At 71.9% G+C, this 56,174-nt stretch carries 53 protein-coding genes (1 of these 53 running past the window's edge); 20 read left to right on the top strand and 33 right to left on the bottom strand.

The features are described from left to right. Positions 1-36 precede the first annotated feature (36 nt). From cydC to deoC, 10 genes are all read right to left on the bottom strand, one after another. The gene (gene cydC, locus AB0B97_RS13605; RefSeq protein WP_357493541.1) at positions 37-1,830 is read right to left on the bottom strand and encodes a thiol reductant ABC exporter subunit CydC; all 1,794 of its coding nucleotides are present in this window, start codon (positions 1,828-1,830) and stop codon (positions 37-39) included. Further along, positions 1,827-3,503, bottom strand: coding sequence for a thiol reductant ABC exporter subunit CydD (gene cydD / locus AB0B97_RS13610; RefSeq protein ID WP_357493543.1), 1,677 nt, complete (start codon positions 3,501-3,503; stop codon positions 1,827-1,829). Before cydD ends, cydC begins: the two co-directional genes overlap by 4 nt. Beyond that, entirely contained in the window at positions 3,500-4,507 is a 1,008-nt protein-coding gene (locus AB0B97_RS13615) for a cytochrome d ubiquinol oxidase subunit II (protein WP_357493545.1), read from the bottom strand. The genes cydD and AB0B97_RS13615 overlap by 4 nt, the downstream gene beginning before the upstream one ends. A gap of 19 nt (positions 4,508-4,526) precedes the next feature. After that, on the bottom strand, positions 4,527-5,780 hold the full coding sequence (locus tag AB0B97_RS13620) for a cytochrome ubiquinol oxidase subunit I (RefSeq protein ID WP_357493547.1): 1,254 nt from the start codon (positions 5,778-5,780) through the stop codon (positions 4,527-4,529). A gap of 221 nt (positions 5,781-6,001) precedes the next feature. After that, entirely contained in the window at positions 6,002-6,907 is a 906-nt protein-coding gene (locus AB0B97_RS13625) for a M56 family metallopeptidase (RefSeq protein WP_357493549.1), read from the bottom strand. 10 nt (positions 6,908-6,917) lie between these two features. After that, positions 6,918-7,391, bottom strand: coding sequence for a BlaI/MecI/CopY family transcriptional regulator (locus AB0B97_RS13630; RefSeq protein WP_357493551.1), 474 nt, complete (start codon positions 7,389-7,391; stop codon positions 6,918-6,920). 71 nt (positions 7,392-7,462) lie between these two features. Beyond that, positions 7,463-8,509: an NAD(P)-dependent alcohol dehydrogenase gene (locus tag AB0B97_RS13635; protein WP_357493553.1), complete on the bottom strand. Its 1,047-nt coding sequence runs from the start codon at positions 8,507-8,509 to the stop codon at positions 7,463-7,465. Positions 8,510-8,614: 105 nt separating this feature from the next. After that, positions 8,615-9,439, bottom strand: coding sequence for an aldehyde dehydrogenase family protein (locus tag AB0B97_RS13640; RefSeq protein ID WP_357493555.1), 825 nt, complete (start codon positions 9,437-9,439; stop codon positions 8,615-8,617). Continuing rightward, entirely contained in the window at positions 9,432-10,862 is a 1,431-nt protein-coding gene (locus tag AB0B97_RS13645; protein WP_357493557.1) for an aldehyde dehydrogenase family protein, read from the bottom strand. The genes AB0B97_RS13640 and AB0B97_RS13645 overlap by 8 nt, the downstream gene beginning before the upstream one ends. A 6-nt stretch (positions 10,863-10,868) precedes the next feature. Beyond that, positions 10,869-11,828, bottom strand: coding sequence for a deoxyribose-phosphate aldolase (deoC, locus tag AB0B97_RS13650; protein ID WP_234587329.1), 960 nt, complete (start codon positions 11,826-11,828; stop codon positions 10,869-10,871). 123 nt (positions 11,829-11,951) lie between these two features. On the opposite strand from deoC, the gene upp reads away from it, so the two are divergent. Both upp and AB0B97_RS13660 read left to right on the top strand, forming a co-directional pair. After that, positions 11,952-12,584 (top strand): uracil phosphoribosyltransferase, encoded by a 633-nt coding sequence (gene upp / locus AB0B97_RS13655; RefSeq protein WP_234587331.1) that lies wholly within the window; start codon positions 11,952-11,954, stop codon positions 12,582-12,584. A gap of 74 nt (positions 12,585-12,658) precedes the next feature. Then, entirely contained in the window at positions 12,659-13,336 is a 678-nt protein-coding gene (locus tag AB0B97_RS13660; RefSeq protein WP_234587336.1) for a GPP34 family phosphoprotein, read from the top strand. A gap of 130 nt (positions 13,337-13,466) precedes the next feature. Here the strand turns inward: AB0B97_RS13660 and AB0B97_RS13665 are convergent, their stop codons facing one another. Next, positions 13,467-15,140 carry a phospho-sugar mutase gene (locus AB0B97_RS13665; protein WP_357493560.1) on the bottom strand — a complete coding sequence of 558 codons (1,674 nt, stop codon included), beginning with the start codon at positions 15,138-15,140 and terminating at the stop codon, positions 13,467-13,469. 47 nt (positions 15,141-15,187) lie between these two features. Continuing rightward, on the bottom strand, positions 15,188-17,254 hold the full coding sequence (locus tag AB0B97_RS13670) for a serine/threonine-protein kinase (RefSeq protein WP_357493562.1): 2,067 nt from the start codon (positions 17,252-17,254) through the stop codon (positions 15,188-15,190). Between the two features lie 206 nt (positions 17,255-17,460). Here AB0B97_RS13670 and AB0B97_RS13675 point away from each other — a divergent pair, with 206 nt between their 5' ends. Continuing rightward, positions 17,461-19,044 carry a methylmalonyl-CoA mutase family protein gene (locus AB0B97_RS13675; protein WP_234587342.1) on the top strand — a complete coding sequence of 528 codons (1,584 nt, stop codon included), beginning with the start codon at positions 17,461-17,463 and terminating at the stop codon, positions 19,042-19,044. A gap of 446 nt (positions 19,045-19,490) precedes the next feature. After that, entirely contained in the window at positions 19,491-20,750 is a 1,260-nt protein-coding gene (locus tag AB0B97_RS13680) for an amidohydrolase (RefSeq protein ID WP_357493564.1), read from the top strand. Here the strand turns inward: AB0B97_RS13680 and AB0B97_RS13685 are convergent. Beyond that, entirely contained in the window at positions 20,707-21,669 is a 963-nt protein-coding gene (locus AB0B97_RS13685) for a DUF4349 domain-containing protein (protein WP_357494259.1), read from the bottom strand. The genes AB0B97_RS13680 and AB0B97_RS13685 overlap by 44 nt on opposite strands. 92 nt (positions 21,670-21,761) lie before the next feature. On the opposite strand from AB0B97_RS13685, the gene AB0B97_RS13690 reads away from it, so the two are divergent. From AB0B97_RS13690 to AB0B97_RS13705, 4 genes are all read left to right on the top strand, one after another. Further along, positions 21,762-22,394 (top strand): MBL fold metallo-hydrolase, encoded by a 633-nt coding sequence (locus AB0B97_RS13690; RefSeq protein WP_357493566.1) that lies wholly within the window; start codon positions 21,762-21,764, stop codon positions 22,392-22,394. A 4-nt stretch (positions 22,395-22,398) separates the two neighbouring features. Further along, the gene (locus tag AB0B97_RS13695; RefSeq protein ID WP_357493568.1) at positions 22,399-23,379 is read left to right on the top strand and encodes a hypothetical protein; all 981 of its coding nucleotides are present in this window, start codon (positions 22,399-22,401) and stop codon (positions 23,377-23,379) included. 98 nt (positions 23,380-23,477) lie between these two features. Beyond that, positions 23,478-24,215, top strand: a complete 738-nt coding sequence (locus tag AB0B97_RS13700) for a hypothetical protein (protein ID WP_357493570.1) — start codon at positions 23,478-23,480, stop codon at positions 24,213-24,215. A 57-nt stretch (positions 24,216-24,272) separates the two neighbouring features. Continuing rightward, positions 24,273-25,232: a GNAT family N-acetyltransferase gene (locus AB0B97_RS13705; protein WP_357493572.1), complete on the top strand. Its 960-nt coding sequence runs from the start codon at positions 24,273-24,275 to the stop codon at positions 25,230-25,232. A 72-nt stretch (positions 25,233-25,304) separates the two neighbouring features. On the opposite strand, the gene AB0B97_RS13710 is transcribed toward AB0B97_RS13705, so the two are convergent. Then, a complete protein-coding gene (locus AB0B97_RS13710) occupies positions 25,305-25,760 on the bottom strand; it encodes a gamma-glutamylcyclotransferase (protein ID WP_234587356.1) in 456 nt (151 codons plus the stop codon). A gap of 165 nt (positions 25,761-25,925) precedes the next feature. On the opposite strand from AB0B97_RS13710, the gene AB0B97_RS13715 reads away from it, so the two are divergent. Next, positions 25,926-27,329 (top strand): NAD(P)H-quinone dehydrogenase, encoded by a 1,404-nt coding sequence (locus AB0B97_RS13715; RefSeq protein WP_234587359.1) that lies wholly within the window; start codon positions 25,926-25,928, stop codon positions 27,327-27,329. Between the two features lie 39 nt (positions 27,330-27,368). Here the strand turns inward: AB0B97_RS13715 and AB0B97_RS13720 are convergent, their stop codons facing one another. The 4 genes from AB0B97_RS13720 to AB0B97_RS13735 all read right to left on the bottom strand — a co-directional run bounded on the left by AB0B97_RS13720 (position 27,369) and on the right by AB0B97_RS13735 (position 29,487). Further along, positions 27,369-28,007 carry a DUF998 domain-containing protein gene (locus tag AB0B97_RS13720; protein WP_357493575.1) on the bottom strand — a complete coding sequence of 213 codons (639 nt, stop codon included), beginning with the start codon at positions 28,005-28,007 and terminating at the stop codon, positions 27,369-27,371. Between the two features lie 116 nt (positions 28,008-28,123). Further along, on the bottom strand, positions 28,124-28,456 hold the full coding sequence (locus AB0B97_RS13725; RefSeq protein ID WP_357493577.1) for a helix-turn-helix transcriptional regulator: 333 nt from the start codon (positions 28,454-28,456) through the stop codon (positions 28,124-28,126). Further along, on the bottom strand, positions 28,453-28,845 hold the full coding sequence (locus AB0B97_RS13730) for a type II toxin-antitoxin system RelE/ParE family toxin (protein ID WP_357494261.1): 393 nt from the start codon (positions 28,843-28,845) through the stop codon (positions 28,453-28,455). Before AB0B97_RS13730 ends, AB0B97_RS13725 begins: the two co-directional genes overlap by 4 nt. Positions 28,846-28,866: 21 nt before the next feature. Further along, positions 28,867-29,487 carry a DedA family protein gene (locus AB0B97_RS13735; RefSeq protein ID WP_357493579.1) on the bottom strand — a complete coding sequence of 207 codons (621 nt, stop codon included), beginning with the start codon at positions 29,485-29,487 and terminating at the stop codon, positions 28,867-28,869. A gap of 517 nt (positions 29,488-30,004) precedes the next feature. Between AB0B97_RS13735 and thrS the strand changes: the two genes are divergently transcribed. Then, positions 30,005-31,222, top strand: coding sequence for a threonine--tRNA ligase (gene thrS, locus AB0B97_RS13740; RefSeq protein WP_357493581.1), 1,218 nt, complete (start codon positions 30,005-30,007; stop codon positions 31,220-31,222). Positions 31,223-31,278: 56 nt separating this feature from the next. Here the strand turns inward: thrS and AB0B97_RS13745 are convergent, their stop codons facing one another. From AB0B97_RS13745 to AB0B97_RS13760, 4 genes are all read right to left on the bottom strand, one after another. Beyond that, complete coding sequence (locus AB0B97_RS13745; RefSeq protein WP_357494263.1) at positions 31,279-33,204, bottom strand: ABC transporter ATP-binding protein; 1,926 nt, start codon at positions 33,202-33,204, stop codon at positions 31,279-31,281. A 143-nt stretch (positions 33,205-33,347) separates the two neighbouring features. Continuing rightward, positions 33,348-35,081: an ABC transporter ATP-binding protein gene (locus tag AB0B97_RS13750; RefSeq protein WP_357493583.1), complete on the bottom strand. Its 1,734-nt coding sequence runs from the start codon at positions 35,079-35,081 to the stop codon at positions 33,348-33,350. Beyond that, complete coding sequence (locus AB0B97_RS13755; protein WP_234587371.1) at positions 35,075-35,557, bottom strand: MarR family transcriptional regulator; 483 nt, start codon at positions 35,555-35,557, stop codon at positions 35,075-35,077. Before AB0B97_RS13755 ends, AB0B97_RS13750 begins: the two co-directional genes overlap by 7 nt. A gap of 24 nt (positions 35,558-35,581) precedes the next feature. After that, positions 35,582-36,028 carry a DoxX family membrane protein gene (locus AB0B97_RS13760; protein ID WP_357493585.1) on the bottom strand — a complete coding sequence of 149 codons (447 nt, stop codon included), beginning with the start codon at positions 36,026-36,028 and terminating at the stop codon, positions 35,582-35,584. 83 nt (positions 36,029-36,111) lie between these two features. Between AB0B97_RS13760 and AB0B97_RS13765 the strand changes: the two genes are divergently transcribed. After that, entirely contained in the window at positions 36,112-36,669 is a 558-nt protein-coding gene (locus AB0B97_RS13765) for a TetR/AcrR family transcriptional regulator (RefSeq protein ID WP_357493587.1), read from the top strand. A 20-nt stretch (positions 36,670-36,689) separates the two neighbouring features. Here AB0B97_RS13765 and AB0B97_RS13770 read toward each other — a convergent pair whose 3' ends face one another. Further along, the gene (locus tag AB0B97_RS13770) at positions 36,690-37,178 is read right to left on the bottom strand and encodes a MarR family transcriptional regulator (RefSeq protein ID WP_357493588.1); all 489 of its coding nucleotides are present in this window, start codon (positions 37,176-37,178) and stop codon (positions 36,690-36,692) included. A 58-nt stretch (positions 37,179-37,236) separates the two neighbouring features. On the opposite strand from AB0B97_RS13770, the gene AB0B97_RS13775 reads away from it, so the two are divergent. After that, positions 37,237-38,868 (top strand): MFS transporter, encoded by a 1,632-nt coding sequence (locus tag AB0B97_RS13775; RefSeq protein WP_357493590.1) that lies wholly within the window; start codon positions 37,237-37,239, stop codon positions 38,866-38,868. On the opposite strand, the gene AB0B97_RS13780 is transcribed toward AB0B97_RS13775, so the two are convergent. Both AB0B97_RS13780 and AB0B97_RS13785 read right to left on the bottom strand, forming a co-directional pair. Next, complete coding sequence (locus AB0B97_RS13780) at positions 38,834-40,273, bottom strand: GuaB1 family IMP dehydrogenase-related protein (RefSeq protein WP_357493591.1); 1,440 nt, start codon at positions 40,271-40,273, stop codon at positions 38,834-38,836. The two genes, AB0B97_RS13775 and AB0B97_RS13780, sit on opposite strands and share 35 nt — an antisense overlap. 130 nt (positions 40,274-40,403) lie before the next feature. Next, a complete protein-coding gene (locus AB0B97_RS13785) occupies positions 40,404-40,925 on the bottom strand; it encodes a helix-turn-helix domain-containing protein (RefSeq protein ID WP_357493593.1) in 522 nt (173 codons plus the stop codon). Positions 40,926-41,018: 93 nt separating this feature from the next. Between AB0B97_RS13785 and AB0B97_RS13790 the strand changes: the two genes are divergently transcribed. Then, positions 41,019-41,624, top strand: a complete 606-nt coding sequence (locus AB0B97_RS13790) for a dihydrofolate reductase family protein (protein WP_357493595.1) — start codon at positions 41,019-41,021, stop codon at positions 41,622-41,624. A gap of 65 nt (positions 41,625-41,689) precedes the next feature. Here the strand turns inward: AB0B97_RS13790 and AB0B97_RS13795 are convergent, their stop codons facing one another. Next, positions 41,690-43,441 carry a biotin carboxylase N-terminal domain-containing protein gene (locus tag AB0B97_RS13795; protein ID WP_357493597.1) on the bottom strand — a complete coding sequence of 584 codons (1,752 nt, stop codon included), beginning with the start codon at positions 43,439-43,441 and terminating at the stop codon, positions 41,690-41,692. Between the two features lie 138 nt (positions 43,442-43,579). On the opposite strand from AB0B97_RS13795, the gene AB0B97_RS13800 reads away from it, so the two are divergent. From AB0B97_RS13800 to AB0B97_RS13810, 3 genes are all read left to right on the top strand, one after another. Continuing rightward, complete coding sequence (locus AB0B97_RS13800) at positions 43,580-44,194, top strand: PadR family transcriptional regulator (protein WP_357494265.1); 615 nt, start codon at positions 43,580-43,582, stop codon at positions 44,192-44,194. A gap of 121 nt (positions 44,195-44,315) precedes the next feature. Beyond that, positions 44,316-45,275 (top strand): ATP-binding cassette domain-containing protein, encoded by a 960-nt coding sequence (locus AB0B97_RS13805; RefSeq protein ID WP_234587392.1) that lies wholly within the window; start codon positions 44,316-44,318, stop codon positions 45,273-45,275. 18 nt (positions 45,276-45,293) lie between these two features. Beyond that, complete coding sequence (locus AB0B97_RS13810; RefSeq protein WP_007455563.1) at positions 45,294-46,049, top strand: ABC transporter permease; 756 nt, start codon at positions 45,294-45,296, stop codon at positions 46,047-46,049. Positions 46,050-46,174: 125 nt separating this feature from the next. Here the strand turns inward: AB0B97_RS13810 and AB0B97_RS13815 are convergent, their stop codons facing one another. The 5 genes from AB0B97_RS13815 to AB0B97_RS13835 form a co-directional block, all read right to left on the bottom strand. Further along, a complete protein-coding gene (locus AB0B97_RS13815) occupies positions 46,175-46,828 on the bottom strand; it encodes an O-methyltransferase (RefSeq protein WP_234587394.1) in 654 nt (217 codons plus the stop codon). Then, positions 46,825-47,577: a Maf family protein gene (locus AB0B97_RS13820; protein WP_357493600.1), complete on the bottom strand. Its 753-nt coding sequence runs from the start codon at positions 47,575-47,577 to the stop codon at positions 46,825-46,827. Before AB0B97_RS13820 ends, AB0B97_RS13815 begins: the two co-directional genes overlap by 4 nt. Positions 47,578-47,901: 324 nt before the next feature. Beyond that, on the bottom strand, positions 47,902-48,966 hold the full coding sequence (locus AB0B97_RS13825) for a S8 family serine peptidase (protein WP_357494267.1): 1,065 nt from the start codon (positions 48,964-48,966) through the stop codon (positions 47,902-47,904). Positions 48,967-50,401: 1,435 nt separating this feature from the next. After that, the gene (locus AB0B97_RS13830; RefSeq protein WP_357493602.1) at positions 50,402-50,860 is read right to left on the bottom strand and encodes a hypothetical protein; all 459 of its coding nucleotides are present in this window, start codon (positions 50,858-50,860) and stop codon (positions 50,402-50,404) included. Positions 50,861-50,949: 89 nt separating this feature from the next. After that, a complete protein-coding gene (locus AB0B97_RS13835) occupies positions 50,950-51,153 on the bottom strand; it encodes an acyl-CoA carboxylase subunit epsilon (RefSeq protein ID WP_357493604.1) in 204 nt (67 codons plus the stop codon). 90 nt (positions 51,154-51,243) lie between these two features. Between AB0B97_RS13835 and AB0B97_RS13840 the strand changes: the two genes are divergently transcribed. Further along, complete coding sequence (locus tag AB0B97_RS13840) at positions 51,244-53,217, top strand: protein kinase (RefSeq protein ID WP_357493606.1); 1,974 nt, start codon at positions 51,244-51,246, stop codon at positions 53,215-53,217. A gap of 65 nt (positions 53,218-53,282) precedes the next feature. Then, positions 53,283-53,534, top strand: coding sequence for a hypothetical protein (locus AB0B97_RS13845; RefSeq protein WP_234589102.1), 252 nt, complete (start codon positions 53,283-53,285; stop codon positions 53,532-53,534). Between the two features lie 82 nt (positions 53,535-53,616). Here the strand turns inward: AB0B97_RS13845 and AB0B97_RS13850 are convergent, their stop codons facing one another. After that, positions 53,617-54,369: a GH25 family lysozyme gene (locus AB0B97_RS13850; RefSeq protein ID WP_357493608.1), complete on the bottom strand. Its 753-nt coding sequence runs from the start codon at positions 54,367-54,369 to the stop codon at positions 53,617-53,619. A 129-nt stretch (positions 54,370-54,498) separates the two neighbouring features. Continuing rightward, the gene (locus AB0B97_RS13855; RefSeq protein ID WP_357493610.1) at positions 54,499-55,050 is read right to left on the bottom strand and encodes a Uma2 family endonuclease; all 552 of its coding nucleotides are present in this window, start codon (positions 55,048-55,050) and stop codon (positions 54,499-54,501) included. A gap of 101 nt (positions 55,051-55,151) precedes the next feature. Between AB0B97_RS13855 and AB0B97_RS13860 the strand changes: the two genes are divergently transcribed. Together AB0B97_RS13860 and AB0B97_RS13865 are read left to right on the top strand one after the other, a co-directional pair. Further along, positions 55,152-55,895 carry a M50 family metallopeptidase gene (locus tag AB0B97_RS13860; RefSeq protein WP_357493612.1) on the top strand — a complete coding sequence of 248 codons (744 nt, stop codon included), beginning with the start codon at positions 55,152-55,154 and terminating at the stop codon, positions 55,893-55,895. A 124-nt stretch (positions 55,896-56,019) separates the two neighbouring features. Next, positions 56,020-56,174: the 5' portion of a 2-dehydropantoate 2-reductase N-terminal domain-containing protein gene (locus AB0B97_RS13865; protein WP_357493614.1), read on the top strand. 817 nt of this gene lie beyond the right edge of the window; 155 of the gene's 972 nt are visible here — the first part of the coding sequence; the start codon lies at positions 56,020-56,022; the stop codon falls past the right edge of the window.

Genomic DNA, 56,174 nt, shown 5'->3' on the forward strand with positions numbered 1-56,174 from the left:
ACGTCGGGGAGAACCCTGGTCCGTCCCCGAAGCGGGTCAGGGAGCGAGGGCCAGGTACCCGCGCTCGGCTGCCGCCTGGAGAAGCCACTGGTCCCGGTACCAGCCGGGGGTCGCGACCAACTCGGCGTGCCGGCCGCGCTGGATCACCCGGCCGCCGTCGAGGACGACGATCTCGTCGAGGTCGGCCAGCCCGCTGAGCCGGTGACTGATCAGCAGGACCGAGTGTCCGGCGGGGGTGGCGGCGAGGGCGGAGGCGAGCACCGCGTCGGCGGCCGTCGGGTCCAGCCCCTCGGTGGGCTCGTCGAGCACCAGCACCGGCGGCGCGGCCAGCAGGGCCCGGGCGAGCGCGAGCCGTTGCCGCTGGCCGCCGGAGAGCTGACCGCCCTCCTCGCCGACCAGGGTGTCCCAGCCGGCCGGCTGGGCGCGTACCCAGTCGAGCAGGCCGGCGGCCCTCATGGCCGCGGTCAACTCGTCCTCGTCGGCCCCGGCCCGCCCGAGCAGCAGGTTCTCCCGGACCGTGGCATGAAAGACGTACGCCTCGGCGAGCAGCCCGCCGACGCTGCGGGGCAGGTCCTCCTCGGCGTACGTCAGCAGGTCGCGCCCGGCCAGGGTGACGTGGCCGGAGGTGGGCCGGACCGCACCGGTCAGCACGGCGGCCAGGGTGCTCTTGCCGGCGCCGCTCGGGCCGACGACTGCGATGCGCCGGCCGGCGGGCAGGTCCAGGCTCACCCCGTCCAGCGCGGGTGCGGCGCCGGGCCGGTACCGCACGCTCACCTCGACGAAGCGCAGGTCGTGCGGCTCGGCCAGGTCGGTCGCCGGGGGAGCGGGCGTGGCGGTGGGCTCCTCGACGTCGAGGAGGGCCGCCACCCGGGCCAGGCCGGGCCGCAGCTGGGTCCACTGCCGGGCGGCCGAGACGAGGGCCAGCGCCACCTCCACGGCGGCCAGGGTCCCGACGGCCAGCACTCCGACCAGGACGCCCGGCACGTCGGAGGCCAGCGCGACAAGCACCACCGCGGCGGCGGTCAGTCCGGCCGTCAACACCCCCGCGGCGTCCACCGCGAAGCCGGTGGCGGCCAGCCGGCGTTCCAGGCGGGCGAGCCGGCCGGCCCGCTGTTCGGCGACGCGCAGCGCGGCGTCGGTCGCCCCGAACGCGGCCAGGTCGGCGGCGCCGTGGGTGAGGTCGACGGCGTCGGTGGCCAGCGCGCCGCGTAGCGGCGCCACCTCGGCGGCGCTGCGCCGGGTGACGGCTGTGGCCAGCGCGGGCAGCGCAACGGCGGCGACCACCAGCCCGAGCGCGAGCACACCGGCGGCCGGTGGTGAGATCAGCGCCGCAGTGGCCACCGCCAGCACCCCGACCAGTGCCGCCGCCGCGCCGGGCACCAGCACCCGCAGCAGCAGATCCTGGACCGCCTCGACGTCGGAGACCAGCCGGCTCAGGACGTCCCCCGAGCGGTGTCGGGTGTCGCGGCGGGCCGTGAGGGTGGCGAAGACCCGGGCCCGTACGTCGGTGATCATGCGGAGGACCGCGTCGTGCCCGGCGAGCCGTTCGGTGTAGCGGAACACGCCCCGGCTGATGGCGAGGGCCCGGACCGCGACGATCGCCACGGTGAGCCGGTCCAGCGGAGGCCGCCCGGCGGCGCTCATCAGCAGCCACGTCGCGGTGGCCATCAGGGCGAGCCCGGCGAACTCGGTGGCGGCGGCGAGCAGCCCGGCGCCGGCCAGCCGGCCGAGGTACGGGCGGGCCAGCCGCAGCACCGCGCGCTCGGCGCCGACCCGCCCGGCCGATGCCACGCCGGCCCCGACCTCCTCCGGTCCGTGTTCCGCGCTCATCGTGTCGCCCTCGACGTCGGTTCGGGCGTCAGCTCGGTGACCCGGCCCTCCTCGATGCGCAGGACCCGGTCGGCGTCGGTCAGCAGCGCCGGCCGGTGCGCCACCAGCAGCGCCGTCCGTCCGGCGACCAGCCGCCGGGTGGCGTCGAGCACCACCGCTTCGGCGGCCGTGTCCAGCCGTGCCGTGGGCTCGTCGAGCAGCACCACCGGGGCGTCGCGCAGGAACGCCCGGGCCAGTGCGACGCGCTGCCGCTGGCCGCTGGACAGGCCGTGCCCGCGCTCGCCGAGCAGCGTGGTCAGTCCGTCGGGCAGGGCGGCCACCACGTCGTCGAGGGCCGCGTCGCGGACCGCGGCGGCGAGCGCCTCGGGCGGGGTGTCCGGTGCGCCGAGCTGGATGTTGTCGGCCAGCGAGGTGGCGAAGAGGTGGGCGCGCTGCGGCACCCAGGCGAGCTGCCGGCGCCAGGCGTCCGGGTCGGCGGTGGCGAGGTCGACGCCGTCGACGGTGATCCGGCCGCTGGTCGGGGTCACGAAGCCGAGCAGCAGACCGAGCAGGGTGCTCTTGCCGGCGCCGCTCGGCCCGATGATGGCGATCCGTTCACCGGGCCGGATGGTCACTGTGACGTCGTGCAGCGCTGTGGTCCGCTCGTACGCCACGGTCACGGCCTCGAACCGGATCTCGCCGCGACCGTCCGGGGTGGTCGCACCCTCGGCGGCGCGGGGGGTGGCGGGCACGGCCGAGACGGTGAGCGCCTCGTCCAGCGCGGTGAGCCCCTCCATGCTGGCGTGGAAGCGGCTGCCGGCGGCCCGCAGCGGCAGGTACGCCTCGGGGGTGAGCAGCAGCACCAGCAGCGCGGTGTGCAGGGTCAGCCCTCCGCCGAGCAGCCGGATGCCGACCGGCACCGCGACCAGGGCCACCGACAGGGTGGCGACCAGCTCCAGCACCAGCGCGGAGAGGAAGGCGATCCGCAGTGTCTTCATGGTGGCGACCCGGTGCCCGTCGGCCATCCGGCGGACCACCTCGGTCTGCGCGCGGGCCCGGCCGAAGGCGCGCAGGGTGGGCAGCCCGGCCACCATGTCCAGGAAGTGCCCGCCCAGCAGGGCCAGCCGGCGCCACTGCCGCTCGGTGGCGGCCTGCGCCTGCCAGCCGAGCAGCGCGCCGAAGACCGGGATCAGCGGCAGCGTCAACGCGATGATCAGCGCCGAGCCCCAGTCGGCGACGACGATCCGGGCCAGCACGGCCACGGGCACCGTCACGCTGAGCACCAACTGCGGCAGGTACCCGGTGAAGTAGGCGTCCAGCGCGTCCAGCCCACGCCCGGTCAGGGTGGCCAGCTCGCCGGCCCGTTGCCCCGCCACCCAGCCCGGCCCGTGCCGCCCCACCGCGCCGAGCAGGTCGGCCCGCAGCGTGGCCTTGACCGTGGCGGCGACCCGCGCGGAGACCGTGCCCTGTGCCCAGACCAGCGCCGACCGGGCGGCGACCGCGACCACGAGACCCGCCAGCGCCGGCCGGTTCAGCCGCCCGTCGAAGGCGGTGGCCAGCACCGCCGCCAGCGCGGTGGCCTGCGCGACGATCAACGCGGCGGCGAGCACGCCGAGGAGCGCGAGCACGGCGAGATCGCGCCGGGCCGCAGGGACCCGACGCAGCAGACGCGGGTCGAAGGGACGGCGGTTCACCAGTACACCGGTGCCCTGCCGTCGGTCCGTCCCCGGAAAACCCACCAGCACATCGCCTGGAAGCCTAGTAGGGCCGGCAGCAGCGGTAGCGCCACCCAGCCGAGGAGCCGCAGCGTCGGCGTGCTGGCGGCCGCGTCGGCCACCGTCAGCGAGGCGCCCGGGTCGGTCGTGGACACCAGCACGTAGGGCCAGAGAGCCGCGCCGACCAGCGCCACGGGCAGCCCCATTGCCGCGCCGGTGGCGATCAGGGCCCACCCCGGCCGCCGCCGTGCCAGCGCCACGCGGGCCGCCAGCAGCGCCACCACCAGCAACACCGGCAGGAGTACGGCCACCGCCGGTCGCCCGACGGCGTCGCGTACCCGAGGGGAGAGCACGCCCACGACGGTGGCCACGACGACCGCGCAGAGCGCCACCGGCACCAGCCGGCGGGCCGTGCGGCCGGCCGCGTCGGCGGCGTCGGCCGGCAGTCGCAGCGTGAGGAATGTCGCACCGTGCACCGCGACCAGGGCGACCATGGTCAGCCCGGCGGTCGCCGCGAACGGGGTCGCCAGGTGCGACACCCCGGCGACGTGCCCGTCGGCCTGGCGGGGCACGCCCTGCAACAGCGCGGCCAGCACCACCCCCCAGCCCAGCGCGGCGAGCGCGCTGCCGACCACGATGACCCGGTCCCAGCGGGCGCGGACCCGCACGTCGCCCGGCCGGCTGCGCAGTTGCACTCCGGCGGTGACCAGGACGACGCCGACCAGGGCGCCGGCGACCGCCGGGTAGCAGCCAGCGAGCAGCTCGCCCTCCAGCACCGGGAAGGCGCCGAACAGGATGCCCACGGCGGCGACCAGCCAGACCTCGTTGCCGAGGAAGAACGGGCCGAGAGCGGTGAGCGCGGCCCGCCGCCCGGCCGGGGCGCCGCCCCGGGCGAGCAGCAACCCGACGCCGTAGTCGTAGCCGGCGAGCACGAGGTAGGAGGCGAAGAAGAGGCCGAGAAGGGCGTACCAGGCGAGATCCACGGTGAGTCTCCTCAGTCGCTCAGGCGAGGGCGGGTTCGGGGTGGGCCGGCTCACCGGGCGCCGCCGGTGGGCGGCCGAGAGCCGGGTCGGCCGCGCCACGGCCCGCGTGCCGGGCGAGCAGCACCCAGTTGGTGACGGCGAGGGTGCCCAGCAGCAGGCTGAAGCCGATCAGCGAGGTGAGCATCACCGGCGTGCCGACGGGGGAGACCGCCTGCCCGGTGGGGAGCAGCCCGTACGCCACCCAGGGCTGGCGGCCAACCTCGCGGGCGATCCAGCCGAGGATCACCGCGATGAACGGCAACGGCACGGCGAGCAGGATGAGCCAGAGGGGGAAGCGCAGCCGGATGATCCAGTCCCGGTAGAGCAGGGGCAGCAGCAACCACACGCAGCCGAGGGTGAAGCCGATGAGGATCATGAAGCCCAGCCCGACACTGGCCAGCACCGGCGGGGTGTAGTCGCCCGGCCCGAACCGGGTGGTCCACTCGCCGATCAGCGCCTGCGCCTCGGGGTCGTCCGCGCCGAACTTGGTCGGCTGCACCTCGCCGACCGGGCCGAACTGGGCGAAGCCGAAGCCCTGCACCATCGTGATCGCCAGTGCCGCCGTGACCAGGCCGATCCGCAGCGAGGTGCGAAAGAGCGCGAAGTCGGGCGTACGCCGGATCAGGTGCCAGGCGCTGACGGCCGCCATCAGCATCCCGCCGACCAGGAGCGCGGCGGAGACCACGTGCCCGAACGCCATGCCGAGGCTGGGGTTGGTGAGCAGCGCGCCGAAGTCGGTGAGGTGGGCGATGCCGTCGCGGACCTCGTACCCGACCGGGTGTTGCAGCCAGGAGTTGGCCACCATGATCCAGAACGCCGAGGCGTACGCGGTGAGCGCCACGCCCCACAGCAGCGCGAGGTGGACGCCCTTGCGGAGTCGGTGCCAACCGAAGATCCACATCCCGAGGAACGTGGACTCCAGGAAGAACGCCACAAGCGTCTCGATCGCCAGCGGCGCTCCGAAGACGTTGCCGACGTAGCGCGACAGGCCGCTCCAGTTCAGCCCGAACTGGAACTCCATCACGATGCCCGTGGCGATGCCGAGCACGTAGTTGATCACGTAGAGCTGGCCCCAGAACCGGGTCAGCCGCTCCCACTTCGCGTTGCCGGTGAGCACCCATGCGGTCTGCATGCCGACCAGCAGCGTGACCAGCCCGAGCGTGACGACCACGAACAGGAAGTGGATCGACGTGGTGGTGGCGAACTGCAGGCGGGCGAGGAGCAGCGTGTCCATGGCCGGCTCTCCCTAGCTGTTGGCTCCCTTGTCGTAGTAACCCTACACGTAGCTTGCCTACATGTACCTACTACTACGGCCCGTCGTAGTAAATTCTACGACGGGCCGTAGTAGTAATGGGATCCGGGAGATGATCGCGCTCCACCGCGCCGGGGTGGGTGCGAGGCGCGCGCCAGCGGGCGGCGCGCGCCGGGGACGTGCGAGAGCGTGGGGCTCGGGCGTCAGCTCAGAAAGAGCGTGATCGGGAGGGCGACCAGGGTGGTGGCCACCGCGAGGGCCGTGGCCCCGAGGGCGCGGGGCGGCCGATCGGCGACCAGCAGGCGCTGGACGCGTACGTCCAGGTCGCGGTCGCCCAGGCCCAGCGCGCCGGCCGGGGTGACCCGGTGCCCGGCGGCGGCGAAGCGGCGCAGCGCGCCCGCCAGCGGAGCCTCGGCGTGCAGCTCGCGGGCCTTGTCGTCGGCGCGCATCTCGACCAGCAGGGCGACCCGCTCGTGTGCGTCACGGACCCAGCCGAACCACGGCAGCGCCCGGCACAGGGCGGTGAACGGCAGCAGCACCAGATCGTGTCGCTCGTGGGCGTGCGCGCGCTCGTGGGAGAGCACGGCGGCCAGTTCGGCGCGGTCCAGCAGGCTCAACGTGCCCGCGCTGACCACCACCTGCGGCTTCACCCCGGGCAGGCAGTACGCGGCGGCGCTCGGATGGTCCAGGACGAGCGCCCCGGGGGCTGCCGGGTCGTCCCGGGCCACCAGGGTCAGCAGGTCCCGGTGTCGGCGCTGGGCGCGGATGGTCCCGTGGATGCTGCGGACGGTGGTGGTGACGAGCACCGCTCCGATGCCGAAGCCCACTCCGACGCTGCCGAGGTGCAACGCGGTCTCGCCGATCGGCAGATTGCCGTGGGCGAGGTCGGTGGTCAGGGCGAGCAGGGCGCTGCCGGTCGGCAGGTCGTAGGCGCTCAGCCCGAGGGCCATCGGCAGGCCCATCGCGGAGAGGCCCAGCGCCAGCCCGACGGCCTGCCAGCAGATGATCGCCACCCGCGGGCTGCGCCACGTCCAGGTGGAACGGGCCAGCACCTGCGCGGTGAGATAGCAGGCCAGCATGGTGGCGGCGAAGTGCACGGCGTAGGCCATGGCGCGGGCCCTACCGCTCCGCTGCCTCGCCGGCCGGCCGTCGGCCCGCCGGCGGATCCACCCGGTCGGTCAGGGCGTCGGCCCCGCCCGTGTCGCTGTCGGCGGAACCGGGCCCGGCCAGCCCAGCCTCGCTGCCCAGGGCGGCCCGCAGCACCTCGGCCTCGGTGCCGGTCACCGAGCGGGCGAAGCGCACGAGCGCGGCGTCGCGGCTGCCGCCCAGGTCGAGGGCGTCGAGCATGAGCTGGGCGATGTGCGCCTCACGACTGGCCGCCGGCCGGTACCGCCAGGCGCGACCTTCCCGTTCCCGCTGCACCATGCCCTTGCCGGCGAGCCGGTCGAGGACGGTCATCACCGTCGTGTACGCCAGCTCGCGACCGTCGAGCGCGTCGGCCACCTCGCGCACGGTCACCCCGTCCGACGTGCCCGGGACCACGTCCCACAGCACGTCCATCACCGCACGCTCAAGATCGCCCAACCGAGTCACCCGTCAATCCTACCCCCGGTAGTAGACCCTGCGGTGGGCCGGCCGGTGGCACGGCCGGCCCGCGTTCCTGATCACGGAACGATGACCGCGCGACCCTCCAGCGTCCCGTCCCGCATCCGGCGGTACGCGTCCATGGCCTGGTCGAGGCCGAATGTGGTGATCTTGGGTCGTACCAGCCCACGCGCGCCCAGTTCCAGCACCTCGCCGAGTTCGGGACGGCTGCCCCAGTAGGTGGTCTGGATGCTGGCCTCGTAGGGGACGGCGAAGAAGGAGACCGGCAGGGTGCCGCCGCCGAGGCCCACGACGGTCAGGTCCCCGACGGTCCGGACGACCGCCGCGCCGAGCTTCAGGGTGGGGTCGGCGCCGACGAAGTCCAGCACCACGTCCGCGCCGCGACCGCCGGTCGCGCCCCTGATCTCGTCCGCCGCGCCCTCGCCGGAGCGTACGGTCAGGTCCGCGCCGCACTCCTCGGCCAGCTTGAGGGCCTCCTCGCGGGTGTCCACGGCGATCACCCGGGCCGCCGTGGTGGCCTTGAGGATCTGCACGCCCACGTGCCCCAGACCACCCACGCCGATGACCACTGCCGTGTTCTCGGGTGCGAGCTTCGCCCACGACCGGCGGACCGCGTGGTACGGGGTCAGCCCGGCGTCGGTCAGCGGGGCGGCGGACGCCGGGTCGAGGCCGTCGGGCAGCGGTACGACGTGCCGGGCGGCCGGAACGAGCAGGTAGTCGGCCATCCCCCCGTCGAGTCCCAGGCCGCCACCGCCCCCGGGGACGGGCGCCCCGGCCGGGTTCTCGCAGTAGTTGTCGGCGCCCACCCGGCAGCGGGCGCAGATGCCGCAACCCCAGGGGCCGTAGACCGCCACCGGTTGACCGATCTCCAGCCCGGTGACGCCCGCACCCAGGGCGTGCACCCAGCCGGCGTTCTCGTGCCCGAGGGTGAACGGCGGGTTCCAGGACACCGCCCCCGCCTCGAATTCGTCCATGAGGTGCAGGTCGGAGTGGCAGGCGCCCGCGCCCCCGACCTTGATCACGACCTCACCCGGGCCGGGCTCCGGTTGGTCGACCTCCACGATCTCCGGCTCGGACTTCCAGTTGGGCAGTCGCAGTGCGCGCATGCGTCGACTCCTGTTCGTCGGTGCTCGTGCGCCCCTCGCCTGCCCAACCAACCACCCCGCAAACGCCCGGCACGCCCCCCACCAGGCACTTCACGGCCCGCAGAGCTAGACCCCCTTGGGGTGCCACACCGTCTTGGTCTCCAGCAGCGCGGTCATCCGGGTCACGCCCGGGTCGACGGACCAGTCGTGGCCGGCCGGGGCCGGCCGGAGCACCCGCTTGAGGTTCTCCGCGGCCTTGACCTCCAGCTCGGTGGCGAGCGACGCGTCGGTCACCCCGGTCAGGTCGATCGCGTTGACGTCCATGTGCGCGGCCAGCGCCGGCGCGGTCTCCGTGATCGCGCCGGTGAGGATGTTGACCACCCCGCCGGGCAGGTCGGAGGTCGCCAGCACCTCGGCCAGCGTCACCGCCGCCAGCGGCTCCGACGGCGAGGCCGCCACCACCACCGTGTTGCCGGTGACGATCGCCGGGGCGATCACGCTGACCAGGCCGAGCAGCGCCGGGCGTTCCGGGGCCACCACGGCGACCACCCCGGTGGGCTCGGGCGCGGAGATGTTGAAGTACGGGCCCGCGACCGGGTTGGCGCCGCCGTACACCTGGGCGAGCTTGTCGGCCCAGCCGGCGTACCAGACCCAGCGGTCCACCGCCGCGTCCACCTCGTCGCCGGGGATGCCCAGGGCCACGAACTGCTCGCGGCGGCCCTCCAGCATCTCGGCGGCGCGATAGAGGATCTGACCCCTGTTGTACGCGGTCGCGCCGGCCCAGCCCTTCACGGCGGCGCGGGCGGCGACCACCGCGTCCCGGGCGTCCTTGCGGGAGGCCAGTGACACATTCGAGGACTGCACGAGATACGACCGTCCCGACTCGCTGCGCGGGAACTTCCCGCCGATGAAGAGCTTGTACGTCTTGCGTACCGCGACCCGCTCAGACATTGAGGTACCCCTCCAGCCCGTGCCGGCCGCCCTCGCGACCGTAACCCGACTCCTTGTAGCCACCGAACGGCGAGGTGGGGTCGAACTTGTTGAACGTGTTGGCCCAGACCACACCGGCGCGCAGCCGGTCGGCCATCCACAGGATGCGGGAGCCCTTGTCGGTCCAGATGCCTGCCGACAGCCCGTACGGCGTGTTGTTGGCCTTCTCGACGGCCTCGGCCGGCGTGCGGAAGGTGAGCACCGACAGCACCGGTCCGAAGATCTCCTCGCGGGCGATCCGGTGGGCCTGGGTGACGCCGGTGAAGATGGTGGGCGCGAACCAGAAGCCCTGCTCGGGCAGCTCACACGGCGGTGACCAGCGCTCGGCGCCCTCGGCGGAGCCGGCGTCGGACAGCTCGCGGATCCGCTCCAGCTGGGCGGCGGAGTTGATCGCGCCGACGTCGGTGTTCTTGTCCAGCGGGTCGCCGACGCGGAGCTGGGCCATCCGCCGCTTGAGCGACTCCAGCACGCGGTCGGCCACGTTCTCCTGGACGAGCAGGCGGGAGCCGGCGCAGCAGACGTGTCCCTGGTTGAAGAAGATGCCGTTGACGATTCCCTCGACGGCCTGGTCGATGGGGGCGTCGTCGAAGACGATGTTGGCGGCCTTGCCGCCCAGCTCCAAGGTGAGCTTCTTGCTGGTGCCGGCGACGGACCGGGCGATGGCCCGGCCGACCTCGGTGGAGCCGGTGAAGGCGACCTTGTCGACGCCGGGGTGCTCGACGAGCGCGCGGCCGGTGTCGCCGGCGCCGGTGACGATGTTGACCACGCCGGCCGGCAGGTCGGCCTGCTGGCAGATCTCGGCGAACAGCAGCGCGGTCAGCGGGGTGGTCTCGGCGGGCTTGAGCACCACGGTGTTGCCGGCGGCGAGCGCCGGGGCGATCTTCCAGGCCAGCATGAGCAGCGGGAAGTTCCACGGGATGACCTGGGCGGCCACGCCGATCGGTCGCGGGTCCGGCCCGAAGCCGGCGTGCTCCAGCTTGTCGGCCCAGCCGGCGTAGTAGAAGAAGTGCGCGGCGACCAGCGGCAGGTCGACATCGCGGGACTCCCGGATCGGCTTGCCGTTGTCCAGGGACTCCAGGACTGCCAGCTCGCGGGAGCGTTCCTGGATGAGCCGGGCGATCCGGTACAGGTACTTCGCCCGGTCCCGGCCCGGCATCGGACCCCAGATCTTGTCGTACGCCGTGCGGGCGGCGCGGACCGCGCGCTCCACGTCCTGGGCGCCGGCCTCGGCGATCTCGGCCAGCACCTCCTCGGAGGCGGGGTTGATCGACTTGAAGCTGCCGCCGTCGGTCGGGTCGACGAACGCGCCGTCGATGAACAGCCCGTACGAGGGCTTGAGGTCCACCACCGAGCGGGACTCGGGGGCGGGGGCGTATTCGAACATCGGCTATCAGTCCAGGGTGAAGTAGTCGGGACCGGAGTAGACGCCGGTCGTCAGCTTGGTGCGCTGCATGAGCAGGTCGTTGAGCAGGCTGGACGCGCCGAAGCGGAACCAGTCCGGGTCGAGCCAGTCCGGGCCGACGGTCTCGTTGACCATCACCAGGTATTTGATGGCGTCCTTGGTGGTCTTGATGCCACCGGCCGGCTTCACGCCGACCTGCCGCCCGGTCGCCGCGCGGAAGTCGCGGACCGCCTCCAGCATCACCAGCGTCACCGGCAGCGTCGCCGCGACGGGGACCTTGCCGGTGGAGGTCTTGATGAAGTCGCCGCCGGCCAGCATGGCCAGCCAGGAGGCGCGGCGCACGTTGTCGTACGTGGCCAGCTCGCCGGTCTCCAGGATCACCTTGAGGTGGGCGTCACCGCAGGCCTCCTTGGTGGCCACGATCTCGTCGTAGACCTCCTTGTAACGGCCGGCCAGGAACGCGCCCCGGTTGATCACCATGTCGATCTCGTCGGCGCCGGCCGCGACGGCGGCCCGGGTGTCGGCCAGCTTGATCTCCAGCGGCGCCTGACCCGACGGGAACGCCGTCGCCACGCTCGCGAGGTGGACACCGGATCCGCCCAGCACCTCGGCCACGTACGGGACCATCGCGGGGTAGACGCAGACCGCGCCGACGTGCGGGCAGGACGGGTCGGCCGGGTCGGGGCGCAGCGCCTTCGCGGCCAGCGCGCGCACCTTGCCGGGCGTGTCCGCCCCTTCCAGGGTGGTCAGGTCGACCATCCGGATCGCCAGGTCGATCGCCTGGGCCTTGGCGGTGGTCTTGATGGAGCGGGTGCCGAGCTGTGCCGCCCGCTGCTCCGCGCCGACCTGGTCCACGCCGGGCAGGCCGTGCAGGAAGGTCCGCAGAGCGGTCTCGGATCGTCCCAGCTCGGAGAGGTCCGACCGGGCCGACGTCGTTGTCGCCGTCATGCCGAGAAGTCTACGCACGGAACCGCTGAGTGATCTTGGTCACGGTGGGCCCGACGTGAGCGGCGTCGCCGGTCCGACCGCACCCCCACCGGCACGTCGACCGGCCGGGTAGGTTGAGCGATCGTGGACGTACACGTCATTGACCACCCGCTGGCCCAGTCCCGGCTGACCGCCATGCGGGACGCACGCACCGATTCCTCGACGTTCCGGGCGGCGCTGCACGAACTGACCACCATGCTGGTGTACGAGGCGGCGCGCACCTTCCCCGTCGAGCGGTACCCGGTGCAGACGCCGGTCACCGGCACCGAGGGCACCCGGCTGGCGAACCCGCCGCTGCTGGTGCCGGTGCTGCGGGCCGGCCTCGGCATGGCGGACGCCGCGCTCGGCCTGCTGCCCGAGTCGTCGATGGGCTTCGTCGGCCTGGCCCGCGACGAGGAGACCTACGAGCCGCGCGCCTACATGGAGTCGCTGCCCCGGGATCTCGCCGGCCTGCCGGTGCTGGTGCTCGACCCGATGCTGGCGACCGGCGGCTCGCTGGAGCACTCGTGCCGGCTGCTGGCCGATCGGGGCTGCACCGACATGACAGTCGTCTGCGTGCTCGCCGCGCCGGTCGGCATCGAGCGGCTGGAGCGCTCCGGTCTGCCGTTGCGCCTGGTCACCGCCTCGATCGACGAGGGCCTGAACGACAGCATGTTCATCGTTCCCGGGCTCGGTGACGCCGGTGACCGCCAGTTCGGCGGCATGCCCCGGTTCTGATCTTCCACCCGGTACGTTCCGGGTGACGGCGGGTCCGCGCGCGGTGGTGCGCGGACCCGCTACCGTCTCGGGCCATGACTGGTGTTGCGCTCGCCGAGGAGCTGCTGCTCCTCGCCTACGACGACTCGACCGGCAAGGCGACCATGCCGCGGATCAGCCTGGACCTGGGCATGGCGGCCGCGGTGCTTGTCGAGCTGGCACTGGCCGGCCGGATCGCGTACGCCGACGGAAACCTGACCGTCGTCGACCCGACGCCCACCGGCGAGCCGGTCACCGACGAGGTGCTCGGCCGGATCGCCGCCGACACCCCGCACACCCCGGCCTCCTGGGTGCAGCGCCTGCGGCACGGCCTGCGCGACCGCATCCTCGGTGACCTGTGCGCCCAGGGCGTCGTGCAGGACGTCGACGAGACCGAGTTGGGCTTCATCCACGTGCACCGGTATCCGGTGGTGGACGCCTCCGTCGAGGCGGACACCCGCCAGCGGCTGACCGAGGCGCTGACCGGCGCGGCGGCCCCGGACGAGCGGACCGCCGCGCTGGCCACCCTGGTCGTGGTGCTGCGGATGGAGTCCGCGCTGGGGGTGAGCGGCGAGGAGGCCGCCACCGCCCGCCGGCGGTTGGAGGAGATCGCCACCGGTGCGGGCTTCTCCGGTCAGGTGAGCACCGACGATTCGGTGGTCCGCCCCTCGGTCGGCCTGGTCGTCGCTGCCCTGGCCACGGCTGTCGACGCGGCGCTCGGCAAGCGCGCCTGACCGCCGGGCCGGCCCGCCTCCGCTGTTCCCTTTGCTCTGCTTCAACCCAGGCAACACAAACGGCTGCCTGGTGTTGCCTCCGCTGAAGCAGAGCAAAGGGAACAGGACAGGGTGGTGGGGTCGGTCGCGGTCAGATGCCGAGGGCGGCGGCGATCTCGGCGCGCAACTGCGCGACCGCCGCGCCGGCCCGGGTCCGCGCGGCCGCGACGTCGCCATTTGGCACCGGCTCCACCACCTCGAGGTACGCCTTGAGCTTCGGCTCGGTGCCGGAGGGGCGGATCACCACCCGGGCCTTCGCGGTACGCAGGATCACCACGTCCGACTCGGGCAGCAGGTCCCGGACGCTGTCCACCGGCTGCCCCAGCAGGGTGGCCGGGGTGGCCGCCCGGATCCGGGTCATCGCGTCGGCGATGATCCGCAGGTCGTCCACCCGGGCGGAGAGCTGGTCGGTGTGGTGTACGCCGAACTCGGCGGCCAGCTCGTCCAGCCGGTCGGTCAACGTACGACCCTGCGCCTTGAGGCCGGCGGCCAGCTCGGCCACGGTCAGCGCGGCGGTGATGCCGTCCTTGTCCCGGACGTGCTCCGGGGCGACGCAGTAGCCGAGGGCCTCCTCGTAGCCGAAGACCAGCGGCGCGCTTCCGCCGCCGGCCCGGACGATCCACTTGAACCCGGTCAGCGTCTCGTCGTAGGGCAGGCCCCGCGCCGCGCACATCGCCCGCAGCAGGGACGACGAGACGATTGTGGTGGCGTAGAGCCCGGTCACCCGGCGCCGCATCAGGTGGTCGGCGAGCAGCACGCCCACCTCGTCGCCGCGCAGCATCCGCCAGCCCCGCCCGTCCTCGCCTTCCCGGACGACCACCGCGCAGCGGTCCGCGTCCGGGTCGTTGGCGATGGCGAGGTCCGCGCCGGTGGCGTCGGCCAGCGCGATCAGCCGGTCCACCGCACCCGGCTCCTCCGGGTTGGGGAACGACACGGTGGGAAACTCCGGGTCGGGTTCGGCCTGGTCGGGCACCACACCGGGGATCGGGAAACCGGCCCGGACGAACGCCGCCGTGAGCACCGCCGCACCCACCCCGTGCAGCGGGGTGTACGCCACCGACAGGTCCCGCGGCCCGTCCGGGTCGATCACGGCGGTGGCCCGCTCGACGTACGCGGCGACGAGGTCGTCGCCGAGCACCTCACCGGGCCGGCCCAGCGGCACCTGGGTCAGCGGGCCGACCGCCCGGATCGCGGCCTCGATGCCGGCGTCGGCCGGCGGCACGATCTGCGCCCCGGCGCCCAGCTCGCCGCCCAGCTCCGCGCCGAGGTAGACCTTGTAGCCGTTGTCCTGTGGCGGGTTGTGGCTGGCCGTGACCATGACACCGGCCACCGCGCCGAGCTGACGCACCGCGTACGCCAGCACCGGGGTGGGCAGCGGACGGGGCAGCAGCAGCGCCGGCCGGCCGGCGCCGGTGGCCACCTGGGCGGTGCGCTCGGCGAACTGGCGGGAGCCGTGCCGGGCGTCGTACCCGATCACCAGGGGGCCGGTGCCGCCCTGGGCGGCGAGCCAGCCGACGAGCCCGGCGGCGGCCTGGGTGACCACGGCGAGGTTCATGCCGTTCGGGCCGGCGCGCAGCGGGCCGCGCAGGCCGGCGGTGCCGAAGGTCAGGGGACCGGCGAACCGGTCGGCCAGCTCCGGCGCGCTCGCCGGCAGCCGGTCGAGCACCGCCGTCAGCTCGTCCCGGCTGGCGGGGTCTGGGTCGTCGGCAAGCCAACGTCGGGCTTGCTCGCGAATGTCGTCGATGTCAGTGGTGTCCGCCGCCATGCCCCTTGATAGCACGGCGGCGGATCACCGCTGTCGGTTCCCTCGGCTCAGCCGTCGCCGGTGAGCTGGAACGTGCGCACCATCTCGTCGAAGATCGGCTTGCTCTCGGCGAACTTGGCGTCGTTCGCGGTGAGGTAGAACGAGTACGCCTTGCCGTCCTGCGCCACGCCGCGCCAGATGCCGTGCCGCATGGTGTCGCCCGCGCCGCAGGTGTACTCGAATTCGGCGGCCGGCTTGTCGGCCAGCTTGGTCTCCGTCGAGGCGACCTGCGCGTACGGCTTCACACAGGAGGTGCTCCGGGTCTTGAGGCCGTTCTCGGCGGTCTCGGCCCACCGGGTGGAGCTGCTGGACCACTTCTCGGTGATGATGCGCACCTTGCGGCCGCTGTCGTCCGGGTCGATGTAGTCGGTGTACGAGCCGCCGGTGGCCTTCTTCCAGCCCTTGGGCACCATGACCTGGATGCCGCGGGCCGCGTGCTCCTGCATCTCGACGCCCGAGGAGGCGGGCGCGGACGCGGTGGGCTGCGCCTGCGGGGTGCTCGGGGCGGGATCGTCACCACTGGAGAGCGCCACGATGCTGATCAGCAGCACCACGGCCAGGCCGCCCGCCGCGGCGAGCTGCACCTTGCGCGGCCAACCCTTCACCGTGGTGACGATCTGGCCCCCGGTGGCGCGGACCTTGTCCAGGGCGCCGCCGCCCGAAGCGGTGGACGGTGTCGTCCAGGGCTGGCCGGTGCCCGGCACCGACCACTGGTTGCCGCCGCCGTAGGTGCTGCCGCCGATGCGCTGGGTGGCGTCGGGCGCACCGTAGCCGACCTGCTGCGTGGCGTCGGGCCGGCTGCCGTAGGTGACCCGCTGGGTGGCGTCGGGGTGCGCGCCAGCGTCCACCCGCTGGGTGGCGTCCGCGTTGCCGCCGTAGGTGCGCCCGGCGGCGGGACGGCCCGGGGTGGGCATCGCACCGGTCGGCGTGTGCAGCGGACCGGCGAGCGCGTCGGCGCTGGTCTCGTCCAGCGCAGCGGCAGCGGTGGCGGCCGCGCTGGCCGGCTGCGGGCGTTCGCCCCGGCGCAGCGCGGCCAGCCGGTCGGTGAGCGACTCGTCCGGGGCCAGCATGGCCCGGCCGCCGATCTGGTTGTCCGGCTTCGGCTCCGGCTGGGCCGGCTGGTGGACGGGCGCCGGGCGCTGCTGCACGGGCACCACGGCGTACGGGTCGGTGACCGAGTGCACTGCGGTGGCGGTGCTGCCCAGCGGGCCGGCGAGCAGCTCGCGCAGCATCCCCCGGGAGGTGTGCACGTCCAGTCGGCGGGCCGGGTCCTTCTCCAGCAGACCCATCAGCACCCGGGTCAGGGGGCCGCTGCGCTGCGGCGGGGCCGGCGGGTCCTCGACGACCGCGTGCATGGTCTCGATCGGGTCGCCCTTGTCGAACGGCGGACGCCCCTCGACGGCCGTGTAGAGGGTCACGCCCAGCGAGAAGAGGTCGCTCGGCGGACCGAACTCCTGGCCCATGGCCCGCTCGGGCGAGATGAAGTGCGGTGAGCCGAGCACCATGCCGGGGGTGGTGAGCTGCACGTCGGTGGGCATCCGGGCGACACCGAAGTCGGTGAGCACGCAGCGCCCGTCGGTGCAGATCAGCACGTTGGCCGGCTTGACGTCGCGGTGCAGCACGCCGATCGCGTGCGCGACCTCCAGCGCGCCGAGCAGCGCGATGCCGATCTTGGCGACCGCGCGGGGCGCGACCGGGCCGTCCTCGATGACCATGTCGGCGAGGCTGCGGGCGTCCAGCAGCTCCATCACGATCCACGGCCGACCGGCCTCGGTGACCACGTCGTACACCTGCACCACGGCGGGGTGCTGGATGGCCGCGGCGGCGCGGGCCTCGCGCAGCGTCCGCTCGTACATGGCGTCACGGTCGCTGGGCGCCAGGCCCGGGGGAAGGACGACCTCCTTCACCGCCACGTCGCGGCGGAGCAGGGTGTCTGTGGCACGCCACACCGTGCCCATACCGCCGTTGCCCACCGCGGACCGCAGCGAGTACCGGTCACCAATTGTGGTGCCGGGCGCTGCTCGTCCGCTGGCGGGACTTACCTGTCCGCCGCTCCACGTCGGGATCTGAGTCACAGAAAAGCCACCGGGGGAAATCGAGGGGGGCTGGGACACAACCCCCCTATCTTGCTGGTTCCGACGCCCGATGCGAAAGCCGACGCGGCGGACGTTTACCGAAGTCCACAGATCGTGCCCAACCGTTCACCTCCCGTCGAGGTGTCGGGACGCACTGTGCGGTATCCCTCACCCGACGATGAGCCGGCGCGTCCTACCATCCGGGGATGAGCGAACGGCGGTCAAGCGAGTCCGGTTTCCCGATCAAGGGCGTCTACACGGCGGCCGACCTTCCGGAGGACCTGGACTCCCGGCTGGGCGGCCCGGGCGAGTTCCCGTACACCCGGGGGGTGTACCCCACGATGTACACCTCCCGTCCGTGGACCATGCGCCAGTACGCCGGTTTCGGCACCGCCACCGAGTCCAACGCGCGTTACCACCAGTTGTTGCGGGCCGGCACCATGGGTCTCTCAGTCGCCTTCGACCTGCCGACCCAGATGGGGTACGACTCCGACGACCCGATCGCGCACGGCGAGGTCGGCAAGGTCGGCGTCGCGATCGACTCCATCGAGGACATGCGGCTGCTCTTCGCCGACATTCCACTGGACAAGGTGTCCACCTCGATGACGATCAACGCCCCCGGCTCGGTGCTGCTGCTGCTCTACCAACTCGTCGCCGAGGAGAACGGGGTGCCGGGCTCGGCGCTCAACGGCACCATCCAGAACGACATCCTCAAGGAGTACATCGCCCGCGGGACGTACATCTTCCCGCCGAAGCCGTCGCTGCGGCTGGTCGCTGACACCTTCGCGTACTGCCGCAAGGAGGTGCCGAAGTGGAACACGATCTCCATCTCCGGCTACCACATGGCCGAGGCCGGCGCGACGCCCGCGCAGGAGATCGCGTTCACCCTGGCCAACGGCGTCGAGTACGTCCGGGCCGCGCTGGCCGCCGGGCTCGCGGTGGACGACTTCGCGCCCCGGCTGTCGTTCTTCTTCGTGGCCCGTACGACGCTGCTGGAGGAGGTGGCGAAGTTCCGCGCCGCCCGTCGGATCTGGGCCCGGCTGATGCATGACGACTTCGGCGCCAAGGATCCGAAGTCGATGATGCTGCGCTTCCACACCCAGACCGCAGGTGTGCAGCTCACCGCCCAGCAGCCGGAGGTGAACCTGGTCCGCGTCGCGGTGCAGGGCCTGGCCGCGGTGCTCGGCGGCACCCAGTCGCTGCACACCAACAGCTTCGACGAGGCGATCGCGCTGCCCACCGAGAAGGCCGCCCGCCTCGCGCTGCGCACCCAGCAGGTGCTGGCGTACGAGACGGACCTGACCGCCACCGTCGACCCGTTCGCCGGCTCGTACGTGGTGGAGGCGATGACCGCCGAGATCGAGGCCGCCGCCGTGGAGTTGATGGAGCGGGTGGCCGACCACGGCTCGGCCGTCGACGCGATCGAGGCCGGGTTCCAGAAGCGGGAGATCGAACAGTCCGCGTACCGGATCGCCCAGGAGATCGACTCCAGCGAGCGGGTGGTGGTGGGGCTCAACCGGTTCACGATCGACGAGGAGGAGCCGTACGAGCCGCTGCGGGTCGACCCGGCGATCGAGGCCGCGCAGGCCGAGAAGCTGGCCCGGCTGCGCGCCGAGCGGGACGCCGACGCGGTGACGCGTGCCCTCGCCGAGCTGCGGGCCGCCGCCGAGGGCTCGGACAACGTGCTCTACCCGATGAAGGAGGCGCTGCGGGCCCGGGCCACGGTGGGCGAGGTCTGCGGGACGCTCCGCGAGGTATGGGGGCTGTACCGGCCCACCGACCGGTTCTGAGGGGAAACGCCCCGGGTGTGTCCGCCCGGGTTTGCGGGTACGCCGACGGGATGCGTGCCGTGTGACGCACACGGTGTGCGGTCGGGCTGGGCGGACCTATGTGAGCGTCCTTGTCCGGCCCGTTGCGGAGCGTGGTCGTCTTATTGTCGGAGTGTCAGTTCATCACCCCGACTAATGCGACAATTCGCGGAGTGGGCCCATGGGCCGCAATGCGATTCGTGGCCACCCGGTCTGGTTACGCGTTGTAGGAGGTGAAGGGGCAGATGACGGCGTTCGAACGCGATCTACCTGCGGTCCCGCACCTCGACGAGCGCCCTCAGCAGGGCATACGTGACGCTACGCGGTCCGATCATCACCGTAACGAGGTTGCGCAGCGTCACCGCCGGAGGTCTAGGCTGTCTGCTGTCCCCGATGATCCATCCATCTCTAGTGATCGAGAATTCGACGTGACGAGTGCGTTGACGCTGCCCACCGGTGGCCAGCTGGCGTCGTCCTGGCCGGAGACGCCACCCGGGTCCCAGCCCCTTCCTCGCGACCTGGACCACCTCCTCGCCCTCCGGGTACCGGGGCTCATCGCCACGCGCCGTCACCTCCACTCGCACCCCGAGTTGTCCGGTACGGAGTTCGAGACGGCGGCCCTGATCGCCCGGGAGCTCTCGCTGGCCGGGCTGCACCCTCGGCTGCTGCCCAAGGGCAACGGCGTGATCTGCGACATCGACGGCCGCCCCGACGGCCCGGTCGTCGCGCTGCGCGCCGACATCGACGCCCTGCCGCTGGACGACATCAAGGACGTGCCGTACCGCTCGACCGTGGAGGGCGTCTGCCACGCCTGCGGCCACGACGTGCACACAACGATCATGCTCGGCGTCGGCATGCTGCTGGCCCAGCTCGCCGACCTCGGCGAGCTGGACGGCCGGGTCCGGCTGATCTTCCAGCCGGCCGAGGAGATCCTGCCCTGCGGCTCGCTGGAGGTCATCGAGGCCGGCGGCCTGGACGACGTCGTGCAGATCTTCGCGCTGCACTGCGACCCGAACCTGCCCGTGGGTCAGGTCGGCCTGCGGGTCGGCCCGATCACGGCGGCCGCCGACAACGTCACAGTCCGGCTCTCCGGGCCGGGCGGGCACACCGCCCGCCCGCACCTGACAGTCGACCTGGTCGACGCCCTCGGCCGGCTGATCACCGAGGTGCCGGCCCTGGTCAGCCGCCGGGTGCCGGCCAACAGCGGGCTGCTGCTGGTGTTCGGCCACGCCTCGGCCGGCACCCGTTACAACGTGATCCCCTCCGAGGCGTCCGCCTCGGGCACGCTGCGCGTCATGGACCGCGACACCTGGGAGCAGGCTCCCAAGATCGTGGCTCAGGTCGTGCGGGACGTGATCGCCCCGACCGGCGCTACCGTCGACCTGGAGTACCTGCGCGGCCGGCCGCCGGTGAGCAACGACGCCCGGGCGATCCAGGTGCTGACCGCCGCCACCGGCGCCGCGCTCGGGCCGGAGGGGATCGCTGAGACACCCCAGAGCATGGGCGGCGAGGACTTCTCCTGGTATCTGGAGTACGTCCCCGGCGCACTCGCCCGCCTCGGCGTGGGCCGTTCCGGGCCCAACGTCGACCTGCACCGCGCGTCCTTCGACGTGGACGAGCGGGCCATCCCGGCCGGCGTACGCGTCATGGTGCAGACCGCGCTGCGGGCACTGGCGGCTGCGCGCTGACCGGAGCGACCAGGGCCGGCGTCTTCCGGCGCCGGCCCAGCACCACCAGCAGGATCGCCAGCGGTACGCCGAACGCCACCAGCCACGGCAGCAGCGCGCCCAGGACGGTGAGCAGGATCGTCATCGAGGTGACGAACGCCTTCCAGCCGCCCTTGAGCCCGACCAGGAAGCCGGTCTCGGCCTTCTCCTCGCTGGTCTTCGCCGCCGGTCCGGCCAGCGACACCGTGATCGTGGACAACGCGGTCAGGTCTGCCAGCCGACGCTTCTTGGCCTCCAGCGAGGCCAGGTCCGCCTCCCGGCGACCCAACTCGTTCTCCAACGACACCAGGTCGGTGATCGAGTTGGCACGGGCGAGCAGCCGTCGTGCGCTGTCCACGCGCGCCCGCTGACTGATGATCCGGGCCTCCAGGTCGACGGTCTCCTCGGTGACGTCCTGGGTGTTGATCTCCCGGCTCTCCTGCCGGCCGAGCTTCGCGACCTCCTCCACGACCCCGGAGAACTTCGCCGCCGGCACTCGCAGCTGCAACTCCGCCACGGCGTCGGCGTCGGCGCTGCGCCGCTGGTCGCCGCCGATGAAACCACCGGCGCGGGTGACCACGGCGCTCACCTCACTAGCGGCGGCGTCCACATTGGCAACCTGCACCCGCATCGATCCGGTGTAGATGATCGCCCGCTGGTCGACCCGCAGGTCCGGAGCGCCGGCCCCGGCCGCCCCCGCCGCGTCCGTGCCGCTGCCCCGGTCGGCCGCCCCGCCCGCCTCGGCCGGCGCCTTGGCCGCCGGAGCTGCCGAGTCCGCCGATCCGCTGTCGTCGGCACCGCACCCCGCCAGGGCCAGCGCCGCCGCAAGTGTGCCCGCCGCCAGTAGTGCGCCACGGCGTCGTCCTGTTCGTCCGTCCATCCCCGCTCCCATCGTCGTCAGCTTCGGTGCGATAGCTCGGACGCGACGCGCCCGCCGACTGGTTCCGGCAGACTGCGCTCAGGACATCACGATTCGATAGTGGAGGAGTCACGATGCGGCTCACCAAGTACGCCCACTCCTGCCTCCGGGTGGAACACGACGGGGGAGTGCTCGTCGTCGACCCCGGGATGTTCAGCGACCCCGCGACGGCGTTGGACGGTGCGGACGCGGTGCTGATCACCCACCAACACCCCGACCACCTCGACCTCGCCGCGGTACGCCTGCAACTGGACCGGCAGCCGTTTCCGATCCACGGGCCCGCCTCGCTCGCCGAGGCCCTGGGGGATGCGGCCGAGGCGTTGCGTCCGGTCAGCCCCGGTGAGTCGTTCACCGCCGCCGGGGTCGCCATCCGCGCGTACGGCGGGCAGCACGCCGTGATCCACCCCGACCTCCCGGTGATCGACAACCTCGGCTACCTGATCAACGACGTGGTCTACCACCCCGGCGACTCCCTCGTCGTACCGGACGAGACACCCGTCGACACGCTGTTCGCGCCGATCCACGCCCCCTGGTCGAAGTTCTCCGAGGTGCTCGACTTCATCCGGGCGGTCGCCCCGCGCCGCGCGTACGCCCTGCACGACGCCCTGCTCAACGACAACGGGCTGGGCGTGCTGAACCGCCAGTACGCGGCGATGTCCGGCACCGAGTACCAGCGCCTGGAGCCCGGTAGCCGGGTGGACGTCTGACGCGATGCCGGGCCCCTCCGCGGAGCTGGTGCAGCAGCTCTACCGCACTCCACCGGACCGTTTCGTGGCCGCCCGGGACGCCGCGGTGGCCGAGGCCCGCCGAGCCGGCGACCCGGCCACCGCCCGGGAGCTGGCCCGGCTGCGTCGTCCCACCGTCGCCGCCTGGCTGGTGAACCTGCTCGCCATCCGACGTCCCGAGCTGGTCGCCGACCTGGTCCAGCTCGCCGATGCCCTGCGGGCCGCCCAGCGGGAGCTGCGCGGGCCCCGACTGCGGGAGCTGTCCGCCCAACGCCGGGCGGTGGTCGGCGCCCTGGTCGCCGAGGTCCGCAAGCTCGCCGCCGCCGAGCCGGAGGCGCCGCCGGCCGGCCGACTGCCACTGGCCGAGGTGGAGGCGACCCTGAACGCGGCGCTCTCCGACGCCGAGGTCGCCGAGCAGGTCCGGAGCGGGCGCCTGCTCCGCTCGGCCACCTACGCCGGCTTCGGTGAGGTGCCCCGACCGCAGCTGCGGCTGGTCACCGGCGACGAGGAACAGGAGCCGGAGGCCAGGCGCCCGGTCCGCCGGCCGGGCGTTCAGCGCGAGGGCCGCGACGCCGCCCCCGACCGGGCCGGGGAGCGGGCCGCGCAGGCCGAGCGCGCGGCCCAGCGGGCGGCTCGGGCCGAGCGGGCCCGACGCCGCCGGGCACTGGACCGCGAGCTGGACCGCGCCCGGGCCGACCAGCAGCGGGCCGAGGACGAGTTGACCGAGGCGACCGGGCAGGAACGCGACGGCGTCGCCGTACTCGACGGGATCGAGACCGAGCTGGCCGAGCTGGAGCGACGGCGGGCGGTCGCCGAGCAGGACCTCAGCCGCGCCAAGCTGGCCCGGCGGGCGGCCGAGCGGGCGCTGACGGTGGCCCGGCGGCGCTCGGGCGAGGTCGAGGCCGCCGTCGAGGCACTGGCGGCCGAAGAGGGGGATGCGGACGCGGGCGGTGGCGCGGCAGACTGACCATCGATGGACGACGACGAGCGGGTGGGCCGTCCGGGGCCAGCCGTCCCCGACCGGAGCGCCGTCGCCGTGCCGCGACCCCTACGGGCGGCGCCTCGATGACGCCGGAGCAGATCGCCGCCGCCAGCAAACCCGTCATCCTCGACCTCGGCGACGGGTTCAGCAGGTGCCCGAGCACGCTGCGCCGGGCCCGGCAGCTCGGCATCTCCGGCTGGGCCTTCTACATCTCCGGCCGGGCCGGCGCACTCGGTGACGTACGGGCGGAGACGGCCGCGGCGGCGATCGGCTTCGTCGCACCCGACGCGGTCGCCGACGGCTGGGACGCCGCCGCCCGGGTCCTGCGGCCGGCCGCGGTGGCCGCCGCGAGCCTCGTCGAGTGCTGCCGATGGGGGACGCAGCAGCTGGCGGTGCAGCCGGGGGCCGAGCGCCTGGCCGGCCTCGTCGAGCGGGCGGTGGCCGCCGCGGACGCCAGCGGCATGCCGCTCTTCGCCGCATGGCGGGCCATGCCGCTGCCGGATCTCTCCCCGGGCGCCCGGAGCGCCGCCGGGCTGCGACTGCTGCGGGAACACTTCACCGGCGCCTATCTGCTGGCGGTGCGCGCGGCCGGGATGACCCCGCTGGAGGCGGTGCTGGCCGGGCCGGAGGGTGAGGCCGGCGCCGTGGCGTGCGGTTGGCCGCCTCCGTACCCGCCGGTGGGGCCCTTGGTGCGTCGGCGGCTCTGGGCGGAGGCGGTGACCAACCGGCTGGCCGCGCCAGCGTTCGCGGCGCTCGGCCCCGCCGACGGCGCCGAGCTGGTGGAGCTGCTGCACCGCACCCGCGCCGGCCTCGCCGGCTGAGCGGCCGCGGCGAAAATAGGCGGCGTCGTCGGCCAGCTGCTGCCAGGATCTTCTGCCGTGACCCTTCCCGCTGGCTGGACCACACGCCGCCCCACCCTCGACGACGTGCCGGCGATCCTCGCGGTGGTGCACGCGGCCGACACCTTCGCCATCGGCCATCCCGACTTCGACGCCGAGGACGTCGAGCAGTCGCTGACGGCCCCCTACTTCGACCCGGCCCGGGACTCCTGGCTGGCGCTCGACCCGGACGGCGCCGTGGTCGCCTGGGCGACGGTGGACAACCCGACCGGGGTCGGACGGGAGTTCGTGGAGATCTACGTCGATCCGGAGCGGGCCGCCACCCTCCGCGCGCCACTGCTGGCCCGGCAGCTCGACCGGGTCGCCGAACGGGCCGCCGAGCGGCGACTGCCGGCGCTCACCGTCCGGTGCGCGGTGTTCGCCCCGGAACGCGACTGGGCCCGGGACCTGCGCGCCGCCGGGTTCACCGTGGCCAAGCGGTACGTCCGGATGCGCCGCCCGTTGGCCGACCTGCCGACCGAGCCGTCACCGCCGCCCGGGGTCACGGTGCGGCCGGTCCGCCCCGACGACGAGGCCGAGCTGCGGGAGTTCCACCGGATCCACGACGTCGCGTTCGGCGACACCCCGGATCACGAGCCGCTGTCGTACGAGCGGTGGCGGGCCCGGATCGGTGACGTGACCGCCTGGGACGAGTGGTTCGTCGCCGAGGTCGACGGGGTGCTCGCCGGTGCCCTGCAGTCCTCCGACCAGGCGCTCGACCAGCAGCAGGGCTGGGTGAAGGGTCTGTCGGTGCTGCCCGCGTACCGCCGGCGGGGTGTCGGTGCGGCGCTGCTTCGCCGCGCGTTCGCCAGCTACGCGGCGAAGGGGCGGGAGTCGGCGGGTCTGGGCGTGGACCTCACCAACCCGACCACCCCGCTGTCGCTGTACGAGTCGGTGGGCCTGCGGGAGACCCTGTGGACCGACATGTACGAGCGGGTCGTCCCCGCCGCCGGTGTGTGATTGACGACCCCGGCCGGGGCCGGCGGGCAGTCGGGTCGGCGGCGGTTGCAGACTGGGGGCGTGGGATACGCGCTACGGGGACGCGGTGCCGGTGGGACGGGACCGCAGCTCGGTGACGTAGTCGTCCGGCGCACCCGCCTTCTCGGCGGCGTTCGCGATCTCGGACAGGTACCAGGAGGTCGGCAGGCCACCCTCGTACCCGTCGAACACGTAGATCCACGCGGTCACGTCGCCGTCGAGGGTCGAGACCCGGACGGTCAGCCGCCGGTACGTGCCGGCGGTCACGCCCTCGATCTCGTCGAGCTGGGCTGCGTCGTACGGGTGGATGTCGTAGATCGCCACGAACACCCGGTCGCCGGGGGACTCGACGACGGTGCTCACCGCGCCCTCCCAGCCGATGACGTCCTCCCCGGCGAAGGTCAGCCGCCACCCCTCCAGCCAGCCGGTGCCCACCATGGGCGAGTGCGGGCAGTAGGCCCGCATCCGGGCCGGGTCGAGGTTTGAGCCGTAGGCGGCGTGATGACGCACGGCGATGACGATAGCCCGGCGGGCCGGTGGGGGAGAATACGACTGTGCGTGTCGGACGCGTTCGGGAGAAGAAAGTCACTGTGAGCATCAACGAAGGGCGAACGTGGTGAGCGCGAGGAGTGCAGCGCAGCGGAGCCCCGCAGTCGCGAGCGAAAGGATGGCGCTGTGAGCCGGATCGTGATCATCGGCGGTGGGCCGGCCGGGTACGAGGCGGCGCTGGTCGCCGCCCAACTGGACGCCGATGTCACCGTGGTCGAGGCCGACGGCGCGGGCGGGGCCTGCGTGCTCTCCGACTGCGTACCGTCGAAGACGTTCATCGCCAGTTCCCAGGTGGTCACCGGTTACCGGGACACCGAGGAGTTCGGGGTGCACTCGGACGGCCTCGAGGCGGTCACCGTCGACGCGCAGGCCGTCCACGAGCGGGTCAAGCGCCTGGCGCTGGCGCAGTCGTCCGACATCCACGCCAAACTGCTCAAGGCCGGGGTCACCTTCGTGGCCGGCACCGCCCGACTGGGCGAGGACGCCCTCGGGCACACCCACCGGGTCATCGTCACCCCCGCCGACGGCGGCGAGGAGTACTCGATCGCCGCGTCCACCGTGCTGGTGGCCACCGGCTCGACACCCCGCCAGTTGCCCACCGCCGTGCCGGACGGCGAGCGCATCCTGACCTGGCGCCAGGTGTACGACCTGCCGGAGCTGCCCGAGCACCTGATCGTGGTCGGCTCCGGCGTGACCGGCGCCGAGTTCGCCAGCGCGTACCTGGCGATGGGGGTCGAGGTCACCCTGGTCTCCAGCCGGGACCGGGTGATGCCGCACGAGGACGCCGACGCGGCGTCGGCGATCGAGCGGGTGTTCCGCAACCGCGGCATGAACATCCTCAACAACTCCCGCGCCGACGCGGTCCGGCGTACCGCCGACGGGGTCGAGGTGGAGCTGTCCGACGGCCGCAAGGTCGCCGGCTCGCACGCGCTGATCGCTGTCGGCTCGATCCCCAACACCGCGGACCTGGGCCTGGCCGAGTACGGCGTGGAGCTGGGCCGGGGCGGCTACGTCACTGTCGACCGGGTCTCCCGGACGAACGTGCCGGGCATCTACGCCGCCGGCGACTGCACTGGTGTGCTGCTGCTGGCGAGCGTGGCCGCCATGCAGGGCCGGATCGCGATGTGGCACGCCCTCGGCGAGGCCGTCCGACCGCTGCGGTTGCGGACCGTCGCGGCGAACGTCTTCACCGACCCGGAGCTGGCCACCGTGGGCGTCTCGCAGGACGAGGTGGACGCGGGCAAGGTGCCGGCCCGGCAGGTGATGCTGCCGCTGTCCGGCAACGCCCGGGCCAAGATGGACGACCTGTCGGACGGCTTCGTGAAACTGTTCTGTCGGCCGGCGAGCGGCCAGGTGGTGGGCGGCGTGGTGGTCGCCCCGAAGGCCAGCGAGCTGATCCTGCCGATCACCATGGCCGTGGAGAACAACCTGACGGTCAACGAGCTGGCGCAGACGATCACCATCTACCCGAGCCTGTCCGGCTCGATCACCGAGGCGGCCCGCCAGCTCATGCTCCACGAGCTGGAGTGATCGCCCCTCCTCGTCGATCATGAAGTTGTGGTGCGCGGTTTACACCACGATGCCCCTTTGGTGAGGCACCACAACTCCATGATGGACGGTCGCGCGGGTCTGGGTCAGCGCGACGATTGCCAGCACTGCCACCTCGCTGAGGATGAGCAGGCGTTCGGCCAGGCCGATCAGCACGCGGTCACCGGGGTAGGCGGACCAGATCATCGCCGCCGCCAGGGCCAGGCTCAGCAGGACGAGGGTGTGTAGCGCCCGGGCGGCCGACGCCAGCTCGGGCCGACGGGCGAGCAGCCAACCGGCCGTGGGCAATGCCAGAAAGGCGACCACCGACGCGTACCGGTGCACGTAGGCCGCGGTGGTCATGGCGGTGCCCGGCTCGTTCGTCGGCACCACGGCGGCCAGCAGCAGCCCGGCCACCCACGCCCCGAGCAGCACCTCCGCCGCTCGGCCGGGCGGCGGGCCGGTGCGGCGCAGCCCGTACATCACCGCCACTGTGGCGAGCGCCAACACCACCATTGCCACGTCGATGACGCCGCCCCGGTCGGAGACGGCGAAGTCGCTGATGGTCAGCGCCCACGGGTTGAGGTCGTCGTTGACTTCCAGGTGGCCGATCACGGTGAGCAGCGCCGCCACGGCGATCCCGCCGAGGGCGACCACACCGGTGTTCCGGGTTCCAGGCATGCCTCAGCCTGTCGCCGCGACCACCCCAGCCGGATCCGGGACGGTCACTGACCTCGCCCCCAAACTGCACCCCTAGAGGCTCTCCGCATCTCGCGCTGCCACTGGCGGGATCGCACCTAGGCGACGTTCAGTTGGATGTTCCCGATCCGGGCGACGACGTCGAGGTGGCCGCCCAGGCCAGTGACGTAGGCACGAAGGGTGTCCAGGCTGGTGTGCTCGCCATTCTCGATCTGGCTGATCCTGGCCTGGGTCAACCCTGCGGCCTCGGCCAGTTGAGCCTGGGTCATCCCCAGGTGCTTGCGGATCTCCGCCAGTTGCGCGCCGCTCACCAAGGCCAACATATGTTCACGCTGCTGAGCCCGGCGGGCGACCCGGTCCGGATGTTCCCAGGACGGATCACGTTCTCGAGCCCTGGCCCGCACGTCCCGCCAGTCCACTCCGTCGGTCATCTCTGTGTGTCCTTCAGCCTCGAGAGGTGCTCCTGGAATCGGTCGTCCGCCAATGGGACCGCCGCCTTGTACCAACTCTGCCACTGGCCTGACTTGTCGCCAGCGACCAGGAAGACTGCTTCTCGAATCGGATCAAAAGCGAAGATCATGCGGATCTCGGTGGAACCGGCCGAGCCTGGCCTCAACTCCTTCATGTGGTGGAAGATGCTGCCTTTGAGGCGGTCGACCACGGGACGCCCAAGAGCCGGGCCGTGTTCGGCGAGGAGATCGATGGCCTCGCTGACGAGGTCGGCGCTGGCAGGTTCCGTCTCGCAGAGGTGGAGAAACCACTTCTCGACCTCGGGATGAAGTTTGACCTCCCACAGCGCGTCAATATAAGCCCAGCTTATACTCGGCCGGTCTCGCGACGCTCAGTCGATCGGGACTTCGGCGGCGGCGGCGGTGCGGGCGTGGCGGGCGCTGACCACTGTCATCGCCCATCCGGCCGCGGCGAAGCCGGCCGCCGCGGCGGTGGCGATGATGGCCAGCCGCCAGGCCGACTCGGTCAGCGCGGTGCCGCCCAGGTGCCCGACCAGCGCCCCGTAGGTGGCCCAGCCCAGCGCGGCGATCGTCTCGTAGAGCGCGAACAGCCGGTACGGATATCGGCTGCGGCCGGCCGAGAAGCAGGCCGCCATGCGCCCGCCGGGCACGAACCGGCAGAGCAGGATGACAAGTGGGCCGGGTTGGCGTAATCCCTGCGTGACCCGGCTCGCCATCCGGCGGGCGCGGCTGGGTTCGGCGTGCCGGGGCGCCCGCCGGTCCGGTGCGCCACGGCCGAGCAGGTAGCAGGCGAGGTCGCCGGCGAACACGCCGAGCGCGCCGACGGCGATGGTGACCGGCAGGCTGAGGCCGCCGTACACGGTCAGCGCGCCACTGGTGATCATGACGATCTGGGTGGGGATCACCGGTACGAAGGCGTCCGCGATCAGCAGGCCGAGCAGCACCAGGTACGCCCACGTCGGCGACGCGACGTCAGTCAGTAGTTCGGGCACGCCTGCCACCTCGCCGGATGCGGCCGATTGAGTGTCTTGAGCCTGACGACGTGTCCGGCGTCACCGTGGACAGCCCCGGCCCGTCGTGACCGTCGACACCACAGGGCCACCCCGTTCCAACGAGGCGAACCACCCTCGGGTGACGGCTCGGCGGCCGTCCCACAGCGGCCCGAGGCGGTCGGCGGATCGGCGTCCCTCGGCGTACCGTGGGCGGCGCGGCCCAGCACGTCGGGTCCCCCGTTCCTGACGATTCGGGTCGCCCAGGGCCGCCGGCGGGTCCCGCGCCGGCGGCCCGCCTCCTCTCCCGCCGTCGCAAATAAGGGTGCGTCCCCGACCGCCCGAGGGATACCGTCGCCGCATGCGCAGCGCGGTAGTGATGACGACGACGCCGGGTGTTCCCGGCGTGCCGCTCTGACGTAACCACGTCGACCAGGCCCCGGGGCGATCCGCCCCCGAGGGCCGCGCGGCGTTCGGTGTCCAGGTCGCCTCCGGGTCGTCCCCGATCCAGGAGCCCGACATGATCGACCACCGCAAGCTCGGCCGTGAGCTGGAGCTGTTCGTCTCCGATCCGCTGGCCGGCGCCGGCCTGCCCATCTGGCTGCCGGCCGGCGCCGCCGCCCGGCACGCCGTCGAGGAGTACGTCCGGGACCTGGAGCGCCGCTCCGGCCACCAGCACGTCTACTCGCCGCCGCTGGGCAAGCGCGAACTCTTCGAACTCTCCGGCCATCTCGGCTACTTCGCCGACGACATGTTCCCGCCGATGCGGCTCAGCGCCGACGACGAGTTCGTGCTCCGCCCGGCGCTCTGCCCGCACCACGCGCTGGTGTTCCGCGCCCGGGGCCGCTCCTACCGGGAGCTGCCGCTGCGGATCGCGGAGCTGGGCGGGATGTACCGCTCGGAGCGCTCCGGCGTGCTCGGCGGGCTGTCCCGGGTCCGTGCCATCTCGCTCAACGACGCGCACACCTTCTGCGCCCCGGACCAGGTCGGCGCGGAGGTCGCCGAGATCCTCCGGCTGATGCGCGCCGCGCACGGCGCGCTCGGCGTCCGTCCGGCGGGGTTCCGGCTGTCGCTGCGCGGGCCCGGCGGGAAGTACGTCGGCGACGACGCCCAGTGGGCCCGCGCCGAGGACCTGCTCCGCGGCGCGCTGGCCGGGGTGGAGTACGTCGAGGCCCCCGGGGAGGCCGCCTTCTACGGCCCGAAGATCGACGTTCAGATCGTCGACGCGGCAGGCCGCGAGTCGACCATCTCCACCATCCAGGTGGACTTCGACAAACCCGAGAAGTTCGATCTGTCGTACACCGGTTCCGACGGCAGTCGGCGGCGGCCGGTCATGCTGCACCGCAGCCTGGTCGGCAGCATGGAGCGGCTGTTCGCGTACCTCATCGAGGTGCACGAGGGCGCGTTCCCGGCCTGGTACGCGCCCGTCCAGTTGGTGTTGCTGCCGGTGGACGAGGGGCAGGCCGACGCGGCTGCGGAACTGGCCCGGGCGGCAGTCGACGGCGGCCTGCGGGTCGAGGTCGACACCGCCGGCTCGCTGGGCGCCCGGGTCCGGGACGCGGCCCGCCGCCGCGTCCCGTACCTCGGGGTGCTGGGCGCCCGGGAGGCGGCCGACGGCGCACTCGCCCTGCGTTTGCGCGACGGCCGCGCCCTGGCCCCGATGCCCGCCGCCGCCGCGCTCGCCCTGATCGGCCGGCAGGTCGCCGCGCGCGCCGCCGACCTGCTCCCGGCGGACTGATCCGCCCACCGGGCTGAGGTGGACCGTCGATCGTGTGGCGCGCACGGCGGTCCGCCTCAGACCGACGCCGGCTGGGCCCCGGCGGGCGCGGCTGGTTCCTCGTCGACCACGGCCCCGGTGAACTGCGAGCGGTAGAGCCGGTGGTACGCGCCGTGGGCGGCGAGCAACTGCTCGTGGGTGCCCTGCTCGACGATCCGGCCGTTCTCCATCATCAGGATCAGGTCGGCGTCGCGGATGGTGGAGAGCCGGTGCGCGATGACGAAGCTGGTCCGGTCCGAACGCAGCGCCGCCATCGCCCGTTGGAGCAGCACCTCGGTACGGGTGTCCACCGAGCTGGTCGCCTCGTCCAGGATCAGCAGGGACGGTTCGGCGAGGAACGCCCGGGCGATGGTGATGAGCTGCTTCTCGCCGGCGCTGACGTTGCTGCCCTCCTCGTCGATGACCGTGTCGTAGCCGTCCGGGAGGCTGCGCACGAACCGGTCCACGAAGGTGGCGCGGGCTGCGGCGACGATCTCCTCCTCGGTCGCGTCCGGCCGGCCGTACGCGATGTTGTCGCGGATGGTGCCGCCGAAGAGCCAGGTGTCCTGGAGCACCATGCCGATCCGTCCGCGCAGGTCGTCGCGGCGCATCGTGGTGATGTCCACCCCGTCGAGGGTGATCCGGCCGGCGTCCAGCTCGTAGAACCGCATCACCAGGTTGACCAGGGTGGTCTTGCCGGCACCTGTCGGGCCGACGATGGCCACTGTGTGCCCGGGCTCGGCGACCAGCGACAGGTCGTCGATCAGTGGCTTGTCCGGTTCGTAGCGGAACGAGACGTGCTCGAACTCGACCCGACCGTGCGGGTCGGTGACCCGGGCCGGCGCGACCGGGTCGGGGGTCTGCTCGTCGGCGTCGAGCACCGCGAAGACCCGCTCGGCCGACGCCACCCCGGACTGGAGCAGGTTCGCCATCGAGGCGAGCTGGGTCAGCGGTTGGGTGAACTGGCGGGAGTACTGGATGAACGCCTGCACGTCGCCGAGGCTCATCGTCCCCGAGGCCACCCGCAGTCCGCCGACCACGGCGATGGCCACGTAGCTCAGGTTCCCGATGAACATCATCGACGGCATGATGATCCCGGAGATGAACTGGGCGCCGAAGCTGGCCCGGAACAGCTCCTCGTTCTTCGCGTGGAACTCGGCCTCCACCTCACGCTGCCGGCCGAAGACCTTCACCAGCTCGTGACCGGTGTACGCCTCTTCGATCTGGCCGTTCAGCTCGCCGGTGTGCTTCCACTGGGCGATGAACTGCTGCTGCGAGCGCTTGGCGATGCGCTGGGTGACCAGTACCGACAGCGGGACGGCCACCAGAGCCACCAGGGCCAGCAGCGGGGAGATCCAGAACATCACGGCCAGCACGCCGATGACGGTCAGCAGCGAGGTGAGCAGCTGGCTCAAGGTCTGCTGGAGGCTCGTCGAGATGTTGTCGATGTCGTTGGTCACCCGGCTGAGCAGCTCACCACGAGGCTGGCGGTCGAAGTAGGGCAGCGGCAGCCGGTTGAGCTTCTCCTCCACCTCGGCGCGCAGCCGCAGGACGGTGCGCTGGACCACCCCGTTGAGCAGCCAGCCCTGCCACCACGACAGCACGCTCGCCGCCAGGTAGAGGCCGAGCACCAGCAGCAGCACCCGGCCCAGGGCGTCGAAGTCGATGCCCACCCCGGGCACCACGTCCATCCGGGCCAGCATGTCGGCGAAGCTGTCGTTACCGCTGGCCCGCGCCGCCGCGACGGCCTGTTCGGTGGTCGTGCCCGACTCCAGCCGCCGACCGATCACCCCACTGAAGATCAGGTCGGTGGCGTGGCCGAGGATCTTCGGCCCGGCCACGCTGAACCCGACGCTCACCACGGCGAGGGTGATGATCGCGGTCAGGTGCAGCCGGTGCGGGCGCAGCCGACCGAGCAGCCGTCGGGCCGACGGCCCGAAGTTCATCGACTTCTCGGCGGGCATCCCCGCGCTCATCCAGGGCGGCCCGCCGCCCGGCCGTCCGGCCGGCAGCCGCTTCGGCGTCGCCGCGCCGCCGCCGGGTTGCTGCGTGTCACCGCCCGGCTTCTGACTGGGTACGGTCGCGGTCCGCGACTCGTCGGCCTCGCTCATGCCGCCACCTCCGCCGTCTGCTGGGAAGCCACGATCTCGGCGTACGTCGGGCAGGTCTCCAACAACTCCGCGTGTCGTCCCACTCCGACGACCCCTCCGTTCTCGAGCACGATGATCTGGTCGGCGTCGACGATCGTGGACACCCGCTGGGCCACGATCACCACCGCCGACTGTGCGGTGACCGGGCGCAGTGCCGCCCGCAGCCGCGCGTCGGTGCCGAGGTCGAGCGCCGAGAACGAGTCGTCGAAGAGGTAGATCTCCGGCTGCCGGACCAGGGCACGGGCGATGGCGAGGCGTTGCCGCTGCCCACCCGAGACGGTGCTGCCGCCCTGGGCGATCGGCGCGTCCAGGCCGCCCGGCATCTGGGCCACGAAGTCGCGGGCCTGCGCGATCTCCAGCGCCGCCCACAGTTCCTCGTCGGTGGCGTCCGGGTTGCCGTAGCGCAGGTTGCTGGCGACCGTGCCGGTGAACAGGTACGGCCGCTGCGGCACCAGGCCGATGCGTCGCCACAGCTCGTCCGGTTCCAGCTCGCGGACGTCCACCCCGTCGACAAGTACCGCGCCGCCGGTGACGTCGACCAGGCGGGGTACGAGCGACAGCAGTGTCGTCTTGCCCGCGCCGGTGCTGCCGATGATCGCGGTGGTGGTGCCCGCGGTGGCCTTGAAGGAGATGTCGCGCAGCACCGGCTCGACCGCGCCCGGGTACTGGAAGCGCACCCCGCGCAGCTCCAGCTCGGCCCGGCTGGGCAGCTCGGTGACCGGCTCGGCGGCGGGGACCACCGAGGAGTCGGTGTCCAGCACCTCGACGATCCGCTCGGCGCAGACCGCGGCCCGGGGCACCATCATCAGCATGAAGGTGGCCATCATCACGGCCATCAGGATCTGCATCAGGTACTGCAGGAACGCGGTGAGCGCGCCGATCTCGATCGCGCCCGAGTCGACCCGCTGCGCGCCGAACCAGAGCACCGCCACGCTGGACACGTTCAGCACCAGCATGACCACCGGGAAGATCAACGCCAACAGCCGTCCGGTACGCAGGGCGGTGGCGGTCAGGTCGGCGTTGGCGACACCGAAGCGGTCCGTCTCGTACGGCTCGCGGACGAAGGCGCGGACCACCCGGATGCCGGTGATCTGCTCGCGCAGCACCCGGTTGACCGTGTCGATCCGGGTCTGCATGAGCCGGAAGCCCGGCACCATCCGCCGGATGATGGCACTCAGCGCGACGGCCAGCACCGGCACGCTGACCAGCATCAGCCAGGAGAGCCCGATGTCCTCGCGCAGCGCCATGAAGACGCCGCCGACGCTCATGATCGGCGCGGCGACCAGCATGGTGCAGCTCATCAGCACGAGCATCTGCACCTGTTGCACGTCGTTGGTGTTGCGGGTGATCAGCGACGGTGCGCCGAACCGGGCCACCTCACGGGCGGAGAAGAGGTTGACGTGCGCGAACAGCCGGGCGCGGACGTCCCGCCCGAAGCCCATCGCGGTCCGGGCGCCGAGGTAGACGGCGGCGATCGAGCAGACGATCTGGACCAGGCTGACCAGCAGCATCCAGCCGCCGGTGTGCACGATGTAGTCGGTGTCGCCCCGGGCCACGCCCTTGTCGATGATGTCGGCGTTGAGGCTGGGCAGGTAGAGCGAGGCCATGGTGCCCACGAACTGGAGCAGCACCACCGCCAGCAGCGGTCTGGAGTACGAGCGCAGTTGACCGCGCAGCAGTCTGATCAGCACGACGGTTCCTTCGCGTCGGTGGGTCGTCCGGTCATCCGCGGGTCGTCCCCGCTGCCGATGACCTCGAGCAGGAACTCCCTGATCACCTGGGCTTTCGCCGGGTCGGCGTCGACCGAGGTGAGCGGGCTTCCGGAGTGCATGAGGGCGCCGAGCGCGGCCACCCGCTCCCGCCCGGCGGGGGTGATGGCGAGTCGGATGCTGCGCCGGTCGCTGTCGTCGCGCTGCCGCTCGACCAGACCGTCGCGTTCGAGTGTGTCGACGATGCCGGTCAGGGTCGCCGGGCGGACGAATCCCTTCTCGGCGACCTGGCGGTGGGGCAGCTCGCCGTGTCGGGCGAGCGTCATCAGGGTGATCATGCCGGCCTGGGTGAGGCCGTGCTCCTCGGCGAGATAGCGGTTCCACCGTTGCCCGACGAGGTGCCCGGCCACCACCAGCAGCCGCCCGAGCGGCACATCCTGGAGGGTGACGAGTTCCACGGGGGTACATTAGCTCCCTGATAGTCAGGGGCCAAACGAAATAGCCGCAGCCGTGGCGACGAACACGAGTTGCAGCACGGTGCGTTGCCCGAGCGGGGTGACCGGGCGCCCGGCGAGGGTCATTTTCCGGCGTGCGGCCGAGACGTTGGCCGGGAACATCGCGAGCATGAGCAGGCCGAGCCCGGCCGCGGCCAGCCGGGCCGTCGCCGGGATCAGCAGCCCGGCGGCGCCGACCAGCTCCAGTACGCCGGTGACGGTGACCAGCAGGTCCGGCCGGGGCAGGCCGGGCGGGACCATCGCGATCAGGCCGGCCCGGCGCTGGCCGACGAAGTGGGCGAGGCCGGTCACGAGGAACAGCAGCGCCAGCCCGACCCGCAGCGCGGGATGCCAGCCGTCGAGTGCGTCGACGCCGGCCAGGCCGGCCAGTCGGGCCAGGGCGGTGCCGACCACAAGGGCGATCAGGGGTGCCATCGAAATCCTCCTCGGCATCATCTTGTCGATGACAAGATTGCGTACGGGGTGGCATCTTGTCAATGGCAAGATAAGATCCGGGAATGACCGGGACGCGCGGCTACCATCACGGCGACCTTCGTCGCGCCCTGCTCGCCGCCGCCGTCGAGGCGATCGACGAGGCGAGCCCGACGGCCCTGAGCCTGCGCGACCTCGCCCGGCGGGCCGGTGTCTCGCACGCCGCGCCGGCACACCACTTCGGCGACAAGGCCGGCCTGCTCACCGCACTGGCCGCCGAGGGTTTCGACCTGCTGGCCGAGGCGCTGGAGGCCGCCGACGACCTGTTGGCGGCCGGCGTCGCGTACGTCGACTTCGCCGTCCGGCACCGCGCGCACTTCGAGGTGATGTTCCGGCCCGAGCTGTACCGGACCGACGACGCGGAACTGATCGCCGCCCGGGGCCGCTCCGGCGCCGCGCTCCGCTCGGGAGTGGCGCGACTGTCCTCAGACGACGCGTCCGCCGACACCGACCGGGACGCGCTCGCCGCCTGGTCCATCGCGCACGGCTTCGCCACGCTCTGGCTGGCCGGTGCCCTGCCGGACCGGGTCGGCACCGATCCCCACGACGCGGCCCGTACGGTGCTGCGTCGCCTGTTCGACTGACCGTCGAAAGCCCTTTCGGGTCAGCTCTGCGGGCTGCCCGCCGGCCGGTCGGCAGGGGCGGTGGCGACGTACTCCCGCATGACCTCGGTGACGGCCCGCAGGAATGCGGTCGTCGCCGCCGCCTCGTCCGGGGTCAACCGGCTCACCACCTGGTCCACGCCGATGAGCATCGGTCGCAGTGCCGCCAGGACCTCGTCGTACGCCTGCTCGGTCACTTCCAGCGCGAGGCGCCGCCGGTCGTGCGGGTGCGGGGCGCGGCGTACGTGGCCGGCCTGCACCAGGCGGTCCACCAGAGTGGTGGCCGATGCGGAACGGATGCCGAGCCGGTGGCCCAGCTCGACCGGGCCGAGCGGCTCGGAGCTGGAGATCAGGTGGTCGATCGCCGCCGCGTCGGTGGTGCCGATCCCCAGCCGACGGGCCAGAGCGCCCCGGGTGTCGCCGGCCACGCGCAACAGCTCCCGCAGCGCACGGGCCGTCTCGCTGGTCGGGGTTGACGGGGGCCGCGCCATGGGTAAAAGCTAGCAGCCCGGGTAGCTAGAAAATCTAGCTACCAGAAGGAGAGAGTCAATGGCCGAGAACGGGCGCGGACGCTGGTGGGGGCTGTTCGCGATCAGCCTGGGCGTCGCGATGATCATCGTGGATGCCACGATCGTGAACGTCGCCGTCCCGCAGATCATCCGGGACCTCGACATCACCTCGACGGACGCGCAGTGGGTCCAGGAGGCGTACACCCTGGTCTTCGCGGCGCTGTTGCTCGTCGCCGGTCGCTTCGCCGACCGGTCCGGACGCCGCCGGATGTTCGTGACCGGGGTGGTCGTCTTCGTGGCAGCCAGCGTCCTGGCCGCCCTGGCCGGCTCCGGCGAGACCCTGATCGCCTCCCGGGTGCTCCAGGGCGTCGGCGGCGCGATGATGCTGCCCACCTCGCTCTCGCTGCTGAACGCCAACTTCACCGGACGGGACCGGGGTATCGCCTTCGCCGTCTGGGGCTCCACCATCGGCGGTGCGGCGGCCCTCGGCCCGCTGCTGGGCGGCTGGCTGACCACCGAGTACTCGTGGCGCTGGGCCTTCGGCATCAACGTCCCCGTCGGCGTGGCAGTCGTCGCGGTGACCCTCGCGCTGGTCGCCGAGTCCCGCGACGACCGCGCCGAGCGGGGCATCGACATCATCGGCGCGCTGCTCTCCGTGCTCGGCATGACAGGCGTCGTCTTCGCCCTCATCGAGGGTCGCACCTACGGCTGGTGGCAGCGGGAGAAGCCGTTCAGCCTCTTCGGGCTGGACTGGAACGTCACCCTCTCGCCCGTACCGGTGGCCGGTCTGCTCGGCCTCGCGGCGCTCGCCGTCTTCCTCGGTCACCAGCTCCGCCGCAACCGCGTCGGCCGGCCCGCCCTGCTCGACCTGTCGCTGTTCGGGATCGGGTCGTTCCGCAACGGCGTGCTCGCCGCCGCCATCGTCAGCCTCGGCGAATTCGGGCTGCTCTTCGCGCTGCCGCTGTGGTACCAGAACGTGCTCGGCTACAGCGCGTTCGACACCGGTCTGGCGTTGCTGCCACTCGCCGTGGGCAGCTTCCTCGCCAGCGGCATCGGCGCCCCGCTGACCCAACGCCTCGGCGCCGCCCGGGTCGTCCAGCTCGGCGTCGCCGCCGAACTGGTCGGGGTCGCCGGGTTGGGCTTCGTCGTCGCACCCGACACCCGCTGGTGGGCTCCGCTGGGCTTCCTCTTCGTCTACGGCATCGGCGTCGGAATGGCCACCGCCCAACTGACCGGGGTGTCGCTCTCCGAGGTGCCGGTGCAGCGCAGCGGGCAGGGCTCCGGCGTGCAGAGCACCGCCCGGCAGGTCGGCTCGGCGCTCGGCATCGCCGTACTGGGCACCGTCCTGTTCGCCAGCCTCGGCGGCATCCTCGGCGACCGGTTGGCCGACCAGCCGGGCCTCGACGCCGGGCAGCGGGACGAGGTGGTCACGGCCGTCAAGGAGAGCGCCGGAGCGGCTATCGGGGGCCTGGCGGAAGACCCGCGTACCGCCCCGATCGCCCGGGAGGCCCGCATCGCCTTCTCCGACGCGACCCGGTACGCGGCCTTCGCCGCCGCCGGCTTCCTCCTGATCGGCCTGGTGGCCTGCGCCCGGCTGCCCCGCACCCGCCCCGAGCCGTCCGCCCCGAGCGGCGCTGCTACCAGCTCGTCGGCAGCGGCATCCCCTCGGTGAAGCCGGCGGCGCTCTGCACGCCGACGATCGCGCGCTCGTGGAACTGCGTCAGGTCCCGTGCTCCGGCGTAGGTGAAGGCGCTACGGACCCCGGCGATGATCTCGTCGATCAGGTCCTCGACGCCGGGCCGGGTCGGGTCCAGATACATCCGCGCCGAGGAGATGCCCTCCTCGAACACCGCCTTGCGGGCCCGGTCGTACGGGCTGTCGTCGGCGGTACGCGCGCTGACCGCCCGCGCCGAGGCCATCCCGAAGCTCTCCTTGTACCGCCGACCGTCCGGCTCGGTGTAGAGGTCACCGGGAGACTCGTAGGTGCCGGCGAACCAGGAGCCGATCATCACGTTCGACGCGCCGGCGGCGAGCGCGAGCGCCACGTCGCGCGGGTGCCGCACGCCGCCGTCGGCCCAGACGTGCCGGCCCAGCTCGCGGGCCGCCGTCGAGCAGTCGAGCACGGCGGAGAACTGCGGTCGGCCCACGCCGGTCATCATGCGGGTGGTGCACATCGCGCCCGGCCCGACACCTACCTTGATGATGTCCGCGCCGGCCTCGACCAGGTCGCGTACCCCCTCGGCGGTGACGACGTTGCCGGCCGCCACCGGAACGCCCGGGTCCAGCTTGCGGACCGCCCGCAACGCCGAGATCATCCGCTCCTGGTGGCCGTGCGCGGTGTCCACGACAAGCGTGTCCACGCCTGCCTCCAGCAGCGCGGCGGCCTTGCCGGTGACGTCGCCGTTGATCCCGACTGCCGCGGCGATGCGCAGCCGCCCCCGGTCGTCCACGGCCGGCGTGTAGAGGGTGGCCCGCAGCGCGCCCTGCCGGGTCAGCACGCCGACCAGCCGACCGTCGGCGTCCACCACCGGGGCGAGCCGGCGCCGGCCGGCGGAGAGCAGGTCGAAGCCGGTACGCGGGTCCGCGTCCGCCGGGACGGTGTGCAGCTCGGTGGACATGACGTGCCGCAGCTGGGCGAACCGGTCCACGCCCGTGGTGTCCGCCTCGGTGACCACGCCCACCGGCCGACCGGCCTCGTCGACAACGATCACCGCGCCGTGCGACCGCTTCGGCAGGAGGTGGATGGCGTCCCCGACGGTCTCGGTGGGGCCCAGGGTGATGGGTGTGTCGTAGACCAGGTGTCGCTGCTTGACCCAGGCGACGACGTTCGCGACGACCTCGATCGGGATGTCCTGCGGGATCACGGCGATCGCGCCCCGCCGAGCCACCGTCTCGGCCATCCGCCGCCCGGCGACCGCCGTCATGTTCGAGACCACCAGCGGGATGGTGGTGCCGGTGCCGTCACCGGTGGACAGGTCGACGTCCAGCCGGGAGCCGAGGTCGGAGCGGGCCGGCGCCATGAAGACGTCGGTATAGGTCAGGTCGTGCGCGGGAACCGCGCCGTGAAGGAAGCGCACCTGAACATCATTCCTGCTCGCGCCCACTCCTGCCGCCGCTGGTGGCTCAAACCACCCCCACCCCCCGGTCCTGTGCGGCGGGTCACCGGCCGGCACGTGCGCCGGAGCCGCCGTTGGGTGGTGGGGTCCGTCACGAGGTGGGCGGTTCCGGCGGATCGGATCGGTCGCGGGTGGCTGTCTCGTAGGCCGAGCGAAGCTCGTCGACCGCTCGCCGGGCGTGCGGATCGGGCCGGGGGACACCGAGGTGCACCTCGCGTAGGTCGTCCATCAGGCGGGTGATCAGTTCAGGGCCGCCGTCGCGGAGCAGTTCGGCGCGCACCCGCAGGCGACGTTCGCCACCACGGTGGGCCAGCCCCCACGAGCCGAACGCTGCCATGATCGGCAGTGTCTGAATGCCCGCCTCGGTGAGCGAGTAGGCCGCCCGTTGCCCCCGTCGGGCGTCCTCGCGGGTGAGCAGGCCCGCGTCGACGATGCGCCGCAGGCGGCTGCTGAGAATGTTCGGCGCGATGCCCTCCTCGCTGCCGGCGAGCAGCTCGCGGAAGTGCCGCCGGTTGCCGAACATGATGTCCCGAAGCACGAGCATCACCCACGGATCGCCCAGAACCTCCACCGCCTGATTGATCGGGCAACCCGAGCGTGGCACCGAATCCATCACGCCCTCCCCGGCAAGTGATTGCACTCTGCTATCACTTCATCCTAGGGTAGGTCGAAGCAGTTGCATATCGCTATCACTGAGGGAGGGCCCATGTCGGGGCGGTTCGTGTACTGGATGAACGTGTCCGCCGATCTGTTGATCGAGCGGGCGCCCGGCGAGCAGGGCGGTGGAGAGTGGCTGCGCATCGGGGAGCCACTGCACCAGGAGTTCAACACGCGGGCGCGGGCGCTGTCGCTCCTGGTCCAGGGGCGCACGATCTACGAGACGATGGAGGGCTTCTGGCCGGCGGCGCGCGACGACGAGTCGTTGCCCGGCTACCTACGCGAGTACGGCGAGATCTGGACGTCGAAGCCCAAGGTGCTGGTCTCCCGCACGCGTACCAGCGCCGACCACAACACCGAGATCATCGGTGGCGACGATGCCGTCGGCGAGCTCGCGGAGCTGCGGCGACGGACCGACGGTGACATCGGCGTCGGCGGCGCCACACTGGCCACGGCGCTGCTGCGGGCCGGGCTCCTCGACGAGCTGCTGCTCTTCACGCACCCGGTCATCCTCGGCGCCGGCCGCCCGCTGTTCGACAGCCTCGACGAGCCGCTCCAGCTGGACCTGATCGAGCAGGCGCGCTTCGACGAGGGCGTCACCCTCCACCGGTACGCCGTCCGGAACGCGCGCACGCCGCTGCCGCCGACCGCGTAACCGACCCACACCGCCGGGGTCGGCCGCGGCTGCTCCACCCGCAGCAGAGATCTCGCGCTCGCCCCTCAGGCGATGGTGCAGATGGCGGCGCCGGCGGTGATGACGGCGCCGACCTCGGCGGTGAGCCCGCTGACCGTACCCGCCTTGTGGGCGTGCAACGGCTGCTCCATCTTCATCGCCTCGAGCACCACCACCAGGTCGCCCTCGGCCACCGTGTCCCCCTCGGCCACCGCGATCTTGACGATGGTGCCCTGCATGGGGGAGGTGAGCGCGTCGCCCCCGACCGGGGCGCCCGCCTTGGCTCCGCCCCCGCGCCGGGCCGGCTTGCGGGAGGAGGGTGCCGCGGTGGTCGTACTCCCGCCGAAGCCGGCGGGGAGGCTGACCTCGATGCGCTTGCCGGCGACCTCGACCACGACGGTGTCGCGTTCTTCCGGCGCCTCGACGGCGCCGGCGGCGGCGACGAACGGCGGCACGGTGTTGTGGAACTCGGTCTCGATCCACCGGGTGTGCACGGTGAACGGTTCGGCGGTGAACGCCTCGTCCCGCACGACCAGGCGGTGGAACGGCAGCGCGGTGGCCATCCCGTCGACGACCATCTCGTCCAGCGCGCGGCGGGCGCGTTCCAACGCCTCGGTCCGCGTCTCACCGGTGATGATCACCTTGGCCAGCAGCGAGTCGAAATTGCCGCCGATCACGTCGCCGGCCGAGATGCCGGTGTCCACCCGGACGCCCGGGCCGGTGGGCAGGCGCAGCGTGGTGACGGTGCCCGGCGCGGGCAGGAAGTTACGGCCCGGGTCCTCGCCGTTGATCCGGAACTCGATGGCGTGCCCGCGCGGCGTCGGGTCCTCGGTGATCCGCAGCTTCTCGCCGTCGGCGATCCGGAACTGCTCGCGGACCAGGTCGATGCCGGCGGTCTCCTCGGTGACCGGGTGCTCGACCTGGAGCCGGGTGTTGACCTCCAGGAAGGAGATCGTGCCGTCCTTGCCGACCAGGTATTCCACAGTGCCGGCGCCGTGGTAGCCGGCCTCCCGGCAGATCGCCTTGGCGCTGTCGTGGATCTGGGCGCGCTGGGCGTCGGTGAGGAACGGCGCGGGGGCCTCCTCGACGAGCTTCTGGTGCCGGCGCTGCAACGAGCAGTCCCGGGTGCCCACCACGATCACGTTGCCGTGCTGGTCGGCGAGGACCTGCGCCTCGACGTGCCGGGGCTGGTCCAGGTAGCGCTCGACGAAGCACTCGCCCCGGCCGAACGCCGCGACCGCCTCGCGGGTGGCCGACTCGAAGAGCTGGGGGATCTCCTCCATGGTCCGGGCGACCTTGAGGCCGCGCCCACCACCGCCGAAGGCGGCCTTGATGGCGACCGGCAGCCCGTGGTCGACGGCGAACGCCATCACCTCGTCGGGGCTGCCCACCGGGTCCGGGGTGCCGGGGACCAGCGGAGCGCCGGCGCGCTGGGCGATGTGCCGGGCGGTCACCTTGTCGCCCAGGTCGCGGATCGCCTGCGGGGTGGGGCCGATCCAGGTCAGCCCGGCGTCGATGACCGCCTGGGCGAAGTCGGCGTTCTCGGACAGGAACCCATAACCCGGGTGTACGGCGTCGGCGCCGGCCCGGGCGGCGACGTCGAGCAGCTTGTCGATGCGCAGGTACGTCTCGGTCGCGCTGTCCCCGCCGAGCGCGTACGCCTCGTCCGCGAGGGTGGAGTGCAGGGCGTCGCGGTCGGAGTCCGCGTACACGGCGACGCTGCCCAGGCCGGCGTCACGGCAGGCGCGGATGACCCGGACGGCGATCTCGCCGCGGTTGGCGATGAGTACCTTGCGCACCTCGTGGCTCCTCCCGGCAGGTTACTGACCGGGAGTGTATCGGCCACCCGTGCCGACCCTAACGATCGCTCAGTGTGGGGTGCGGCACTGAAGTTAGTCAAACTTGGCTATTACGCTTGTGTGGTGTCTGCGACTCGAATGATGATTCTCGGTCTGGTGCGGTGGATGCAGCCCGTGCACGGCTACGACGTGCGCCGTGAGCTGCTGAGCTGGAGCGCCGACAAGTGGGCGAACGTGCAGCCCGGCTCGATCTACCACGCGCTGCGCAAGCTCACCGAGGAAGGGCTGCTCCGTGCCGTCGCCACCGAGCAGGTCGGCGCCCGTCCGGCCCGGACCACCTACGAGGTGACTCCCAAGGGCGAGGACGAGTTCGAGACGCTGCTGCGCAACTCCTGGTGGAACCTCACGGAGCCGTCCGACCCCTTCGCGGTGGCCTTCTCCTTCCTGCCCGCCATGCCGCGCGCCGAGGCCGCCGCGGCCCTGCGCAACCGGGCCAATCTGCTGCGCGCCGGCGTCGAGTCGATGCGCGCCTCCCTGGAGTCGGACTGGGTGCGTAACCGCAAGCCGGCGCACGTGGGTTGGATGTTCGAGCTGTGGGCGGCGCGGGCGGAGGCGGAGATGGGGTGGTGCGACCGGATCGCGGAACGGATCGACTCGGGAGTGTCGTACCTGCCTGCTGAGCTGGAGAACGCCGAGGGTTGGTCGGGGTGGAAGGACCGCCAGGAGTCGCGGCCTCCGACTGCCACGGAATAATCAACGTTGACTAGAAGAGTTATATCGCGTTAGCCTGCTGGCGGCACAGCGGGGGAGTGCGCCGTCCGGCGTCGTCCCACTCGACGGCCGGCGCGACCGGCCCGACCGACCAGGAGCACAAATGATCGAGACCAGGGGGCTGCGGAAGTCGTTCCGCTCCCGCGCGGGTCGAGAGACGAAGACGGTGGACGCCGTGCGGGGCGTCAACCTTCAGGTCGCCGAGGGCGAGATCTTCGGCTTCCTCGGCCCCAACGGCGCCGGCAAGACCACCACGCTGCGGATGCTCGCCACGCTCATCGAGCCCGACGGCGGCGAGGCCACCATCGCCGGAGCCGACCTGCGCAAGGATCCGGCCGAGGTTCGCCGCCGGATCGGGTACGTCCCGCAGGGCGGCAGCACGTGGGACGAGTCCACAGCCCGTGAGGAGCTGGTCCTGCACGCCCGGATGTACGGCATCGGCAAGGCCGACGCGCAGCAGCGCGCCGCCCGCGCGCTGGCCGCCTTCCAGCTCACCGAGTACGCCGACCGCAAGTGCAAGACCTACTCCGGAGGCCAGCGCCGGCGGGTCGAGATCGCGCTCGGCATCATCCACGAGCCGAAGATCGTCTTCCTGGACGAGCCGACCACCGGCCTCGACCCGCAGAGCCGCGCCCACATGTGGGACGAGATCCGGCGCCTGCGCAACGACGGCATGACGGTCTTCATCACCACGCACTACCTGGACGAGGCCGACGCGCTCTGCGACCGCATCGCGATCATGGACAACGGCGAGGTCGTCGCCGAGGGCACCCCGGCCGAGCTCAAGCGGGAGATCTCCGGCGACGTCGTGCTCGTCGGCCTCGACCTGGCCGCCACCCCGCAGGCCGCCCAGGCGCTCGACGGCGAGGCGTACGTCAACAAGCTGGAGACCGCCGACGAGGGCGGCCTGCGCCTCTACGTCGACGAGGGCGCCACCGCCATTCCCCAGGTGCTGCGCCGACTCGACCACGCCGGGCTGGAGCTGCGCTCGATCGAGCTGCACCGGCCCAGCCTGGACGACGTCTTCCTGACCAAGACCGGCCGCTCGCTGCGCGAGTCCTGACCACCGGAGAGACGACTCATGAAATTCGCCCGCGACACGTGGCTGATCTTCCAGCGGCAGATCCAGCTCCTGCTGCGCAACCCGGTCTGGGTCTTCGTCGGCGTGTTCCAGCCGGTGATGTACCTGCTGCTCTTCGCCCCGCTACTCAAGCCGGCCCTGAACGCGCCCACCCAGGCCGCCGCCTACAAGATCTTCGTGCCGGGTCTGCTGGTGCTGCTGGCCATCTTCGGCGGCCTGTTCCAGGGCTTCGGCCTGATCGCCGAGCTGCGCGCCGGCGTCATCGAACGGTCCCGGGTCACCCCGATCAGCCGGCTCGCCCTGCTGCTCGGCCGCTCGCTGCGCGACGTGGTCTCGCTCATCGTGCAGGCGGTCATCATCACCCTGCTGGCGCTCCTGTTCGACCTGCGGGTGTTCATCGGTGACCTGCTGCTGGCGTACCTCATGCTCGCCCTGATCGCGCTCATGACCTCGGCCGTCTCGTACGGCGTCGCACTCAAGGTCAAGAGCGAGGACGCGCTGGCCCCACTGATGAACACCGTGGCGCAGCCGGTGCTGCTGCTCTCCGGCATCCTGCTGCCGCTGACCTTCGCACCGGGCTGGCTGCAGGGCATCGCCGACTGGAACCCGTTCTCCTGGGCGGTCGACGGCACCCGCGCGCTCTTCGCCGGCGACCTGGGCAGCGACAAGGTCTGGCAGGGCCTCACCATCACGGCGGTCCTCGCCGCGCTGGGAGTCTTCTGGGCCGCCCGCCAGTTCGCCCGCAGCGTCCGCTGACGCTCGCCCCTGGGCCGGCCTGACCCCGGGCCCGGCTTGATCGACTCGGGTTCCTGAAAGTTGGGGTGTCCTACCGCCGAGGATGCCGCGATTTCCAGGAACCCGAGTGGATCAGAGCGCGGCGGTCAGCGGACCCGGGCGAGGGTGAGGCCGTCCGCGATCGGCAGCATCACCGGGTCGACCCGTACGTCGGCGAGCACCTCGTCGTTGAACGCGGCGATCGCCCGGTCGTTGGCGTCCCGCGGGGCGAGCACCCGCCCGCCGCGCAGCACGTTGTCCACGGCGATCACCCCGCCCGGCCGCATCCGGGGCACCAGCTCGGCCCAGTAGACCGGGTACCCGGTCTTGTCCGCGTCGATGAACGCGAAGTCCAGGTGACGCTCGTGCGGCAACTCCCGCAGCGTCTCGCCGGCCGGGCCGATCCGCAGGTCGATGCGGTCCTGCACGCCGGCGCGGGCCCAGTACCGCCGGGCGATGCCGGTGAACTCCTCGGAGATGTCGAAGCAGGTCAGCTGCCCGCCCTCGGGCAACCCCCTTGCGATGGCCAGCGCCGACAGGCCGGTGAACGTGCCAACCTCGACGGCCTGCCGTACGTCCAGCAGCCGGGTCAGGAACGTCAGGAACGCGGCCTGCTCCGGTGCCACCTGCATGGAGGCGTGCTCGGGCAGCAGCGACCGGGTCTCCTCGGCGAGATCCTGGATGATCTCGTCCGGTGGGGCGCCGTGCGCGACCAGGTACGCGTGCAACTCGTCGGTGAGCGGGATCGACTTCGTGGTCATGACCGGACGTTACCGATCGGCTCGACCGATTGGCCGCCCGGCGCGACAGTTGTCCACAGGTCCGTGATCTGCAGCCCCAGTTCGGCGAGGAGCCGACGCAGCAGCGGCATCGACAATCCGACCACGGTCCCCGGGTCGCCCTCGATCCGTTCCACGAACGGCCCGCCCAACCCGTCGATCGTGAACGCGCCCGCCACCGCCAGCGGCTCGCCGGTGGCGACGTACGCGGCGATCTCGTCGTCGCTGATGTCCGCAAAATGGACTGTCGTCGAGGCAACCGCCTCCGCGCGCCGCCCACTGACGCCGTCGATCAGGCAGTGCCCACTGTGCAGGACACCGCTGCGCCCCCTCATCCGCAGCCAACGCTGGGTGGCGTCGGCCGGATCCGCCGGCTTGCCGAGAATCTCCGAGTCGAACTCGAGCACCGAGTCGCAGCCGATGATCAGGGTCCGCTGGCTGGTGCCTGGGCTCGTGCCTGCGTTCGTGCTGGTGCCTGCGTTCGGGCTCGTGCCTGGGTTGGTGCGGGTTGGCTCGGCTGCCGTTGCGGCCGGGCTCAGTCGGGCCAGGACTGCCTCCGCCTTGAGCCGAGCCAACTCCAGACACAGTTCCTCGGCCCGATCGGTCACCACCAGGGACTCGTCCACCCCGCTGACCAGCACCTCCGGCTCGATGCCAGCGGCCTGGAGAGACTTACGACGGGCAGGGCTGGCCGAGGCGAGCACGAGGCGGAGCGGCAGAGAATCAGACACCAGCCCGACGTTACCGGCTCACCACCCACCACCGGTCCACCCGCCCCCGCGTGGCCCCCAACGCCGTGCTCCTCACGCCACGGCCCCGCGCTTCATGCCCACGCGGCCTGGCGCTTCATGTCCACGCGGCCTGGCGCTCTTGATCCACTCCACATCGCGGATATCGGCCTATCAACCAGCCACGAAAGCCCCACATCGCCGATATAAAGTCGATCAACCCTTCGGCCCCTCCATGATCGACTCGACTTCATGGATATCGGGGTATCCCGCCGCCCGGACACCCCGATATCAAGGACCCCGAGTCGATCAACGCGCTCCGGCCGATCAGCGACTGATTCTGGGCGGCGGATCATCACCACGCCGCCGACGATGCGCCACCAGCGCCCATCCGACACCGGCGGCCACGATCACGGCGAGAGTGGCGAGACCGCGAGCTGTCGCGCCATCATCGTCCCCGCCAGGCCGAGCGTCGGCCGTCGTGGTCGGTCCAGCGCCGGCCGGAGCGCTCACCGACTCAAACCCCAGCGGGGGTACGTCTGCCGTCAGCGCTGCCACAAGATCGATCACGCCGTACCCGTACTCGTCGTCCCGGCCCGGCGGACCCTTGTCGATGGCTGTGGCCGTAAGCCGATGGGCCACCTCCTGCGCCGGCAGGTAGGGGTACTTCGACCTGATCAACGCCGCCGCCCCAGCCACAATCGCCGTCGCGCTCGAAGTGCCCGTGCCCTTCGAGTACTTTCCGCCGTAGCTGGTGCTGTAGATATCGACCGCCGGTGCGACCACGTCGATCTCCGGGCCGGTCACCGAAACGGCGGCATGCTGTCCGTTGCGATCAACGCCACCAACAGCAATTACGCCTTCCTCGGTGGCGGGGTAGCGCACGCCCGTATCGGCGGGCTGATTTCCTGCAGCAGCCACGACTACGATATTGGCGTCTTGAGCGGCTCTTAGGGCTTGCTGAAGTCGCACACTAGCGCCAGCGACTGCCGAAATGCTTATTACATCCGCGCCGCTCTTGATGGCGAACTCGATGCCAATGGCTAAAGCGTCCGGCTCGCCGTTGCCGCCGGGCGGGGTGTCGAAAATGGGCAGGACTTTCGCCTTCGGTGCGATTCCAAGGGCTCCTTGGTCATTTCGCCCGTGGGAAGCTATTAAACCGGCCATCGACGTCCCGTGGCTGTCCCGGTCTTGGCGCCCATGGCCCTCACCTCCTGGGATTGCATCCGTGCCTTCCAGGAGGTTTTCTCGCAAATCGGGGTGAGGGTCAACCCCAGTGTCTGGCACCGCTACGACGATCCCCGATCCCTGGCTCACCGAATGCGCCTCGGAGACGTGCAGAAAGGGCAGATGCCATTGATCGCTTCGGATTAGGTCTGCATCGGGTGACATGTGCACAGGCGCGGCTGGCAGCAATGTTACGGCCAAAGCGAGCCCAAGTGCGACCGATCGGAGCGACTCGATCACTTGTTAAGACCAATAGCCGGTCCGGGATCGATTGGCCCTTCTCCCTCCGGTGGAAGGACTACCGGTGCTACACCTTGTTCTGTTTCCCATGGGTGGTCAGGATCCCACGAGGGTAAATCATTTCCTTCTGGTCGAGCGTGCGATCTGTTGTTCCCGCTAATTCCGGGTGCCCCACCGATTGGAAGATTTTGGCTCCCAACGAAACTACGGCCTCCGCTTGGTCGAGTGCCTGCACCGCCAGTGGGAGAGGTGCCGGCACCGCCGCCGCCAATGACCCCGCCGACTGGATTGACCCTTCGAGGTGGCGTGGGTTTGTTGGCGGATGAACCGGTGCCTGAGCCTGGCATCCCTCCGATTAGACCGCCAGCCGATGGAGCGGAGCGGCTAGGAGGCGTGGGGCGGGAGCTGGCTGCTTCGGTGCCTTCGCTGACCGGCCTTCCGGGTGGGCCGGACGGTCCCTTGCGCAGGTCTGGCGATCGCCCTAGGACTCCCGATATTGAGGGTGGTGTGGGTATTGGTCCAAGGCCGATAGTGGTGGGCGATCCCCCCGCTCCCGGCAACGGAACGGCGGACGGTGTGATGCTGGGTGGTGGGAAGTTCCCAGCGGTGGCGCCGCCTAATATTGGGCCGATTGTCGGCCCTGGTGAGGGCGAGGGCGCAGAAGGCGGCCGCGGAGGCACGCTCGGCAAATTGGCGGCGGGAGAGGGCAGAGGTACCGGCATGATCGGCGGTATAACGGGTGTTGTCTGCCCGCCGTAGACATCAGGGTTGTCTGGTTGCCTTGAGATTCTCGGCGCCACAGGGGGTTTTTGGAGGGTGGCTTGGGCTTGTTGGAGTTCGCCGCTGAGGTTGAACATCATGGCCCGTGCCTGCACGTTCAGCCGTTCCAGCTCGCCGTCCGTCACCGGTGACTCGACAACCCGGTTACCCATGATCGCTTTAGGGTCGGCGGCTGTCGCGTCGTACGCCTGCTTCTGCTGGAGCTTGGTCGCGTACTCCTCGTGGATCTTGCGGAGCTCGGCGCGGGTGGCGCCGATGGCCTGGGTGGCGGCGGACAGCGCGGTGTAGTTGGCGGCGGCGGCGTCGTGGGTGTGCTGCACCTTGGCGATCAGGTCGTCGAGTTGGGCGAGGTACGTGCCGGAGGCGGCGCTGGTTTCCGGGGGCCAGGCTTCGGCGAGCCCGCGCCGGTACTCCTGGAGTCGGCCGAGGTGGATCTGGGCCAGGTCGCAGACCTTGCGCCAGCCGGCGACCTGTTTCCAGTGGTTGGTGGTGTCGTGGTCCTGGAGGCACGCCCACATGCTGTTGACGTCCATCAGGTGCCAGTCGGTCTGGCCGGAGGTGCGGCCGCCACCTCGTTCGATCATGGCAGGACCACCGGCCTCTGGCTCTCGGGGCCGGTGGGGTCGGTCAGCGTCGGCGTCCGGCCGCCGGGCAGGACGGTGCCGGGGTCGGCGAGGGCCCGCTGGACGTCCACGGCGCGGGCGGCGGAGAAGGCGTCGCTGTCGGCGTACTGGGTGGCGACCCGGTCGGCGACGGCGGCGAGGTGGCCGGTTGCGCCCCGGACGGCGTACACCATGTCGGCGGTGGCCTGCTGCGTCTCGTGGTGGGCGTGCAGGAAGGTGACCAGCTCGATGAACGCGTCGCAGGGGTTGGGCACCTTCGCGGACATGTCGTCGGCGATGTACGACAGGTGGGGTGCGTAGTTGCGTTCGACGTCGGCGGCGAGCCGGTCGGCGAACTCGCGGAGCTGGCGGATGTCGGCCTCGATGCCGCCGTAGCTGTGCAGCCAGGGCGCCGGCTGGTCCTCTTCGGGGATCATCGATCCTCCCTATCCGTCACGGCACCGTTTCCCTGAGTGAGGTTAACGGCTGCACGCCATCCTGGCAGCCCCCACCGGGGCGACCCGGGTCAGCGAGAAAGGCGAGGAAGGCCGGAGGCACGCCAGGTGTCGGGGCGGGCCGGGCGACCGCTGCGGGCCCACGCGGACGTGGCAACCGGCGCGGGGGTGGCGGCCGGGCGGGACCGCACGATCACCGCGCCGACCAGAGCGGCCAACTCCTCGGCGGTGGGCACGCCGCGAACGACCCGGAACAGCGGCTCTTCGGCAGACATGCCGCCAGGGTACGCGGCTCGAAGTCATCCGACGCGAACAGTGGCGTGCCGGCGGTGTGAGCGTCGGCGGCTCCGGGTACCGTCTCACCGATGTCGAACGCGCTTCCCCAACTCGTCGCTGACCGATACCGGCTTCTGTCGCCGCTCGGCCAGGGCGGCATGGGTCGGGTGTGGAAGGCGCGCGACGAGGTGTTGCACCGCGACGTCGCCATCAAGGAGTTGGTGCCGCCGCCCGGCCTCACCGACGAGGAACGCCGCGAGATGCGGGAGCGGTCGCTGCGCGAGGCGCGGGCCATCGCCCGGCTCAACCACGTCAACGTGGTACGCATCTTCGACGTTCTGCGCACCGATGGCGACCCGTGGATCGTCATGGAGTACGTGGCGTCGAAGTCTCTGCAGGACACCCTCGCCGAGGACGGGCCGGTGTCGGTGGCCCGCACGATCGAGATCGGCCTGGGCGTGCTGGGCGCGCTGAACGCCGCCCACAAGGCGGGCGTCATGCACCGCGACGTCAAGCCGGGCAACGTGCTGCTGGGCGACGACGGCCGGGTCGTGTTGACCGATTTCGGTCTCGCCACGATCCCCGGCGACCCGAACGTCACCCGCACCGGCATGGTGCTCGGTTCGCCCGCGTACATTTCGCCGGAGCGGGCCCGGGAGGGCACCGCCGGACCGGAGGCCGACCTGTGGTCGCTGGGCGCGACGCTCTACGCGGCGGTGGAGGGCAAGTCGCCGTACGCGCGGCCGTCCGCGATCGCCACGCTTGCCGCGCTGGCCACCGAGCCGATGCCGCCGCCGAAGAACGCCGGCCCGCTCAAGGCGGTGCTCACCGGGCTGCTCCAGAAGGACCCGAACGAGCGGATCACCGCGGAGGTGGCCGAGCGGCTGCTGCGCCGCGCCGGAGGCAAGCGGGCGCGGGGGATCTCACTGCTCGATGGCGTACGCCGGCCGGGGCCGAACGGTCCACGGGAGCCGCGCCCGCCGCTCGTGCCGGCGCCGCGCCCCGCCGAGGAGAGCGCCGCCCGCCCGGTGTCGCCGCCTGCACCGCGTACCCCGCCGCCGGTCGCCGCGGCCGCGGCCGGGCCGGCAGCGGTCGACGCCTCGCCGACGGAGGTCGTGCCCGCGGGTGCGGACGCCGAGCCAACGGCCACGGTGCCGGCCGAGCCGACCGCGACGATCGACCGCCCGACCACGCCGGCCGAGGCCGAGCCGACCGCGACGGCGGCCGCCGACGACGGTGAAACGGACGCCGACGACGAGCCGACGGCCGTCGACGGGCCGCCGGTGGCGCCGGAGCAGCGCAAACCCTCGACCCCCACGTCGGTCATGCCCCCGGTGAGCCCGGCCGGGCGCGCGGCGGTGCCGGCGTTCGACGGTACGAAGCCGAACAACACCCGCCGGAACGTGCTGATCGGTGCGTTGGTGGCCCTGCTGCTTGTCGGTCTCGTGGTGATCGTGCCGATGCTGACCAAGGGCGACGACACCGAGAGCCCGCAGGCCGATCCGACGACCGGGGCGGCCGCGACGTCGGCGCCAGCGCAGTCCTCCGCTCCGGCGGCGCCTCCGCCCACCACCGGCGCACCGACGCCCTCGGCCACGCCGTCGGCCGACCCGAACGCGCTGCCCGCTGGCTGGAAGCTGCACAAGGACCCGGCCGGCTTCACGCTGCCGATCCCTGACGGCTGGATACGCAGCCAGCCCGATGGCAACACGGTCGTCTTCGACCAGGCCAACGGACCGGGTGAGCTGCTGGTGCAGTGGACTCCCAACCCGAAGAAGGACGCGGTCAAGGACTGGGAGAGCCTCGAGAGCGGCCGCAAGAATCTCGTCAACGACTACAAGTTGATCGGCATCAGGCGGTGCACGTTCTGGAAGACCTGCGGCGACTGGGAGTGGCTGGAGACCCGGGACGGGACTCGGATCCACGTCCGTAACCGGGGTTTCGTGACGGCCAGCAACCGTGGCTACGCGCTGCGGTGGGAGATCGCGGAGAAGGACTGGCAGGCCAACCTGCCGAACTTCGACCGGATCGCCAAGGGCTTCGTGCCCGACCGTCAGGACTGAAACTCATTCGCATGACCTTGCGTCGTCCGGGGTAATTGACCTTCGACGACGGAAGGAGGTACGACATGGGTTACCGACGGAGGGACGCCAAGCCCCGACTGGCACTGTGGATGCTCGTCGCGTTCGGCGACGCGGTGCTGCTGCTGGTCGCCGCGGGGGTTCCGGCGTTCATCGCACTGCTCAGTGTCGTGACCGTGGCCGTCTGCGGGGTGGGCGCCTGGCGGCTGAGCCGGCGGGGAGCGCTTGCTCCCGAGGAGGCTCGGGCGCAGGCCCTGAGCGAGACCCAGATGCCGGCCCTGAGCCGACGGCGGGCCTGACCCGTACGCGGTGGCGTGGCGGCAGCCGGACCGATTGTCGACCGTGAGGTGACCGTCGATCCCGCTGCCGCCAACCGCCCGATCAGGTGTTGTTGGCCAGTGCGATCAGTCGGCTCCGGTCACCGTTCCAGTAGTTGCGGTCCACGTTGCCGCTGATCCCGGAGACGGCGCCGCTGCTGGTGTACTGCCAGAAGCTCCACACCGGCGCACCGGCCGGCAGGGCACCCGGCGTGCTCGCCCAGCGGGCAAGCCAGAGCGGGTGGTTGGCCCACGGGCCGGTCCAGCTGCCCGTGCACTGGTTCCACCAGCTGGCGGTGGTGTAGATGACCGCGTACCGGCCGGTGCGGGACCGGTAGGTGTTCAGGAAGTCCTGCACCCAGTTGCGCATCCCCGTGGTGCTGAGCCCGTAGCAGTAACCGCCAGCGTACGGATTGCCCTCGATGTCCAGCGCCGCCGGTAGGGTGCGGCTGTCCGCCGACCACGCGCCACCGTTGGACGCCAGGTAGTTGGCCTGGGTCGAGCCAGCGGAGATGTTGGGCCGGGCGAAGTGGTACGCCCCGCGGATCACCCCGGCGTTGTAGGCGTTGACGTAGTTCGCGTTGAAGCGCGGGTCCTTGTAGCTGGTGCCCTCGGTCGCCTTGATGAAGGCGAACTCGATGCCCGCGTTGCGGACGCTGGTCCAGTTGATGCTGCCTTGGTAGTTGGACACGTCGACGCCTGCGGTGGTGGCTGCCGCCGCCGGGCCGGCGGTCGCGACCACTGTCGCCGCGGCGGCGGCGAGGACTGTGAGGCCGGCCGCGAGCGCGCGGCGCAGCGATGATCGGGTACGGGCCATGAGTGCCTCCAGGGACGCCGGTCTATTGACGCCCATCTTTGGAGGTAAGTGCCCTTGATCGCAATAGCTGTAGAGAAAACTTTCATCGACGACTGTCGGTGGCTCCCGGGGATTGCCGTGCGGAAGCGATCAGCGCAGGGTGGCCGGGTCGAGCTGCCAACGGAACGGCTCGACGATGCTCAACGTCTCGCCGGCCTTGGCCACCTGCTCCTCGACGTAGTGCTCGCCGTCGAGCCGGTAGAGCCGCAGCGAGTGACCATTGCCGTCCTGCTCGACCAGCAGGTACCAGGGGATTCGCGCGATCGCGTAGAGCTGCATCTTGACCAGGCGGTCAGCAGCAGCGTTGCCCGGCGAGACGATCTCGCCGACGAGGGTCACCCGCTCGGCGTCCAGAAAGGCGCCGTCGTCGTCGATGTCGGTCACGACGAGATCCGGAATGACGACCCGGTCGACGCCGAGCCGGACGTTGATCGCCTCATAGACCAACAGACCGCCAGGATCAGCTGCTGCCTCGATGCTGTTCGCCAGTCGGCGTGACACCCGCTGGTGCCATCGGCTCGGGGCAGGGCTCACGATCAGGCTCCCGTCGAGCAGCTCGATGCGGTCCGGGGTCTCACCCAGGGCGAAATAGTCGGCCTCGGTCCAGAGCCCGACGTGGTGTCCCAGGGGTTCCGCGCTCATCGGCCCTCACCTCCCGCTTCACTCGCCACCCGATCAGTCTCAAAGGATACGAGCCGGTGCCTCGGCAGCGACACGGAACGCCGCCGGTAGGCTCGCGCCCCATGATGTCGATCGACGGACTGGGCGAGATGTGGGACACGCTGTTCGGCGCGCAGCCGGACCCGCCCCCGTTGCTGGTGTTGATCACCGCGGCCGTCGCGCTGGTGGTGGTGTCCACCCGGCTGCCCTGGCGGATCGCCCGCAACGCCATCACCATCGCCCACGAGGGCGGGCACGCGCTCGTCGCTCTGCTCACCGGTCGCAAGCTGCGTGGCATCCGGCTGCACTCGGACACGTCCGGGCTGACGCTCTCCGCCGGTCGGCCCACCGGACCGGGCATGATCCTGACCCTGCTCGCCGGGTACGTCGCCCCGCCGCTGATCGGGTTGGCCGGCGCGTGGCTGCTCGGCGGCAACCGGATCACGCTGCTGCTCTGGGTGGCGGTGGCGCTGCTGCTCGCCATGCTGGTCATGATCCGAAACGCGTTCGGTGTGGTGTCGCTGCTGGTCACCGGGGCGCTGGTGTTCGCCGTCTCCTGGTACGCGACGCCGCAGGTGCAGGCCGCGTTCGCGTACGCCGGGGTGTGGTTCCTGCTGCTCGGCGGGGTGCGGCCGGTGGTGGAGCTGCAACGGCTGCGCTCGCGCGGCCGGATGCCCGCCTCCGACGCCGACCAGCTCGCCGGACTCACCCCGTTCCCGGCGTTCTTCTGGGTCACGGTCTTCGCCCTGGTCAACCTGGCCGCCCTGGTCGCCGGCGCCCTGCTGCTAGCTGGCCCCATCCTCACCGACGCCGGCCTAACCCTCTAATCCCCGGCCCCCTCCCCGTCGATCATGGAGTTGTGGTGGCCACCAAAGCCGCAATCCTTATGTATTCGGGCACCATGGCTCCATGATCGACGGGGTGCCGCGGGGCGGCGGGCAGAATGAGGCCATGCGATACGTGATCATCGGGGCGGGCGCGGTCGGCGGGACCATCGGCGTACGACTGGCGCAGGCCGACCGGGACGTGACAGTCGTGGCGCGCGGCGGGCACCTGGACGCGATCCGGGAGCGCGGCCTGACGCTGCGCCAGCCCGACGGTGACGT

The sequence above is a fragment of the Micromonospora sp. NPDC049004 genome (assembly GCF_040649315.1).
GTDB lineage: Bacteria > Actinomycetota > Actinomycetes > Mycobacteriales > Micromonosporaceae > Micromonospora.

Bases quoted from the DNA above. Each gene is read 5' to 3' on its own strand.
- cydC (WP_357493541.1), bottom strand. From the start codon at position 1,830: ATGAGCGCGGAACACGGACCGGAGGAGGTCGGGGCCGGCGTGGCATCG.
- AB0B97_RS13620 (WP_357493547.1), bottom strand. From the start codon at position 5,780: ATGGACACGCTGCTCCTCGCCCGCCTGCAGTTCGCCACCACCACGTCG.
- AB0B97_RS13625 (WP_357493549.1), bottom strand. From the start codon at position 6,907: ATGGCCTACGCCGTGCACTTCGCCGCCACCATGCTGGCCTGCTATCTC.
- AB0B97_RS13635 (WP_357493553.1), bottom strand. From the start codon at position 8,509: ATGCGCGCACTGCGACTGCCCAACTGGAAGTCCGAGCCGGAGATCGTG.
- AB0B97_RS13640 (WP_357493555.1), bottom strand. From the start codon at position 9,439: ATGTCTGAGCGGGTCGCGGTACGCAAGACGTACAAGCTCTTCATCGGC.
- AB0B97_RS13645 (WP_357493557.1), bottom strand. From the start codon at position 10,862: ATGTTCGAATACGCCCCCGCCCCCGAGTCCCGCTCGGTGGTGGACCTC.
- deoC (WP_234587329.1), bottom strand. From the start codon at position 11,828: ATGACGGCGACAACGACGTCGGCCCGGTCGGACCTCTCCGAGCTGGGA.
- AB0B97_RS13660 (WP_234587336.1), top strand. From the start codon at position 12,659: ATGACTGGTGTTGCGCTCGCCGAGGAGCTGCTGCTCCTCGCCTACGAC.
- AB0B97_RS13665 (WP_357493560.1), bottom strand. From the start codon at position 15,140: ATGGCGGCGGACACCACTGACATCGACGACATTCGCGAGCAAGCCCGA.
- AB0B97_RS13675 (WP_234587342.1), top strand. From the start codon at position 17,461: ATGAGCGAACGGCGGTCAAGCGAGTCCGGTTTCCCGATCAAGGGCGTC.
- AB0B97_RS13690 (WP_357493566.1), top strand. From the start codon at position 21,762: ATGCGGCTCACCAAGTACGCCCACTCCTGCCTCCGGGTGGAACACGAC.
- AB0B97_RS13695 (WP_357493568.1), top strand. From the start codon at position 22,399: ATGCCGGGCCCCTCCGCGGAGCTGGTGCAGCAGCTCTACCGCACTCCA.
- AB0B97_RS13700 (WP_357493570.1), top strand. From the start codon at position 23,478: ATGACGCCGGAGCAGATCGCCGCCGCCAGCAAACCCGTCATCCTCGAC.
- AB0B97_RS13720 (WP_357493575.1), bottom strand. From the start codon at position 28,007: ATGCCTGGAACCCGGAACACCGGTGTGGTCGCCCTCGGCGGGATCGCC.
- AB0B97_RS13725 (WP_357493577.1), bottom strand. From the start codon at position 28,456: ATGACCGACGGAGTGGACTGGCGGGACGTGCGGGCCAGGGCTCGAGAA.
- thrS (WP_357493581.1), top strand. From the start codon at position 30,005: ATGATCGACCACCGCAAGCTCGGCCGTGAGCTGGAGCTGTTCGTCTCC.
- AB0B97_RS13745 (WP_357494263.1), bottom strand. From the start codon at position 33,204: ATGCCCGCCGAGAAGTCGATGAACTTCGGGCCGTCGGCCCGACGGCTG.
- AB0B97_RS13760 (WP_357493585.1), bottom strand. From the start codon at position 36,028: ATGGCACCCCTGATCGCCCTTGTGGTCGGCACCGCCCTGGCCCGACTG.
- AB0B97_RS13765 (WP_357493587.1), top strand. From the start codon at position 36,112: ATGACCGGGACGCGCGGCTACCATCACGGCGACCTTCGTCGCGCCCTG.
- AB0B97_RS13770 (WP_357493588.1), bottom strand. From the start codon at position 37,178: ATGGCGCGGCCCCCGTCAACCCCGACCAGCGAGACGGCCCGTGCGCTG.
- AB0B97_RS13775 (WP_357493590.1), top strand. From the start codon at position 37,237: ATGGCCGAGAACGGGCGCGGACGCTGGTGGGGGCTGTTCGCGATCAGC.
- AB0B97_RS13785 (WP_357493593.1), bottom strand. From the start codon at position 40,925: ATGGATTCGGTGCCACGCTCGGGTTGCCCGATCAATCAGGCGGTGGAG.
- AB0B97_RS13790 (WP_357493595.1), top strand. From the start codon at position 41,019: ATGTCGGGGCGGTTCGTGTACTGGATGAACGTGTCCGCCGATCTGTTG.
- AB0B97_RS13800 (WP_357494265.1), top strand. From the start codon at position 43,580: ATGATGATTCTCGGTCTGGTGCGGTGGATGCAGCCCGTGCACGGCTAC.
- AB0B97_RS13805 (WP_234587392.1), top strand. From the start codon at position 44,316: ATGATCGAGACCAGGGGGCTGCGGAAGTCGTTCCGCTCCCGCGCGGGT.
- AB0B97_RS13810 (WP_007455563.1), top strand. From the start codon at position 45,294: ATGAAATTCGCCCGCGACACGTGGCTGATCTTCCAGCGGCAGATCCAG.
- AB0B97_RS13815 (WP_234587394.1), bottom strand. From the start codon at position 46,828: ATGACCACGAAGTCGATCCCGCTCACCGACGAGTTGCACGCGTACCTG.
- AB0B97_RS13825 (WP_357494267.1), bottom strand. From the start codon at position 48,966: ATGTCACCCGATGCAGACCTAATCCGAAGCGATCAATGGCATCTGCCC.
- AB0B97_RS13830 (WP_357493602.1), bottom strand. From the start codon at position 50,860: ATGATCCCCGAAGAGGACCAGCCGGCGCCCTGGCTGCACAGCTACGGC.
- AB0B97_RS13835 (WP_357493604.1), bottom strand. From the start codon at position 51,153: ATGTCTGCCGAAGAGCCGCTGTTCCGGGTCGTTCGCGGCGTGCCCACC.
- AB0B97_RS13840 (WP_357493606.1), top strand. From the start codon at position 51,244: ATGTCGAACGCGCTTCCCCAACTCGTCGCTGACCGATACCGGCTTCTG.
- AB0B97_RS13845 (WP_234589102.1), top strand. From the start codon at position 53,283: ATGGGTTACCGACGGAGGGACGCCAAGCCCCGACTGGCACTGTGGATG.
- AB0B97_RS13850 (WP_357493608.1), bottom strand. From the start codon at position 54,369: ATGGCCCGTACCCGATCATCGCTGCGCCGCGCGCTCGCGGCCGGCCTC.
- AB0B97_RS13855 (WP_357493610.1), bottom strand. From the start codon at position 55,050: ATGAGCGCGGAACCCCTGGGACACCACGTCGGGCTCTGGACCGAGGCC.
- AB0B97_RS13860 (WP_357493612.1), top strand. From the start codon at position 55,152: ATGATGTCGATCGACGGACTGGGCGAGATGTGGGACACGCTGTTCGGC.